We start from the raw sequence: 57,671 nt of genomic DNA, 5'->3' as shown, positions 1-57,671 counted from the left end.
GGGAGCTGCTCGAGATCGAAATGGATCGGGTAAAAAGCGCCAATCCGGAAACCGACCTTTCTATTTTGGAGCAGGCGGCTTCTGTGCAATACAGCCAGTCAGGCTTTGCTTACATTCAATCATACCGTGAGCTCTTTGAGAAAGATGAACGTCTGGATTTTTACAACATTCTCGGGTTTTCGTTTGATGAGCGGAAGCTGAAAGCGGGCTGGGACCGATTCAGCGATCAGAAAGACCTCACCCTTGTCAGCTCTGCCGATCACAATTTTGAACTGTCGTCGCGACATGCTTCTAAAGGGCAGGCGCTTAAACGGCTGGCACAAAAGCTCGGCATTCCGATGGCTGAAACCGCAGCGGTCGGTGACAGCTTAAATGATTACTCAATGCTTCAGGCGGCCGGAAAAGGCATAGCGATGGGAAATGCGAGAGAAGACATTAAAGAGATCGCTGACGCTGTTACATTGACAAATGATCAAAACGGCGTTGCGCATATGATCAGGAATTTACTTTAAAAGGTTTGGCGATACTGTTCACGACTGGCGTGACGCATTCATGGCAAATGCGGCGTAACAGTAAGGACGGCATAAAAGACCGGCTCTTCCGAGAGAGCCGGCCTTTTTGCGTTTAATGTGATTGCGCCGATGCGCTGAGGGTGAATAATTCTTCAAGCTCATCGGACGACAGCTCGGTAATCCAACTTTCACTTTGGATAATCTGATCGTTCAGCGTTTGCTTCGTTTCGAGCATGGCATCAATTTTTTCTTCAATCGTTCCCGTCGTAATTAATTTGTGCACGTGGACGAACCGCTCCTGGCCGATTCGGTAGGCGCGGTCGGTCGCCTGGTTTTCCACCGCCGGATTCCACCATCTGTCATAGTGAATGACGTGATTGGCAGCCGTCAGGTTCAGGCCGGTTCCGCCCGCTTTCAGTGACAAAATCAGCGTCGGGTATTCTTTCTTCTGGAACCGTTCTACAAGGGAATCGCGTTCCTGCTTGGACAAGCTTCCGTTTAAAAACTGAACAGGCTCTCCGAATGTTTTTTCCAGGAGGCGCTTCATCATGTTGCCCATCTGAATGTATTGGGTGAAAATGAGGCAGCTTTCCCCTTGTCCGCGGATCGCCGCCATTAAGTCAAGCAGCTTTTCCAGTTTGACGGATCTCCCGTTTAACAGCTCTGTCTGTTCTTCCTTCAAATAGAGCGCAGGATGGTCACAGATTTGCTTCAAGCGGCCGAGCATGCTCAAAATCAGCGCTTTCCGCTGCATGCCGGTCAGAGAAGCCATATGTTCAAATGTATCTTTGACAAGCTGCTCATAAAGGGAGGCCTGTTCGGCCGAGAGCGGGATAAACTCTTTTTGTTCCAGCTTGTCAGGGAGATTAAGCGCCACTTCTTCATCCCGTTTTGTCCGGCGCAGTAAAAACGGCCGGATTAACTGCTGTAGCTGGTTGATTCTTTTTTCGTCACGGTCTTTTTCAATCGGCAGCACATAGCGTTTATGAAAGCCGGTCAGGCTGCCGAGGTAGCCTTTGTTCATAAAATCAAAGATCGACCAAAGCTCTGTCAGGCGGTTTTCCATCGGTGTTCCGCTCAGCGCGATATGATGGACGCCTTTCAGCTTTCTGATCGCGCGGGACTGCTTCGTATGCGCGTTTTTAATATTTTGCGCTTCATCAAGGCAGATGGTGCTCCATGTCACGGAAGAAAGCTCTTCCTGATCGGCGTGCGAGAGGCCGTAAGAAGTAAGAACGACATCTGCGCCTTGATAGGCCGGGATAAATGCTTCCTCCTTCGGCCGACGGGGTCCGTAATGAAGCACGGCCTTCAGCTGCGGCGCGAAGGTCTGGAGCTCACGCTGCCAGTTGCCGAGCACCGATGTCGGCGCAATGATTAAGGCAGGCGCTTTTTGCCGGCCGCTTTCCTGCACATGAAGAAAATAAGCGATCATCTGAATCGTCTTTCCAAGTCCCATATCATCTGCGAGACAGGCGCCGAAGCCGTTTTCCCGCAGGAAGAGAAGCCAGTTCATGCCGTACACCTGATAAGGGCGGAGCTGGCCCTGAAACGCGGCGCTGACTTCATGCTCCGGCAGATCCCGGGCATCCGTCAGTTTGCGGATCAGGCTTCTGAGCTGCTTTGATAATTCGATCTTGATCCCGGCAAATGCCGATGAGTCAATGATGTCCGTGTCCTCTGCTCCGTTTTCCCCGTGATCCATCAGTTCGCGCGCCAGCACGTCGGACATGTGGAGACCCTCAGATTCCGCTTTTTCCATCAGTTTTTTCATCTGTTTAATAAATTGCGGATCAATTTTCACCCATTGTCCGCGGATGTTGACGAGACGTCTGTTGTTTGCGACAAGCTCATTGAATTCATCCTCTGTCAGCTCAATTCCGTTTGTGGCGAATCTCCAGTTGAAATCAAGCAGGGCGTTCATGCCGACAAAGGACTCGCCCCGCGGGGAGGATGACACTTTTGCTTTGAGCATCATATTGCTTTCCCGGACAATCTGCCACCACGATGGAAGAAGAATCTCCACACCCATATCGACAAGCGTCTCACTCGCTTCCGATAAGAAGATCCAAGCTTCTTCTTCAGAAATGAGCGTCGTTCCCGAATCAAATGAAAGCCAGGGAACCGTTCGGCGGAAGCGGTCCTGTTCACGCGCGATTTTTCCGCTGTATGCCTGCCACGCTTTTTTCAGCCCCTTCAGTCCGTCGAAAAAGGTGATGGCTCCGGTTTTTTTCTCGCGTAAAAACATTTCGATTTTCCAGTCGTCACCGTCAAAATCAGGCTCGTTTAATCGCAGCCCGACGGTAAACGGCGTCAGATCATCATTCCAGCCGATTCCCTCGAGAAAATCATCTTCGTCCAAAAATGAGCCTTTAAACGTATGAACGGCCGGCGAACGGGTTTCGATCTGCTTCCATTTTTCCCGCAGGTCATCATTGTACTGAATGTAGTCCTGAATCGCGGCCGAGAACCAGTCAGCCGTAAAGCCTTCCAGCAAAAGCTCGCGGTCTTTGAAGCGCAGGACGCCGTTTTGCCAAGCCTCATAATCCGGAAGAAAATCGCCGTCGGCTATAAATTCGTATATCGTCGAAGCCGCTTCGATTAATGGTTCCGTTTCCTTTGTCAGCTGAACGGTGCTGAATGAATTGAACGAGTTTTTTCCGAGCAGCTCGACGGTCATCCACGGGCTGAGCAGAACGGCCGGGGTGCCGATGAAGCTGACGTCTTCAAGAAACGTTCCGTAAAAGGTGGACTCATGCCATTGGAACAGATGAGTCTTCATCTGACTGAGCGTAAGCGGCTGTTCTTTCTCGTCATGGCTTGACAGCGTAAATGTCCAATCTTCCATTTGTTCTACATGAATGAAAATTTCCTTAAGACTCGCCATCAATCAACTTTCCTTTCTGCAATTCTTCTTGAAGGGCGCGCAGCCTTTTGTAGCTTGCGCTCAGCTGGCTGATATACCGCTCCCAAACCTGCTGTTTTTTTGCCTTTTTATAAAGCGTCCGCAGTTTTTTCAGATGGCGCGCAGCCTCTTTATAGGCGCTGCGGTTTTTTTGGTCGATAAAAAAGGCCGCCGCCCGGTGATAGGAGGGGATGAGCGCTTCCGGATCATTGGCGGCAATTTCCTTCAAAATGTCCTTTTCGATTTCCCAGACGGAAAAACCGACGAGGCTGTGAATCTCCACCCACTCCGCATACCGCCGTTTTTCGTACAGATACTGGCTGTATTCTGTAAAGGTATAGGGAAGGCAGCCGGAGGCAAACCGTTCAAACAGCTGATCATCCCGTGAGTGCCGCGCATAATCCGCCAGCAGCACAAACAGTTCTCCGATAATATCGCGCATTTCTTTAAACGGCTTATCAAGTTTCGTGTAGTTCACGGCAAGAGGTTCGATCTGACCGTACCATGTTTTCAGCCGTTTCCAGTCTTTTTTCGCGGTGAGCTCACTGAGCCATTGAAAGGTATAAGGCAGCGCTTCGGAAGGGAAGCGTGAAATATCTTCAAAGACCGCTGCATCATCTTTTTGCAAAAAGGCCAAATGAAGCCGGCCGAACCGTACTTCCGGCGAAAAACGGCGTCCGCTTTCCTGTGCGAGAATCTCCTGTTCACGCGCGACCCATTTCGGCCGGTTCAAAAGCGCGCTCCAAACTTCGCCGAATACCCGAAGGCGTTCGTATTGAAAAAGCTCCTCTTTCAGCAGAAGCCTGCGGATCACCGGAGGCGTCCGGTCCAAAAAGGGATCAAGCGAGAAAGACAGGGCATACGTTTTCAGTCGGTCAATGGAGGAGTAAATCGTATCCATCAGCTGTTCGACGTATGGGTTGATGCTGTAATAATCTTTTTCGGCATCCAGTCTGCCAGACTCAATCAAAGTAAACATGTGAAGCCAGACGGCAAGCGCCGAGTGAATCTGATATAAGCTTTTGAGCTCGGGTTTTTTCGGGGCATGTTTTTTGAGCGCTGACAAGTAGCCGTAATAAAGCCCCTGCATCGTCTGGCTTCCGGCCGGCGTCCGCGCCTCCCACAGCGAGAATTCCGAATCAAAAAAAGCGAGCCAGCTTGACAGCGACTCTTCATTCGGCAGCACTTTTTCCTGAAACTGCCGGCGGACAAGCTCCCTGCTTTCCTCAAGCTTTTCTCTTTCCAGCCAATGCTCGGTAAAGGAACCGACCCGTTCAAATTGGGCATATACGTAAAGAAAAACGGCCAGCACATGGCGGCAGATCGCCTCAGACGGGCATGCGCAGCCGCTTTTCACCATGAAAAATAAGTTCAGCGTGACCCTTACAGGCACAACATCCTGCACATACGCGGAAATCTCTGTCGGGGTTTGAACCTGTATACGATAGACGGAATCCTGCCGATATAAAATGAGTGCTTTCTTCATCAGCTGAACATTGTCTTCATTGTAAGGAAGAAGTTCTTTAAGCTGTTCAGCCGCTGCGAGCACATCTTCTTTAGCAATCATATCCTGAAGCATGATTATCGCTCCTAACGAGTCACAAAATAAAAAGATTCCAATTCCTCTATTATATCGCAACACATGGTCCGGAAAAAGTTTTTCCTAAAAAAGGACATAAAAACCCGAGTGTGTCGAATGATGTATTAGAGATTGCAAAACAGCACCCGACAGCATATAATAATCTTGTTTTCAATTTAATGGAAGCCGAAAGGAAACGAATGATGAAGAAAACGAAGTTAGATCAAGAGGAGTTTCTGAAGATTTTAATGCATGCGCACGACATCGGTGAGCAGTCCTCTGAGATGACCACAAAAGAAATGCTTGAGAATTTGATTTCTCATATTAAAAATGGATATGCAACATAAAGTCCCGCGGGCTCTTGACCGCGGGATTTTTTAATCTTCCGCGATACCAGTATTTAAAACGCTTACAAAAATAAACTGAATAGAAGTGTTTGTGTATTTTTGTCGAATATTGTCATTTGAAAAGGTTAGAAATGACAGTTCAAAGCTGTATAATCGTAATTGGAAAAGTTATTGGAGGGAATAGGAATACACGGAAAGTGATATGGAGGTTATATGGGAGAATCCGCAAGCATAAAAGAAATATTCGCAATACTGAGAAAGCGTCTGCTGTTTATACTTATTATCACCGCGGCGGCATCTGCCGCAGGCGGACTCATCAGTTTCTTCGCTCTTACGCCGGTCTATGAAAATTCAACACAAATTTTGGTCAGTCAATCTAAAAACAATCAAAAAGAAGTCCAATTCAATGACGTTCAAACCAACCTCCAATTAATCAACACGTATAATGTCATCATCAAAAGCCCGGTTATCCTCGATGAGGTGATTAAAGAGCTGAATCTGTCCATGACTTCGAAAGAGCTGGAATCAAAAATCACGGTATCCAGCGAGCAGGATTCACAAGTCGTGACGATCGCCGTGCGGGATACGGATGCAAAGCGGGCGGCCGTTATGGCAAATACGGTTGCAGCCGTTTTTCAGGACAAGATCACGGCCATCATGAATGTGGATAATGTCAGCATTCTTTCAAAGGCCGAAGCGGCGGACAGCCAGTCACCGGCAGAGCCTAACCGTAAGCTGAACATCGCGATCGCGTTTGCGGCCGGACTTTTGGGCGGAATCGGTCTCGCCTTTTTGCTGGAACATCTGGATAATACGATCAAATCGGAGGAACAGCTTGAATCGCTGCTCGGCATCCCGATCTTGGGAACGGTTACTTCAATCAGCGCAAAAGACAGCGTTGCCAAAAATTTGAGGATGGCAGAAACCAAACAAGCGGGAGGCGGACAAGTTGACGCGTAAAAAAGACAAGCCGGCAAAACGAAGCGTGATTACGATGTCAGAGCCGAAGTCTATCAACTCGGAACAATATCGGACGATCCGTACAAACATTGAATTTTCTTCCGTCGATACGGAGGTGAAGTCCCTTTTAATCACATCCGCAGGTCCGGAAGAAGGAAAGTCGACTACCGCGGCCAATCTTGCCGTCGTATTTGCCCAGCAGGGGAAAAAAGTACTTTTAATTGATGCGGATCTGCGCAAACCGACGGTTCATTTCACCTTCAAATTGGATAACGGAACCGGTTTAACGTCGCTGCTGTTACAACAGATTCCGTTTCAGAAAGCCGTCCTGCGGGCTGAGGAAGCCAATCTCGATATTTTAACGAGCGGGCCGATCCCGCCCAATCCGGCGGAGCTTTTATCGACGGGGGCCATGAGAGATCTTCTGTCAGAAGCAGCCCTTGTTTATGATAAGGTGATTTTGGACACGCCTCCCGTTTTGGCCGTAGCCGATACGAAAATATTAGGCAGCTATACTGACGGGGCCATTATGGTGATCTCAAGCGGGAAAACGGACAAGGAAAAAGCGGCCAAGGCGAAAGAAGCGCTCGATTATTGCCCGTGCAAGCTCCTCGGGGCCGTGATGAACGGGAAAAAACAAACGAAACACTCGGACTACGCCTATTATGGACAGTAATGTCATAATGGGCGCAGTCCATTCTTTTTAAGAAGGAGGGATTAAATATGATAGATATCCATTGTCACATCCTTCCTTCCATAGACGACGGCGCGGCGGATGATACAGAAAGCCTCGAGATGGCGAGAGAAGCGGTCAGACAGGGAATTGATACGATCATTGCGACGCCGCATCACGTGAAATACCGCTATGACACGGACCGGCATACGGTCAAAGAAGCGGTCAGACTGTTAAACAAACGTTTGAATAAGGAAGGCATTCCGCTCACCGTTCTGCCCGGCCAGGAAATCAGAACAGACGGAGATCTGCTGGCCGGTCTTCAAAGCGGCCCGCTTATCCCGCTCCATGATACAAAGTATGTGCTGGCGGAGTTTCCGGCGGATCATGTTCCGGCCTACGCCGAACGGCTATTTTATGAATTGCAGCTGAGGGGATATGTCCCCGTCATCGCCCACCCGGAGCGGAACAGAGAAATCCGCGAAAACCCGTCCGTCCTTTACAGTCTCGTAAAGAAAGGCGCTGCTGCCCAAGTGACGGCCGGCTGCCTTGCCGGAGCATTCGGGCGGAAAGCGAAGAGCTTTTCGCTGCAGCTTATTGAAGCGAATTTGATCCACTTTCTCGCATCTGACGCCCATAATCTCGGATCGAGACATTTTTATTATCAGGAGGCGCTCGGCGTTCTGAAAAAAGAAGCCGGGGCGGAGCTGATTTACATGCTTACGGAAAACGCGGCGCTTCTCGTTGAAAACAAAGCCGTTTATAAGGAACCTCCGCTGCCTGTGGCCCGCCGTAAGCGCTGGGGTCTTTTTTAACCAACTTCCCTATCCCGTTTAAATGAAGCATAAGCGGCTGTTTTGCAAGATGATCTTTTTATGCTTATGCTATAATCAGCGGCCGGCACCGTTTTTTCTATCATGACCGCAGGCTTCCGGCATTCTGCCGGCGCCGGGATCATATGCTAATAACGGTAAGCTGCCCAGCAGCAATTTCTAAACGGTTGGGGGAACACGATGAAAATAACAGTGATCGGAACAGGCTACGTCGGTCTTGTGACAGGAGTGTCTCTTTCAGAAATCGGCCATGACGTAACATGCATAGATATTGACGAACGTAAGGTTGAGCAGATGAGAAAGGGAATATCCCCTATCTTTGAACCGGGCCTTGAAGATATGATGAAACGAAATATCGGCCGGCATCGGCTGGCCTTTGAAAAGAGCTACGAAAAAGGGCTTGCGGAAGCAGAGGTTATTTTTATAGCGGTCGGAACGCCGCAAAAAGAAGACGGACACGCAAACCTTACCTATATTGAAAATGTCGCCGAACGGATTGCCGAATCTATTTCTAAAGATGCGATCGTCGTGACAAAAAGCACGGTTCCCGTGGGAACGAATGACAGGATCAGCGAAGTTATTTATTCACGGCTGAAATCGGATGTGAATATTTCAATCGCCTCAAATCCGGAATTTCTTCGTGAAGGTTCGGCGATTCACGATACCTTTCACGGCGACCGCATCGTAATCGGAACTGAAGACCGGCAGACGGGAGAAACGCTTGACCGGGTTTTCGCGCCGTTTGCCATTCCGGTTTATCATACGGATATCAGAAGCGCCGAGATGATCAAATATGCATCGAACGCTTTTTTAGCGGCAAAGATCAGTTTTATTAATGAAATTTCCAATATATGCGAAAAAGTCGGTGCGGATGTGGAATCAGTCGCACACGGAATGGGATTGGATAAACGGATCGGCAATCAATTCTTAAGAGCCGGCATCGGCTACGGGGGTTCCTGCTTTCCGAAGGATACAAATGCCCTCGTGCAGATCGCGGGACATGTGGAGCATGATTTTGAATTGCTGAAGTCCGTCATTAAAGTCAACAATAACCAGCAGTCCATGCTGGTTGATAAAGTGCTGAACAGGCTCGGCGGAGTTACGGGAAAAACCATTGCGTTATTAGGGCTGTCTTTTAAGCCGAATACCGATGATATGCGGGATGCGCCGTCCATTGTCATTGCGGATCGTCTGGCGGCTCTTGACGCCCGGATGACAGCGTACGATCCGATCGCTTCGTTCCGGGCTTCCGAGCTGCTTCCGGCCGGGGTTTCCTATCGGGAGTCTATAGAGGAAGCGGTCAGGGGAGCGGATGCCGTTCTGATTTTGACAGACTGGGAAGATATTAAGCATTTTCCGCTTGAAGCCTACAAAGAGCTGATGGAAACTCCGGTTATTTTCGACGGGAGAAACTGCCACTCGCTTAAAGAAGCGGAACAGGCGGGCGTGGAATATATCTCAATCGGAAGAAAAGCCGTCCTGCCTCAGACTGATTCTGTCACTTGAAAGGCCGGCGTCCGCGCCGGCCTTTATCATATTTATAATGATGATACACGGCAAAGGAGACGGTTATTGATAACCGGCTCCTTTTTTTAGGGAATTTATCATGGATATATAGAGGAGATCTGTGAATGAACGTGCCGGTTTCATGAGTCTTTTGGCTTTGGTGAAGAGCACCTCGGCTGTTGAAAATAAGCCGTTTAACCTATTTAAGCCGCTTTCTGTCTATTTTAAAATATAATATATGGAAATATAGTATGGAAAAGTCTGTGCTTTTTGTACGACTTTTTGCGTAAGACGAGGTGAAAACAGATGAGCCATTCAAGCACATTAAGCCATATTAACAGCACAATCAGCCATAAACTGGGCGAGATCGAACACCAAATTGATAAATTAAAAGAAGCGAAGAGAGATATAGAATCTCTGCAGGAAGAGGGCATGTCTGAAATCAAAGACATCCTCAGACCGCATCTGGATCATCATTGGACCGGCACTTTCGCTGAGGAATTTGATGAGCGGCGCGATCAGGCCCATACAGAGGCATACAGAATCGTTACAGACAAATACGACGGGTATATTTATCAGATCGGCTTAAAGATGACACAGCTTGAAATTGAAAAAGGAGGGCTCCTTGCCGCCAGAAGCATCGCCAGAGAAGCAGAGCACCTGCTGACGCTTGGTGAAGAAGCCGTTGACGCCGTGGGAGACAAAATACAATCAATCAAAAGAAGCTGGAGTTGGTTTTAATGACAGAAATAAAACTCAAATACGGAGCCGTCATGAAACAGCTTGAATCCGTCAGCAGCGCGCTGGAGGATGTTTCGATCGGGAATGCGGGTTCAAACGGGAAAAACAAGCTTGACTATACCTCCAAGTACCACTCCCGCGAGGCAAAGCTTGTATCCATGATCAGCGAATATAAGCAAGCCGTTCATAAGAACATCGCGGACGTAAAAGACAACGTAGATTCCCTGAAAGAACAGGACGAGGCGATCGCCGTAAAATAACGAAAGAAAGGACTTGCTGATGAGCAAAGTGTTTGAATCACAATCGTTAACGGATGAAGCAGACAAGAGAAAGAAACAATACGAAGCTCTTGAAGAACAGCTGAATGCGCTCAAAAAAGCCTTTCAAGGCATGGCTGATCTGGGTGATGCTTTAAAAGGGAAAGGCGCAGACAATATAAAGGATTTCTTTCAGGGACAAGCGGAAATCGCCGAAAGCTGGCTGACGCTTGTTTCTGCTCAAATTGCGTTTTTAAACGGCATTTCAGGTGATATTAAAGATCAAGAACTCAGCGATTCATATGTGGAGACTTCGTTTTTGGAGCATGAGCTGCCCAACTCGGACTTGAAGGCTTCAGAGATTGTCTCCGCCCATAAAGCCGAAATCGACTCCATTTTGTCAGGCATCAGCGATATTATTCATCTCGACACGTATACGCTGGATGATTACGCAGATAAAATGGGTGATGCCCAGAAAACCAGACGTGACACGATCACGGCAGTCGATAAGCTTGATGAATCCCTGACCACTGAATATCAAAATTTAGAATCTCTGGACAACGCGGTTCTCAGCAAATATTCCGTTCTCATGCAAGCCACCAGCAACGGGAAAAACGCATCCCCTATGTACTATGACAAAAAAGCCTTCCACAGCAATGAAATCTACAAAAGCGTCATTGAAGCAGAAAAGCAGGGAACGGACTATATTGATGCAAAAGCCCAGCAGGCCGAAGCAAGACGGCTTCAGGAAAAGGCTGAAGAAGAAGCCAATAAACCATGGTACGAAAAAACATGGGACGGAATCTGCGACTTTACCGGAGAAGTCACTGGCTATTATGATTATAAAAGAGCAGCCGAAGGCGTCGATCCGGTGACCGGAGAAAAACTCTCCACCGCAGAACGCGTCACAGCGGGAGCGATGGCCGCCGCCGGATTCATACCAGTCGTCGGCTGGGCGGGACGCGCTTTCAAAGGCGGAAAAGCCATCTACAAAACCGGAAAAACCGTCATGGCCGCAGAACACGCTTTAGACGTCTATAAAACCGGAAAATCCTTAGACATTCTCAAAATGACAGAAATGGGCGCATACGGCCTCGTCGCCTCAAACGGTTTCTCAGAAGCCGTCACAGGACGGGATATGTTCGGAAACAAAGTGTCTGAGGAGAAGCGGAAGCAAGGAGCACTGGAAGCGGCGTTGAGCTTGGTTGGTGCCGGTGCATTGGCGAAACATGTAAACAAAGGCATCCCGCTTGCAAAATCGCCACAAGCAGCAAAAGTTGAAAAAGGGAAAAAGATTCTAGACCAAGTAAAAGAATTCAAAGTCCCAACGAATGTAAAAATTCGCGTCCACAAGACTGTCACACCGGATGGCGCAACTTTCCCAATCATTCATGCTGATGTGAAAACGAAAGCTGTGAAAGATCTTGGGATTGTGAAGATGGCGGGCAAATGGAATAATGACGGAAAATACGATCGAATTAGAGGATATAAAGGCAGAGAACTTTCAAACTACGATAATAAGTATTTAATTGATCCTAGGCTTGTAGTAGAGATGAATTTTAAGGGGAAAGGGAAATCTGGGACAAATGCTGCTGGCTGGGAGAGAAATGCGAAAAAGTTTTTTAACACGCTGCTAAAAAGTAATCCTGAGTTTTGGAGTGCTGAAAATACTGCTAAGATTAAAAGAGGAAGAGTCCCAGTTGTTGATGAACAATTTATAAAACACTTTCCACAGTATGCAGATTACTTAAAAGACCCAATGAGACATCATCATATTGGAGAAGGAGGCCAGGCCGCAGCTTTACCTAAAAGCCTTCACCCTGGGTATGGTGGTATTCATAATGTTGAGAAAGAATGGGGAATTACTGGGGTAGACGATCAAATTGCGAATAGACTAGAAACATTCAGAAAAGAATCAGGAAGGTGACACGATGTTATTACCCGAAGAATTTAATCGAAGTTGGGATGTTAATAAAAATGGTCCGATATTAAAGTTTCCATATGATGACTTAGTAGAGACTCCTTTTTCGGAAGAATTTAAAAAATTTATTTCTTTAGGAGGTTTACCTGAAACCCCTCCGCCATATTTGGATTTCACTTCTTTTCAAACATCATTTAAACCAATTACAAGTATCTTTGATGTGTCGGAAGCGTTTCGAAAATATTGGTTGTTAGGTTCTACTGGTTCCGGAGATCCAATTTGTATTATAGAAAATAACGAGAGAATTGTTTATTTAGATAATGGTAATGAATATAAAGAAGTATTTATTAACTCTTCAATAAATCAATTTGCAGAAAGTATACTGCTTTTCTCAGAAATGATTGACAAAGCTATTCAAATTAATGGAGAAGATGCTTTTATCGACAATGATATTCCTGAATATGTAATTGAACGGTTGAAAGAAGAACTGAAAAGAGTAGACTCAAATTGTATAAATGAAGGGAACTTCTGGGGTATTGAAATAGAAAGTTTATATGAATAATGAATTTTCATTTTGATGCGTTGAGACCTGATCAGAGAAAGATGTCCTATCGAAGGATATTATTTCACCTCATATAGTTAAAGTAAATGATTGCTTTATTCTGGATTTAGCGTATGAGTTTACTGATAGTCCTTTAACTTATGCAATTTATGTAATGGATAATAATTGGAACGTCATTTGAAATAAAAATTTCCTGAGCATAAATTTGTTATGAAAAAGCAGGTATTATACTGTACCTGCTTTTTAGTTTTTACTCTTTTTATGAACATTGGAGAGAAACCTTAATTAAATATATTACTTGGAGTTACTAATTGATTAAAAAACGATAGAACTCCTACCTGGATTGGTTTTACGCCTTTCAGGTTTTTTATAGGTATGGAACTAAAGAGGGGAATAAAACAAAAAGCCTTCTTTTTAGCAAAGAGGCGGAGGCTACAGAGGAATTATGGGAAAGGTGGTTAAATAAATGAGTAGTTACGGTAAATATAGCGATTTAGTGGAAGAGGTAATTGACTTTATTAAGCACGGAGAATTATTTAAGAATAATAATCGGAATTTGTCTGATATTACACTTATAGAAGATTTTGAGATAGCGCAACAATTAGCGTGGTCTCAAGATACTGATGAAGTTGAAGTAGTTTGGCAAGATGTAAAATTAAATGAAAGCGGACAGTTATTGGGGATAATTTTAAGTGATGATCACTTAAAAACATTAGATGAAGAATTGTCGAATATTTTCAATTCTGATGATAACTATTCTGAAGATTTCATTCCTATGGATTTTTGGGATATTGCTGAAGAAGTAGAGTCAGATCTGTATAAATGTGCAATCAATCGTCTAGTAAACGGTAATAAAGACAATCTTTTTGAGAAAATGTTTCAAGTGTATAAAACAGGCGGATGGCCTTGTGGATGGAAAGGTATATATCCTGAAGGTCAATTAGTCGCTTTTATACCCCCTAAAGATATGAATGATTAGTTTATTTGGGGTGTACCCAGAAGGAGATTGAACCGGAAGTTATAGCATTGAACCTTATAAAAAATAAAGCTTAGGAAATGAATAGTTGCTAACAGAGGTTCTCATGGTAAGTAAATATATTAAATTAGATGTTCTAAAAGCTAATATGCATTCCGGAGATTAACATTAGGAGATGCATTGGTTTACTGATGTATTAGAATTACTATATATAAAAACTTGCTGTGTTGTATCGGCAAGTTTTTTTAGAATGATGAAGCTTTTTAAAGATAGGCCAACAAAGTACAAGGAGCAACTGGATGGACAGAGATCAAATTTCTCAATTTCAGCCACTAAAAATCTGTAATGGCTGGTCTGTAGTACTGAACAATGTAAACTCAAAAAATAGAATAGAAGAATTTGAACTGCTAATACTGCAAAATGAAAAACATAATGCTGTTATTAAGGCAATATTTAAAAATGATCAATACTATGTCAAAGTAGCGGGTTTAAAAACAGAAAAGATTTATGAAGAAAAATCTTTTAATGAAATAGAGCAATTATTAGAAGAGTTAGAATATCGACTCTGGAGTGTGGGAAGTGGAGTTTTAGAGGGTTTCCATCCGCTAAGCCAAAAGGTTCCCAATTTCTTAAGGCTTAGGATACCAACTGGTTGGACTGTTGATTATATTTCATTAAAAGATACTGACCCTAAGACTCTAGAGGCAAATGATGATGCGTGGTTATTTGACTTCAATCAAGATCTTCTGCAAATCTCTCATAAGGCAAAAAACTTGTTGCTTGACGTAGGATGGTACCCAGAAGGGGATCCAACCGGCAGTTATGGCATTGAACTGATAAAAAACGGAGATTGGGAAAATCCTTTAGAGGATATTATGTGTACAGGACTTAAAGAATTAACAACACAATTGGATCATATTTTTATGAAAGAAATGAAAAATGAATACTAGAAAAAAGCACCTGTCCAGGTGCTTTTTTCTACAAATGAGGAACCACAAGACCTCCATACAAAAACGCTGCGATAATCAGAAAGGCCGGATGCAGCTTGAATTTTGTCAGGGCAAGGAGCGAAATCCCCGCAATGACTAGTGATTGAATCCAGCCGATCGCTTTGATGCCGTCTGCGCCGATTTGCCACGTAAGAATGAGCATCATGACGGCGATGACGGGCTGGACGGACAGCGTCATGCCTTTGATGACGGGTGATTGGCGGAAGCGCTGAATGATGCGAAGCAGCACGATCAATGCGAGCGCCGACGGTACGACGGTTGCGATCAGCGCAATCAGGAAGCCGGGCCATCCGCCTGCGCTGTAGCCTACATACGCGGCGATTTTAGTGGCGATCGGGCCGGGTAATGCGTTCGCAAGGGCGAGCATGTTTGAGAATTGATCGTTTGAGAGCCAGCTGTATCTGTTGACGACTTCTTCAAACATGAGCGGGATAGACGCAGGGCCGCCGCCATATCCGAGTACATTTGCAATAAAAAACGCCATAAATAAATAGATCATCATCATGAAGCCGACATTCCTTTATCTTTTGAACGTTTATTTGTGATTTTGTCTTTCAATTTAAAATGAAACGCGCCGTATGCTAAGAAAATAATAATGACAAAGCCGGGATTGATCTGCAGTGTTTGCAGACCGATAAAAGCGATGATAAAAAACAGGATGCCGGTGACCCAGCCGAAACCTTTTAGCGCTTTTTGGCCAAACTCGTACGCCATAATGCCGAGCATGACGGCGATCACCGGCGTGACGGCGCCAATCATGCCGGCAACAACCGCTGAATGGCTTAACACATTAACAGCGGCAAACAAGCCTACCATCGCAAGGCATGTAGGCAGAATGTGGGCGAGGGTTGCCAAGATTGCGCCTAACGTGCCTTTCAGCTTAAAGCCCAAGTACGCGGCCATTTTTGTGGCAATCGGTCCGGGAAGCGCATTTGCGATCGCTAATATTTCTCCGAATTCATCATCATCAATCCATTTGTATTTATTGACGGCTTCATGGCGGATGAGCGGAATCACGGACGGGCCGCCCCCGAATCCGAGAATGCCTGTTCGCACCATTGCCGCCGTAATGTCCCAATAGGGGTTTTTCATTGCCGTGTCCTCCTTACAGCTTCATGCCCATTCTGCTTTTATACCGCTTAATCAGCATTTGGCAATCGACGCTGACGACGCCTTTTTGCGTATAGAGCCGTTTTGTCAAAAACTCTTCCATCTCCTGATCATTTGCGAAAATGCCGTGCATATGCAGCTTGCTCGGTCCGGTCATGTGATAAAGGCTTGTCACGGCCGGCTCCTTTTCAAGCTTTAACGCTGTTTCCTCCAAATACTGCGGCTCCACCTCCACATTAAAAAACACGGACACATGGCGGCCGATTTTCGCCGGGTTGATGACAGCGGTGAATTTTTCAATTACGCCGGCATCCATTAAATGCTGGATGCGGTGCTGAACCGCCACACGCGACAGATTAACCCGCTTTCCTAAGTCTGTATAGGAAATCCTCCCTTCCTCGTGCAAAATCGAGAGAATATGTTTATCCGTTTCATCAAGTACAAGGTTCGGAATGCTGTACTCATGTTCCAATCGGCTTCACCTTCCTTCATCTGGTAGACATTATTGTATCATGAAATCTTACGGTATGAAGGATAAATTTTTTAATTGTTTTCGTTACGTAATAAATATTGATTTTTTCTTATCGAAAAGAAAATAGTGTGTGAGATTTTCTCTCAGAAAAGTGGATGCCGTCGGTGCTGCTTTTTATACTTGAGAAAATTTGTAAAGGGGCTTGCCATGAATACTTCTACCATCGGAACGAAACAAATGGTCGTCAGTCCGCATTATCTTGCTTCCCAGGCGGGGGCCGGCATTCTTGAAAAGGGCGGAAACGCGTTTGATGCAGCGGTGGCGGTCAGCGCCTGCCTAGCAGTCGTGTATCCGCATATGACGGGGCTTGGCGGAGATTCATTTTGGCTTACTTACCATCAAGAAACGGGCCGAATCAAAGCTTACAACGGGAGCGGCCGCTCAGGAAAACATGTGACGAGAGACTTGTATCGAGGCAGAGAAGCGATACCGATGCGCGGTACAGGAAGCGCCATTACCGTTCCGGGAATGGCGGACAGCTGGGATGCCGTGCTTTCGGCGTACGGGCGTCTTTCGCTCGCTGAGGTGCTGAAGCCCGCCCTTGATTATGCGGCAGACGGATTCCCGGTGTCCGCCGACCAGTGCGCCCACACAGAACGAAATCTCGCTCTTTTAGCCTCAACGCCTTATACCTCAGCCATTTTTACGAGAAACAAAAAAGCGCCCATGCCCGGCGAGCGGTTTGTCCAAAAGGATCTGGCGGCCAGCTTGGAGCAGCTTGCCGAAAAAGGCAGGAGCGCTTTTTACGAAGGGGATATCGCCCAAAGCATCACATCATTTCTGCAAAATAACGGCGGCCGTCTGACGCTTGATGACTTTAAAGCCCATCGCGGCGAGTGGTCGGACCCGGTATCCTCTGATTACCGCGGGTACCGCATCTATCAGGCTCCCCCGAATTCACAGGGTTTTACAGGCTTAATGACACTCAATATATTGGAAAACTATGATTTTTCTAAGATCGAACACGGCTCCTTTGAATATTATCATTTGCTGATCGAAGCGCTGAAAAAGAGTTTTCAGCATCGGAATGAAGTGCTGACTGATCCGGCGTTTTCTCATATTCCGCTGGATCGGTTACTGGATAAACAGTATGCAAAGCAGTTGGCGGAAGAAATCGGTTACACGGCTGCGCCGGCGGTAAGCCGTCCGGTCGGAAGCGACACTGCTTATGCCGCCGTCAGAGATGCGGAAGGAAATGCCGTTTCCTTTATACAGAGCCTTTATTTTGAGTTCGGGTCAGCCGTTACGGCGGGGGAGACGGGCATTCTGCTGCAAAATCGCGGGTCATTTTTTTCGCTGGATGAATCTCATGTCAATACGCTCGAACCCGGCAAACGGACCTTCCACACCCTCATGCCGGCGATGGCCTGTAAAGAAGGGAAGCCGCACATCCTGTACGGCACCCAGGGAGGAGAAGGCCAGCCGCAAACTCAGACGGCGCTGATTACACGCATCATAGATTACAACATGGACCCGCAGCAGGCAGTCAGTGAGCCGCGCTGGGTGTGGGGACGGACATGGGGAGAGGCGTATGAAGGGCTGAGGGTCGAAAGCCGGATCAGCCGTGAAACGAGAGAAGCATTAAAGCGAAGCGGCCACCGCGTCGAGACGGTTAGCGATTTTGACCGGATCATGGGACACGCGGCAGCGATCGTCATTGATGACGAAGGTTTTCTCCAAGGCGGTGCCGACCCGCGCGGCGACGGAGCGGCCGCAGGAGTATAGAGTTACGCTAACTGATGAAAAAAAATAAGCACGCCAAGCGCGGCAGATAAACCCGCGTAAAACGAATCGTACACATATTGCTTTTTCTCCCGCCGGTGCCGCCGCTCCATTAAGCCGCTGCAGCAAAAAAGCATGGAAACAACTCCCGCAAATACGTACATTTCATCGAATAATGACACCGCTGCGATGCCTGAAATAAGCAGTGTGATTTCGATTAATCGATGTGTGCTGTTTATCGGTTTCTGCTTTTTAACAGGCTTTGGCAAATGGAGAACTTTGTCGGCAAATACGTGAAACATAAGGCTGAGCAAAATAAATACGGCTGAAAAAATCAGTAACTGAATGAAATCCATCGTCTGCCCCCTAAAAATGTGTCACTCGTTTCATACGGATGAGGACCTTGTAAGTTTTAATCTTTTATAAGACATTAGACTGAGTTAAATGGTTAACAGATAAAAAAAGACCCCTTTTAAAAGGGGTCTTTTTGACTAGTTTCTTCTATTATAAAGGTTCCTGTTTCAGGTCGGGCGGACAAGCGTATATGTCTTCCCGAGTCTGGCGTATTCATTCCCCGCGAGCCTCGCCGCCGGCTGCAGTTCATCGGTCCGTATGTAGCCTTTATCGGCATCATATACTTGATCATTCAAATGAAAACAAACGACTCTGCCGATGATGAGATCTGTCGTCGTTTCCCCGCCGTCATTTTGGAACGGAAGGTGGCGTTCGAGTATACATTCAAATCTGACCTTCGCTTCTTTTATACCGGGAACGCTGATGCAGGTGCTGTCTGTCACGGAAAGGTCTGTCATGTCAAGCTCGCTGACATCAGGGCCAAGCCTCGCTGCTGTTTTGTTAATGTCTTCAATGATGGACTCATCACTGACATGCACGACGAATTCCTGATGAGCGATGATGTTTCTCGCAGTGTCTTTCTGCTGCCCCTCCGCGCGGTTTACAGAAATGGCAAGAAGCGGCGGATCTGCGGAGACAACGTTATAAAAACTGAAGGGCGCCGCGTTTACGGCGCCATTGATAGATGAACGCGTAGTGACAAATGCAATCGGCCGGGGAACTACTGTGCCCGAAAGCAATTTGTAGGTATCTTTCGCGTTCAATTCGTCTGCTCGTAAGATATGCATCATGTCAGCCGCCTTTCTTTTTCGTATGACCTGATTATACCGAAAGAAAATTCGGAAGCACAACAAAAGAAACCCGGCTGCATATCTTATTTCGTGGCATATATCTGTTTGAGGAAAAAGGCTTCCGTTTAGCCGGCAGCCTATTTACAAGTGATATTAGGTTGTTGGGGGATTACTTCTTATAGTTTTTCTTTACAACCCAGACATTTCCGTCTTTCCAGTACTCTGTTTTGGTGCAGTAATCGTCTTTTTTATGGCTTGGTTTTTTAGTAGAACGGTAAGGTTTTTTCTGAGTGCGTTTTTTCTTGCGGCGGCACGATTTTTTCTGACTGCGAGATTTTTTGTGAGAACGGCACGATTTTTTACGGCTGCGGGATTTTTTGTGAGAACGCGATTTTTTATGGCTGCGGGATTTTTTGTGAGAACGCGATTTCTTGTGGCTGCGGGATTTTTTGTGAGAACGCGATTTCTTGTGGCTGCGGGATCTTTTGTGAGAACGTGATTTTTTATGGCTGCGGGATTTTTTGTGAGAGCGGCATGATTTTTTATGGCTGCGAGATTTTTTGTGAGAACGTGATTTCTTGTGACTGCGAGATTTTTTATTTTTGCGGGATTTTCTTTTCTTACTGCTTTTTGGTTCTTGGTACAAATAATCTTTCAATCCCTCGGTGCTTGCGGATTTTACTGCTTCTTCGATATCAGAATGGGAATAGTGGCCCATTTTGAAACCTCCTCTTGATATATGTTTTAAGGATGCGATCCTTACTACCACATAGTACGCATGGATAAAAAAAGTGTATGTGTGTTCCGCTGAGTTTTATCGAAAAAGCACAGCCTAAATTAATACAAGGAGGTTTTCAGGTGAAAGACCAATCAGCATTGCCTTTATACCAGCTGTTTATTCACCCGAAGGACTTGTTGGAGCTGAAAAAAGACATTTGGGATGATGATCCGGTGCCCGCGGTGCTGAGAGTAAATCAAAAACGGCTTGACATTGATCTGGCGTACCGCGGCTCTCATATTAGAGACTTTAAGAAAAAATCGTATCACGTCACTTTTTATTCGCCGAAAACATTTCGCAGGGCTAAAGAAATACATTTAAACGCCGAGTACAAAGATCCGTCGATGATGCGGAATAAGCTGTCTCTCGATTTCTTCGCGGAGCTTGGAACGCTGTCACCAAAGGCGAATTTCGTATCCTTGCAGATCAACGGCAAATATGAGGGTGTGTACCTTGAGCTGGAGTCAGTGGATGAATATTTTCTGGCGAAACGGAACCTGGCTGACGGCGCTGTTTTTTACGCGGTGGATGATGATGCAAATTTTTCCCTCGTCAGTGATTTGGAGCGGGACACGAAAACATCGCTCGAACTTGGCTATGAAAAGAAAACGGGAACGAAAGAAGACGATTTTTATCTGCAGGATATGATTTATAAAATTAATACCGTGCCGAAGTCAGAGTTCAAGGGAGAGATTGTCAAACACTTGGACGCGGATAAGTATTTGCGGTGGCTTGCGGGCATCGTGTTTACCTCAAACTACGATGGGTTTGTTCATAATTACGCCTTGTACCGCAGCCATGAAACGGGACTTTTTGAAGTCATTCCGTGGGATTACGATGCGACGTGGGGAAGAGATATTCACGGTGACCGGATGGAGGCTGATTATGTCAGAATACAAGGATTTAATACCTTGACTGCAAGACTTCTAGATGAACCGTATTTCCGCAAAGCGTACAAACAGCTTTTGGAAGAGACGCTTCAGACCCGGTTTACTATTGAACATATGAAGCCGAAGGTCATGTCGCTGTATGAGCAGATCAGGCCGCATGTCGCAAAGGATCCTTATAAAAAAGATGAGCTTGACCGCTTTGACCGGGAGCCTGATGTGATTTGCGAATACATTAAGGAACGGTCCGCTTTCATCAGCAGCGAGTTAGAGCAGTGGAATATCTGATTGAAAGGAAGAAAGATTTTTACAAATAGGCTGGTGAACCAGTTCCCGAAAAGAATCGGGATACGTATATATGCATTATGTTTGATATTAATGAGAAATATGACTAGGAGGACAATAGATGAAACGCAATACGAATCGGCATCGGTCTGATGACAACTTTCTGCATGCGATGGAAGGAAAAGTGATTACAGTCTATCGGGGAGGCCCGGAGTCCAAGACAGGAAGATTGGCAGACATTCAATCGGATTATATCGCTCTTCAGGTTGATAATAAAATCGTTTACTATCAATGGAAGCACGTGAAAAGCGTAACGGAAAATACGAGTGAGACCTTATCGCCGGTTGAGCCGGCAGAATGCGAGAAAGCTGATGATTTTCAAGACTTGATCAGCAGGATGACCAATCGCACGGTGCAATTGAATCAGGGAGGTCCGGAATCGAAAAGAGGAAAGCTTCACGAAACAGGGGATGATTTTCTCGTGCTGGAAACGGAAGATGACGGAATCGTCTATTTTAACGCCGACCATGTCAAAAGCATCAGCGCCGAACAAGAAGAGGACGGCCAAGAGGAGGAGCGCCCGGAATTTGAAATGGCTGATGATTTTCACGGCATATTTAAACGCCTGATCCACAAATGGGTTTCCATCAACCGCGGAGGCCCTGAAGCTGTTGAAGGTATACTTGTGGATAATTCTGACGGCCACTATACTCTTGTGAAAGATAAAGAAGTGCTGCGGATCTATCCTTTTCATATCAAGAGCATCAGCGCAGGGGCAAAAGGAGCGGCCAAAAAAGACGAGAATAAAGATGAGAAAGAGTGCGCTGAAGAAGAATCACATGAAGAGCAGCAGACTTCCTCTAAAAAATCGAAAAGATCATCAAAGTCCGGACGATCCTCAAAACGGGAAAAAGATGAATCTTATAGCTACGCCACTGTATTAAGAACAATAGATTACCGGTGGAAACACGGCCGTAAATGACCGGAAAGATTGTCCGAAAACGAGGGGAGGGGAGGATGAAATGGCTGGGTTAAGCAGATTTCTGGATAAACAGGTCGATATTGAGATATCGGGAAATACAACATTTTCAGGAACTCTTTTGGATATCGGTCATGATATCATTGTGATCTACGACGGCCGGACTTTTCTTTATATCCCGCTGCTGCATCTGCAGCGGATGACTTTGACTGTGCCGGATGATGAGAATAAAGGGCCGTACACAAGAGAAGAAAGTCCGCATCCTGAAAAACAGGAACATTCATTTTCTTACCGGAATACCCTCCAGCATATAAAAGGCAGATTTACAGAAATATTCGTTACGGGAGACCGGTCCATTCATGGGTATGTAACAAGTGTTTTAAACGATTATTTTGTTTTCTTCTCTCCGGTTTATAAGACGCTTTTCATCTCAATGCATCATTTAAAATGGCTGACACCATATTCCGATGAGCAGACGCCGTATACATTAAACAGCTCAGAACTGCCGGTCGTTCCCGCTAGTGTGCCCCTTGTCCGGAATTTTGAGGAGCAATTAAAAAAATATACCGGCAAATTGATTATTCTGGATTTAGGAGATATACCGAATAAAGTGGGGCTGTTACAAGACGTCTCAGATAACATTCTTGAATTGACCAATGCGGACGGAGATACGGTCTTTTGGAAATTGAATCATTTAAAAACCATGCACCTCCCATAAATGATAAAACTGCCTCTCTTATACAGCAGGCAGTTTTTTTCATCGGAGCTAAAGATATATCCAGCTGATCCAAACATATAAAACGGTAATGGTAAACACAACGGTGAGAGGGACAACGACAATGGTCGTTTTGATATATTCTGACCAAGAGACTTTTTCGCCGTGCTGTCTGATGATATGCATCCAGATCAGTGTGGCTAATGTCCCGATCGGCAGAAGCAATGACCCGATATCACTGCCGATAATATTAGCCAAATAAATGATTTTTACGGTTAAGGGGTCAATTGACATTTCAGTTAATGTCAAGGTGCTGATCATTAGGGCAGGATGGTTATTAAACAAATTAGAGAGGACGGATGTAGCAATACCCATAATAGATGCCGCGTGGGCAATGCTTTGTGAGACATAAGGCTCAATATACTGAACAAGCAATGCGGTCAGTCCGATATTATGCAGTCCGTAGATGATAATGTACATCGTGAAGGCAAAAACAAAGATATGCCAGGGCGCTTTCTTTAATAAGTCTGCCGGACTGATTTTCAAATGAAACCATCTCCAGGCAAGCAGGATGACTGAACTGATGACTGCCACAAGTGAAACGGATATGCCGCTGTATGAAGCGGCAAACAGACTGACCCGCACTAACAATACAAACGCCAAAACACAAAACATGATTTTCGTGCGGCTGTTTTGGGCCTGATCCGGCGGAGGCAGGAGCGGATGATATCTTTTGTGTTCCAGTGAATCAAAATGAACCGGAATATCGGGGAGCTGTTTCGGCAAGCGGCGGTAAAAAACAGCAAACAGCAGAAAGGCCATAAACACGAGCCCCAGCGTGCCGGGGATAAACATCATATTGGTGTACAAATAAAGGTCCATGCCTATCATTTTGAGAGAAATTAAATTGACGATATTACTGACGCCGATAGGAGTGCTTGCCGCGGTCGCGATTAAGACGCCGCTGATTAAATAGGGCGTTTTATGATGTTTTTTAAGTCCGAGATACTTTAATACCAACAGTAAAATAGGAGTGGTGATTAAGACGCTGCCGTCATTATTCAGAAAGAGCGTCATTGAAAAACAAAGCAGGTTGGTCAGCCAAAACAGCCGGATGCCTGATCCTCTGGCGCGATGGAGCAGCTTGGCTGCCGCCCAATTAAAAAAACCGAAGCTTTCGAGCGCGATCGCCATAATCATTGTGGAAATAATGGTGATCGATGCTCCGGTGACTTTAGACCCTATATCTCCTAAATCATGAAAGGAAACGGTTCCGCATAACAAAACGAAAATGGCGCCCAGCGATGCCGGAACGGCTTCATTTAATCCCCGGGGTCTCCAAAAAATAAGAATAATGGTCACAAAGAAAGAAATCAGGGTCAATATGACGCTAATATGTGTAATGTGTTCTGCCTCCTTTTTGGATGGGTCATTGCCGCCCCGTTATTTTTATCCCTCCTGATCAGTTGTACTGTATGTATACGAGTACAGGCCGAAAGGTGTACTGAGCGTTTCTACTAATTTAGTAAAATTCCATAAAAGCACAAAAAAAAGAGGCTGCTTCTCGGCGTCCTCTTTTTTATACTTTTTCCTTATCCGCCTGCAATAAAGCCTGGCGTTTATTGATAATCTCCAAGAAATGTTTCAGGATCGGGTTTTGGTTGTCCTTGCGATAGGCGATGACCCAATCGGCGGTAAGCTGAACCTGATTGATGTCGCGATAGGCGACTTCGAGATTAAACAGCTTTTTAGCTGAAGAAGGCACGAAGGTTACACCGATTCCGGCGCTTACCAATCCGATCACCATTTGATACTCCGTCGCTTCCTGAACGATTTTCGGTTTAAAGCCCGCCTGCTCGCAATAGTTTACAAATTCCAGGTATAAAGTCGGCCACGTTTCTTTCGCCAGTGTGATAATCGGTTCATTTTCTAAATCCTGAATGTCGATTGTCTCTTTGGCGGTAAGCGGGTGCTGCTTCGGCAAGGCCAGAATGCAAGGACTGCTCTGCACCTTTTCCATATGTAAGGCCGAATGCTGTAAAGGCGGATGAAGGATGCCGATATCAATGTTGCCCTTCAGAAGCTCTTCCTGCTGTCTGAAAGAAGAGATTTCACGCAGATCAAGCTTGACGGAGGGGAATTTTTCGCGGAATTCCCGAATGATCGGCGGCAGAAATTCATATGTGGCTGAGCCGACAAAACCGACGACAAGCCGGCCGAGTTCTCCCCGCGCCGTCCTCTGCGCCATTTCAATCGCTTTGTCTATTTGTTCGATCGCGTTTCTGCTGTGTTTCAAAAAACTTTCTCCGGCAGCTGAAAGCTCTACAACCCGTTTCGTGCGCTTTAATAAAGTCACGCCGACTTCTTTCTCAAGCTGTTTGATCTGCTGGCTGAGAGGCGGCTGTGTCATATTTAACCGAAGCGCGGCTTTGCCGAAATGAAGTTCTTCAGCGACGGCAATAAAGTATTGAAGATGGCGAAGCTCCATCCTTATCCATTCCTTTCCCTTTGTTAATTATTCGTGAAACATATTAATCATACGGCGAATTGATATTGGAGGTCAATTTCCAAAGGGTGTATAGTGAATAATATCACAAATTACTTAAAATTTTATATTTAATATGCATAATAAGGAGTGAGGGTGTTGGCAAAAGCAACAAATGAACTGAAAACCTCTGGAAAAAATCGCGGGGCGGAGCTTGTTGTTGATTGCTTAGTGGAGCAAGGTGTCACACATGTTTTTGGCATTCCGGGTGCAAAAATTGATGCAGTATTTGATGCGTTAAAAGATAAAGGACCTGAACTGGTTTTATGCCGTCACGAACAGAACGCTGCGTTTATGGCAGCGGCTGTCGGAAGACTGACAGGAAAACCTGGCGTTTGTCTCGTTACTTCAGGCCCGGGGGCATCCAACTTAGCGACCGGCTTGTTAACGGCTAATACAGAAGGTGATCCGGTAGTGGCACTGGCGGGAAACGTGATTCGCGCGGACCGGTTAAAACGGACACACCAATCATTAGACAATGCGGCACTATTTCAGCCGATCACAAAATACAGTGTAGAAGTACAGGAAACAGGGAATATACCAGAAGCGGTAACAAACGCCTTCAGGGCAGCGTCAGCAGGTCAGGCAGGCGCGGCTTTTGTGAGCTTTCCGCAGGATGTTGTGAATGAAGTCACAAACGTCAAAAACGTACGCAGCGTGCCGGCGCCGAAACAAGGCCCTGCACCGGAAGAAGCGGTCAGCGCGGCTATCGCGAAAATCCAGACGGCGAAACTTCCCGTTCTGTTAGTCGGCATGAAAGGCGGAAGACCGGAGGCGGTAAAACAAATCCGCAAGCTGCTTGCCAAAACAAAACTGCCTTTCGTAGAAACGTACCAAGGGGCCGGCACATTGTCCAGAGAGCTTGAGGACCAATATTTCGGCCGGATCGGACTGTTCCGCAACCAGCCGGGCGATCTTCTGCTTGAACAGGCGGATGTCGTACTAACGATCGGTTATGATCCGATTGAATACGATCCGAAGTTCTGGAACGTAAACGGCGACCGTGCTATTATCCATCTTGACGAAATTCAGGCCGATATCGATCATGCGTATCAGCCGGAATTAGAATTATTAGGTGATATCGCCGCTACGGTTAAACAAATTGAACACGACGCTGTGACATTTGAAATGGGCAGCCGTGAACAAGAAGTGCTGAGCGAATTAAAACAAATGCTATCAGACAGCGAGAAGGCGCCAAGCGATCATAAATCCGACAGAGCGCATCCTCTGCAAATCGTCCAAGAACTGCGCAATGCAATTGATGACGACGTAACCGTCACTTGCGATATCGGTTCTCACGCGATCTGGATGTCCCGCTACTTCCGCGCTTATGAGCCGTTGAAGCTGATGATCAGCAACGGCATGCAGACATTGGGCGTAGCGCTTCCTTGGGCGATTGCCGCCACATTGGTGAATCCGGGTGAAAAAGTCGTATCCGTTTCAGGAGACGGAGGATTCCTGTTCTCCGCAATGGAACTGGAAACGGCAGTCCGCTTAAAAGCGCCGATCGTTCACCTTGTATGGAATGACAGCACATATGATATGGTCGCATTCCAGCAAATGAAAAAATATAACCGTACATCATGCGTAGATTTCGGAAACATTGACATCGTAAAATATGCAGAAAGCTTCGGCGCCACCGGCTTGCGTGTCGAGTCACCGGAACAGCTGGCAGACGTGCTGCAAAAAGGCTTGAACACAGAAGGACCTGTCATCATCGACATTCCTGTCGATTACAGTGACAACGTTCATTTATCAAGTGACATGCTTCCGAAGCAATTCAAAGAAAGAATGAAAGCAAAAGCTCTCTAGCACTCTGCGCACCATGACCTGTTTTCTAAAACAGCCTAATTTAAAAGGAGTGAAGAGAATGAAAAATGCAAACGACATCCAAGTGATGAGCCGCGGAGAAAAAGGCTCACCTGAGGATCAGATCTATCAAGTATCAACAATGACATCTCTGCTGGACGGAGTATATGACGGAGATTTTGATATGGCTGACATTCCGAAGTTCGGTGATTTCGGAATCGGTACTTTCAACAAACTGGACGGCGAATTAATCGGATTTGACGGACAATTCTATCGTCTGCGCGGCGATGGAACGGCTACGCCTGTTAAAGGCGGAGACCTGTCACCATTCTGTTCATTCACATTTTTCACACCGGATATGACGCATACGATCGACGGCGAAATGACCCGTGAAGAATTCGAGCAGGAAATGGCCAGCCTTCTGCCTAGTAAAAACTTATTTTATGCGATCCGTTTAGACGGTGTATTTAAAAAGGTGCAGACGAGAACGGTAGAACGTCAGGAGAAACCGTACGTTCCGATGATCGAAGCGGTGAAAACACAGCCTGTGTTCAACTTTGACGACATTCAGGGAACGATCGCCGGCTTCTGGACGCCGGGTTACGCAAACGGCATCGCTGTTTCCGGGTATCACCTGCACTTCATTGATGAAGGCCGCAATTCCGGCGGACATGTGTTTGACTATATCATTAAAGATTGCAAAGTGACCATTTCTCAAAAAATGAACATGAATCTCAAGCTTCCGAATACGGCGGACTTTTTCAACGCGAATTTAGATAATCCGAATTTCGCGAAGGACATTGAAACAACCGAAGGAAGCCCTGAATAAATGAAAAAAGAAAGCCCGTTTTTCTCCCGGGCTTTCTTTTTATTTGGCTGAACCGGCAATGATTAGGTAAAATACAGTCAAAAGGGAAAGGTGTGGTAGCTGTGAAAGTTTTGGTATTGGCGGTTCACCCTGACATGGAAAACTCAGTGGTCAATAAGGCGTGGACAGAAGAATTAAAAAATCACGATGACATTACGGTCCGTGAGCTTTATAAAGAATATCCGGACGGGAAAATCAATGCGGAAAAGGAACGCCAGCTGTGCGAACAGTATGACCGGATCGTATTTCAATTTCCGCTGTACTGGTACAGTGCGCCTCCGCTTTTAAAAACATGGATGGATCATGTGCTGTCTTACGGCTGGGCTTACGGCTCCAAAGGCAAGGCGCTGCATGGCAAAGAATTACTGCTGGCTGTTTCCGTAGGTGCCGGGGAGGATGCATACCAGGCAGGCGGTTCCAACCACTTTACATTGAGCGAGCTTTTAAGGCCGTTTCAGGCAATGGCTAATTTTACGGGTATGACCTATTTGCCGGCTTTCGCACTGTACGGTGTAAATGGGGCGGGTGCGGCGAATATTCGTGACAATGCGAGAAGTCTGGCGGATTACATAAAGAAATCATTTTAAAATGATCCGCTGATGCATGATGCGTTCGTCTTTATGTGACAATATTTCCTGAGAAATATTTCGAATTCCCGACAATTTTGACTGTCAGAAAGAAAAAAACGGATTTCGCGGTGAATGTGCGAAATCCGTTTTTGAAATTATGTCAGTTTTTGCAGATCTTTTGTGCTGATGTATCCAGTTGCGCCGCCGTAATCGACAAGCGCCCAACCGAAATCAATGCCGCCGCCGGCAGTTTTTTTCCATCCTAAGAAAGAAACGCTCGTATTTTTAGCAAGAGAAGCTTTGACTGCTCGGTTTTCTGTAAATACTTTAGTTTTTGCGGTCGTTTTTACGGTTGTTGCTGCTTTAACAATATAATGAGTAGATACAAATCCTGTTTTTCCGTTTTTATAATGGACTTTTGCCCAGTCTGCGTTCTGGAATGAAACGATTTTTAAGCTGTCGCCTAAATGAAGAACATCAGCTTTCGGGCTGACAGCCGATGCTTTTGTTCTGACGTTCAATGCTTCCGCGGAAACGAGATAAGAGTCAAGCGGATAGCTGTACAGATCGTCAATCTTGACTGCTTCTTGCGCGTGTGTCTCAGGAAGAGGCGTTATTCCGGCAGCTGAAGCCGCTGATATTCCCGCTGCAAGGGCCAGGATGGATGCCGCTTTGGCTGTTTTCTTCATCTCTATCTCTCCTTTTACTTCTTCTTTTCACGTTTTTCCGAAAGTCTAAACATCGGACGGTTACTTTTGTGTTTGAAGTTTCAATGGAGCGGAAATGGTTTTTTTGATTTTTTCTCCTTTCAGCACCTGTTCCGCCGCTTCCGCCGCCAGTTTTCCGATCAGCTCCGGCTGCTGGGCGACCGTGGCTGTCAGCTTCCCGTTTTTAATGGAGGAAATCGCATCCTTATTTCCGTCAAACCCGACAACCAGAATGTGTTTGCCCGAGCTGTTGATCGCTTCGAGCGCACCGAGCGCCATTTCATCATTATGGGCGAACACGGCTTTGATGTCAGGATGGCCCTGAAGCAGGTTTTCCATGACGGTCAATCCTTTTGTACGGTCAAAATCCGCCGCTTGCTTCGTTACGACATCCAGCTTTTTGTCAGCGATATGATGAAAGCCCGTACCGCGTTCCCGGGTCGCGGATGCGCCCGGAACTCCCTGCAATTCCGCGACTTTGGCGTCTTTTCCGAGCTGATCGGCGAGGTAGCCGGCCGCCATTTCTCCTCCTTTGACATTGTCAGAAGCGACAAGCGTTTCGACTTTGCCGTGTTCGGCTGAACGATCAAGCGCAATGACGGGAATGCCGAGGGAATTTGCAGATTCGACGGCGGTTGAAATCGCTGATGAATCGGTCGGATTGATCAGCAGCGCATCGACTCCCTGCTGGATCAGGTCTTCTACGTCATTCGACTGTTTTGATGAATCGTTTTGAGCATCGACAATGATGACCTTCATGCCCTGTTTTTCGGCTTCTTTTACCACGCCGTCTTTTAATGAAACGAAGAACGGGTTGTTCAAAGTGGAGACGGAAAGTCCGAGTGTGAATTCTTTTTTATGTTTGGTGTTTGACGGTTTTGCCCATTGGGGCGGTTCAAGTGAACAGGCGGACAGTAAAAACAGTGATAATGCCGCAATCGCGATGATGGCCTTCTTCATAATGATCCTCCTACTATGCCGATTTTTTGCGGTCCAGCAGCACCGCGATTAAAATGACGATTCCTTTGACGACGAGCTGATAAAAAGACGATACGCCGAGAAGGTTCAAGCCGTTGTTCAGCGTTCCGATAATCAAAACCCCGATCAGCGTACCGATGATGCGTCCCCGTCCGCCGGACAGGCTCGTTCCGCCGAGTACGACCGCTGCGATGGCGTCCAACTCGTATGATTCCCCGGCCGTCGGCTGTGCGGAATTTAAGCGTGATGTCAGAATCGCTCCGGCCAGCGCCGATAATAAACCTGTCAGAGAATAGATCATGATCTTGATGCGGGGCACTTTGATACCGGAAATCAGCGCCGCTTTCTCATTGCCGCCGATGGCGTATGTCCGGCGGCCGAACGGTGTTTTGTGCAGAAGAACCCATAGGGCCGCGAATGCAATCAGCATGGTAATGGCGGGTACGGGGATGCCGAGAAAATAACCGCGCCCGAATAATTGAAACGCGTCATTTGTACCGAGTCCCGTAATCGGATTTCCGTCTGTATAGACGAGCGTCAGTCCGCGAAAGACCGTCATTGTCGCCAAAGTGGCGATAAACGGAGCCATTTTCCCTTTTGTGATTAATAAACCGTTTATCATGCCGAGTACTGCGCCGATCACGCAGCCGATGATGACGGCTAAGATCGGGTCGATGCCTGATACCATCATACCGGCGACCAATGCGCTCGATAAGGCGAGGATGGCTCCGACAGAGAGATCAATGCCTCCCGTTAAAATGACAAACGTCATTCCGAAAGCGATCAGCGCGTTAATCGCAACCTGCCGAAGAAGGTTCAGAATATTGAGCGGCTCAAGAAAACTCGGGTTTAAAACGGAAACGATCAGCACAAGAATCAGTAAGCCGAGAAACGGACCGAGTTTTTGCGTAAAGGTATGAATGGAAAAACGCTGTTGTTCAGTTGATGTCATTGGTTCAGTTTTCATTCTGCTGCCCTCCCGTGGCAAGTGTCATGATGTGTTCTTGCGTTGCACCGGCCGCATTGATTTCTCCATTGATGCGTCCTTCATGGACGACGATAATTCTGTCACTCATGCCGAGAATTTCCGGCAGCTCGGAAGAAACCATGATGATGGCGACTCCGCGGTCGGTCAGCTCATTCATTAATGAATAGATCTCCCTTTTCGCGCCTACGTCGACGCCCCTTGTCGGTTCATCGAGGATGAGAACTTTTGGCCCGATTCCGATCCATTTGGCGATGACGACTTTCTGCTGATTTCCTCCGGATAGATGCCGCGCGGCGGTTTCCGGAGACGCGGTCTTAATGGTCAGCCGCTTGATCAGCAGCTCGACGAACTCCGCCTCGCGTTTTCGGTCAATGATGCCTTTCGGAGAGAAACTGGTCAGGCTCGGCAATGAGATGTTTTCACGAATGGACGTATCCAGAAGCAGTCCTTCATCTTTCCGGTTTTCTGTAATCAGGCCGAGTCCCTTGCGGATGGCATCAGCCGGACCCCGAATGCCGATTTTTCGGCCGGAAATCCAGATCTCTCCGGAATCGAGCCGGTCAATTCCAAACAGCGCTCTCATGATTTCTGTCCGTCCGGCACCCATTAAGCCGGAAACACCAAGGATTTCTCCGGCGCGCACATGGAAACTGACCTGTGAAAAGCTTCCTTTTTTTGAGGCGTTTTTCACTTCGAGCACCTTATCGCCGAGTGACGGCGTGCGTGTCGGATACCGATCAGTCAGCTCCCGGCCGACCATTTTTTTGACCACTTCATCAAAATTAGTATCTTTCAAATGCGCCGTATCGACAGTGAGACCGTCCCGCATAATGGTGATCCGGTCGCAAATTGAAAATATCTCTTCCATTCGGTGCGATATATAGACGATTGAAACGCCGTCTTGCTTTAACGCAGTCATTACGTCAAACAGCTTGCTGATTTCCCGTTCGGTCAGCGCCGCGGTCGGTTCGTCCATAATGATGACTTCGGCGTTTGTCATCAGCGCTTTAGCAATCTCAATCATCTGCTGCTGGCCAACGGAACATTGTCCGGCTTCCCGGTCAAGAGGCAGAGAGACTCCCAGTTTTTCAAGCTGTGATTTTGCTAGCGCTTTCATTTTCTTCGTTTCCAAAACACCGAATGCCGTCGTCAGCTCTTTGCCGATAAAGAGGTTTTCAAGCACCGTCATGTCCGGCCATATATTCAGCTCCTGATGGATAAAGGCGATTCCGTGCTTTTCGGCTTCTTTTGGATTGGAGAAGTTCATATTTGTTCCGTTTATCGTAATGTTTCCCTTATCGAGGCGGTGCAGCCCGGTGAGCAGGTTCATTAACGTCGATTTGCCCGCTCCGTTTTCTCCCATTAAAGCGTGGATTTCTCCCGGCAGAAGCTCAAATGAGACGCCGGAGAGCACTTGATTTTTCCCGAATGCTTTATGAATGTCTGTCATGCTGATGTGCATGCTCGATCCCTTCCTTCTAGAAAATCACACCCGCCTGCAGGATGCAGTTGGCGTATGGTGTCATTTCACCCGTTCGGATGACGGCTTTTGCTTTCTGTGTGAGCCGTTTGAATTCCTCGTGGGACATGTACTCGATCGTCTGCGCTGAGAAATGGCTTTCTATGAAACTTGCATTCTCAGGATTTGCGTCTTTGATCTCGGAAGCGGCTATCACCTTTTCGACTGCCATCTCCCCGGCTACCAGGCTGGTCACGTCCCGAAAGGCGGGAACGCCCGCCGTTAAGGACAAATCAATTTTAGGGACACCGTCTGGGACGGGGAGACCCGCATCGGCGATCGCGATGAGGTCTGTATGCCCGAGATCGGCTAATACTTTGTCAATGTGGCTGTTTAACATTCCGTGTTTCTTCATGACAGCAACTCCTCGACTGCTTTTCTGTCCGGCATACCGCCCTGGGCGCCGAAATGCTGCACGGATAGGGAGGCTGCGCGGTTGGCAAACAGAAGCGCTTGTTCGATGTCCTGTCCTTCCGCAAGTGCAACGGCAAGTGCCGCGTTAAAAGTATCACCGGCTCCCGTCGTGTCGACTGCTTCCACAGGAAAGGCGGGAACGAGTCTCTCTGCAGTGCCGTCAGAATACCGCACGCCTTGTTTCCCTTCGGTAATGAACAGTTTGCCGGGATAGCCGGCTAGCGCTTCTTCTTTCGTCCGGCCAGGAAATAAAATGGATGCTTCATGTTCGTTCGGCGTAAGATAAGCGGCATCCTCAATCGTTGATTGTTTCAGCGGACGGGCCGGAGCCGGATTAAGGATCACCGGAATTTGATGCTCGCGGCAGTAGCTGCACACTTCTTCAACGGTTTCTTCGGGGATCTCCTGCTGGATCAGCACGATATCAATGCCGGGAAGTTTCGCGAGCGCGCTTTTGGCATCAGCGGGGGAGATGTCATCGTTTGCGCCTTTTACGACGACGATGCTGTTATCTCCTTCTGCGAGCACAATATGAGCCGTTCCGCTTTTTTGGTGTGTAACCGTTTCCATATAGTCCGTATTGACACCGTTTGCCTGCAGGTTTTCAATAATCGCTTTTCCGTAGCTGTCACTGCCTACTTTCCCTACCATATATACGTCAGCTCCCAGGCGGGAAGCGGCTACGGCCTGATTTGCGCCTTTTCCCCCGGGCACGGTTTGAAAGTCTGCGCCCAGTACGGTTTCTCCCGCTTTCGGACGCCGTTCGGATGTGACGACAAGATCCATAGAACAGCTTCCGATAACACAAATTTCACTCACTTGTACTCATCCTTTCTCGTCGTTTGTCTTTCCATGTATGTGACTGGCATTTGAATGGACGTCTCTTTCGGCGGCTCTTTCTTTATTAATTGCAGCAGCAGGCTTGCCGCTTGTTTTCCCATCTCATATGCAGGCTGGCGGATCGTTGAAAGAGGCGGGAACAAGAGACTGCTCTGCGGAATATCGTCGTATCCGATGATCTGAATCTCCTCGGGAACTTTTTTACCGAGCCGCAGCGCCTCATGAAGGACGGCCGCCGCCGCAATATCGTTGCTGGCAATGACGCCGTCAGTTTCCGGGAATGCGGCAAACAATTCTTTCGCTAAAATGGCGGCATCCTTGATGGAAAATGAAGCGGCGGAGATGACATTGAACTGCGCGCCCGCTTTTTGCAGCACGTCACGTGCGCCGTTAAAACGTTCCTGAGCGGTCGGAAGGCGGCCGGGGCCTTGGACGAGCGTGATGCTTGTGCTTTTGCCGCGTAGCATTTCCTCAGCCGCCCGTTTTCCGCCTGCCCGGCCGTCACTGAATACGGAAGGAGCGCCTTCTTTTGCCCGGTCCAGAAATACGACCGGGTAAAGGCTCCCGCTGTATTCGGGAAGATCGGGGTAATTGGTGGCCGCCAAAATTCCGGCAACTTGATTTTGTTTAAATGTCTGCAGATAGTCAAGTTCTTTTTCCAATTCCTCATCGCTGTTGCCGATCATCAGCCGGTACCCCTCCCGCTGCAATTCGTCTTCAGCGCCGCGGGCAAGCTGCGGGAAAAAGGGATTCGTAATATCCGGAAGCAAAAGTCCCACCAGTCTGGATTCTCTTTTATAAAGAGAGCGGGCAACTTCATTCGGATAATAATTCAGTTTCTCCATGGCGAGCATGACCTTCGTTCTTGTATCTTCATGCACGTAGCCGTTGTCATTGAGGACACGCGAGACCGTGGCAACAGAGACGCCGGCAGCGCCTGCGACATCTTTAATCGTTGCCAACAAACACTCCTCCTCTATTTATGTAACCGTTTACACAAAAAGAGTATCACGAATATTTTCGCTTGGCAACAAAAAAAGAGGCCGGAGTTAACTTTGGTATCAGGGACAATCTCTATGGAAGGATAGATCTCACGCCCAATTGAAATGCTTGCTCCGCACGTTCAGATTGGCTGAGGGCTTGTTTGTTCATTTTGCCGATAGCCGCATAGGAATTCAGCTTGTCTTTCGGATATTCCAAGGCACGTGCATTCAGCTTTAAACGAATTTTTACTTTCAGATGCCGGCGGGGATCAGTATCCATTCCTTTTTATGCATTTTATAAATTAGAGGAATTTCTTGCTGCTGCTTGCTGTTTTTCCATAAACTCTACAATTATGGATGAACTTTTCTTGAACGAATTTAAAGATTTATTAAAATTATTTCAAAAGAGTGAGAAATGGCCTGTAAACGGAACAAAAGCAGATAGGCTTTCCGCATATAAAATGTATATTTCTTGTAAACACTCCGGACCCGTCTGTTTCTGTCATGTACAAGACATCCCGGTAGTTATTTTGGAATGGGACTGAAAGCAGGATGCGGGGGAAAAATGAATGACTTTAAGACCTTATTCTTAACAAAACAGGAAGTCTGCATCCAGCGGACAAAGAGTCAGAAAACGTATGCGCAGTGCGGAAAACACTGGTATAAAAGGCCGGAAAAGATGGATTATGATTGCATCTTTTTCTTCCGGAACGCGGATAGTTCTATTAGTCCAAATAAATAGACGAGGGAAAATGTAAACGCATTCATTTTTTCTGAAAAAAATTGAAGTAAGTTCTAAGTCCTGCCGATTCCCAAAAAAAGCAATTCGATAATAGGAAGAATAGCGTCACTAATAGAGAAGTTTGGCTCAGTGAAAGCGGGAAGATTATGTTACATAATGCCGATTGAGAATTCATAGTGAAGCTATATACTGATGAATGAATTTATCAATACAGAAGGAGATGTCAAAAATCAATGTGGTTACTCATTATAGCCTGTGCTGCCGTACTAATCATCGGAATCATTGAAAAAAGGCGGCATCAGAAGAATATCGATGCTCTGCCAGTACGCGTCAATATTAATGGTATCCGCGGAAAGTCAACCGTAACGAGGCTGACGACCGGAATACTGATGGAGGCGGGCTACAAAACAGTCGGAAAAACGACGGGAACAGATGCAAGGATGATCTATTGGGATACACCTGAGGAAAAACCGATCAAACGGAAACCGCAGGGCCCGAATATCGGCGAGCAAAAAGAAGTAATGAAGGAAACCGTTGAACGGGGCGCCAATGCCATTGTCAGTGAATGTATGGCGGTAAACCCGGATTATCAGATTATCTTTCAGGAAGAACTCCTTCAAGCCAACATCGGCGTCATCGTGAATGTGCTTGAAGACCATATGGACGTTATGGGGCCGACGCTTGATGAAATCGCTGAAGCTTTTACCGCGACGATTCCTTATAACGGCCATCTTGTGATTACAGACAGTGAATACACAGATTTCTTTAAAGAAAAAGCCGCAGAGCGAAATACTGAAGTCATTATTGCGGATAACTCTAAAATTACTGATGAATACCTGCGGAAATTCGAATATATGGTCTTTCCTGATAACGCTTCACTTGCGCTCGGCGTTGCCCAGGCTCTTGGTATAGATGAAGAAACGGCGTTTAAAGGCATGCTGAATGCGCCGCCTGACCCAGGCGCCATGAGAATTCTGCCGCTGCTCAGCACAAAAGAGCCCGGTCATTTCGTAAATGGCTTTGCCGCAAATGATGCATCTTCTACTTTGAATATATGGAAACGTGTAAAGGAAATCGGCTATCCGACAGATGAACCGATCGTCATCATGAACTGCCGCGCCGACCGCGTGGACAGAACGATTCAGTTTGCCAATGACGTGCTTCCGTACATTAAAACGAAGGAACTCATTCTCATCGGCGAGACGACAGAACCGATCGTCAAAGCTTATGAAGAAGGCAAGATTCCTGCCGATACTCTGCACGATCTCGAATATAAATCAACAGACGAAATCATGGACGTGCTGAAAACAAGAATGCAAAACCGTGTCATATATGGCGTCGGCAACATCCACGGTTCAGCGGAACCATTAATTGAAAAAATCCAAGAGTATAAGGTGAAACAGCTCGTTAGCTAGGAGGAAAAGGATAAATGTTCGGATCAGATTTATATATCTCACTTATTTTAGGCGTGTTAATCAGTTTAATTTTTGCGGAAAAAACAGGTATCGTACCTGCCGGGTTAGTCGTACCGGGTTATTTAGGGCTCGTTTTTAACCAGCCGGTCTTTATTTTACTCGTATTGTTAGTGAGTCTTCTTACATACGTGATTGTCAAATACGGTTTATCAAGATTTATGATTTTATACGGACGCAGAAAATTCGCAGCCATGCTGATTACGGGAATCTGCTTAAAAATCGCATTGGATTTTCTCTACCCGATCGTACCGTTTGAGATATCAGAATTCCGCGGAATCGGTATCATTGTACCGGGTCTGATCGCCAACACCATTCAGAAACAGGGATTAACGATTACATTTGCCAGCACGCTGTTTTTAAGCGGCGCCACTTTTGCCATTATGTTTGCTTACTACTTAATCTAATGTAAGGTGTGTCAAACGATGAAAAAACAATTAAGCTTTCAAGAGAAACTGCTGAAGCTGACCAAACAGCAGAAAAAGAAAACCAATCTTCACGTTTTTATCGCACTGCCGATCGTCTTTTGCCTGATGTTCATCTGCATCCTGACAGGGAAGGCGGAGACGCCGAGTGTGAAAAGAAATGCCGATGATCTTGTATCAGCCTCGTTCGTCGGAGATATTATGATGGGCCGGAATGTGGAGAAAGTGACAAAGCATAACGGAACGGAAAGCGTCTTCCGCTACGCAAAGCCATTTTTTGAAGCATCTGACTATGTGTCGGGAAACTTTGAAAACCCGGTTACATATAAAAAGAACTACAAAGAAGCAGACAAAAATATTCACCTTCAATCAGACAAAGATGCCGTAAAAGTATTAAAGGACACGAATTTCACCGTTCTGACGGCAGCCAACAACCATGCGATGGATTACGGCCCTCAAGGAATGCGGGATACTGTTGAAGAATTTTCAAAGCAGAACCTTGAACTTGTCGGTGCGGGCCTGACGCTTAAAGAGGCCGAGCAGAACATTTCATATCAAGATGTAAACGGAATCAAAATCGCAACACTGGGATTCACCGATGTTTCCGGAAAAGGCTTTGCAGCTAAACGAAATGCGCCGGGTGTGCTTCCGGCCGATCCTGAGCTGTTCATTCCGATGATTTCCAAAGCCAAAAAGAAAGCCGATCTTGTCATTGTTCAAACACACTGGGGACAGGAATACGATAATGATCCGAATGACAGACAGCGCCAGTTGGCAAGAGCAATGTCGGATGCAGGAGCGGATATCATCGTCGGACACCATCCGCATGTGCTTGAACCGATCGAAATGTACCACGGCACCGTTATTTTCTACAGCCTGGGCAACTTCGTATTTGACCAGGGATGGACAAGAACGAGAGACACGGCGCTTGTACAATATCATTTGCAGAAAAACGGCACGGGACGCTTTGAAGTCACGCCGATGAACATTCATGAAGCGACGCCTGCGCCGGTTAAAAAAGGCAGCATCAATCATAAAACAATCATACGCGAACTGACGAAAGAATCGAATTTCAAGTGGAGCGTCAAGGACGGAAAGTTAACGTTTGATGTGGACCACAGCAATATCTTAAAAAAGAAAGCGGAGGGAAAAACAAATGAAAATCATTAAAGCCGGATGGCCGTTTGCCGCGATCATTATGGTATTTATGTTTATGTCAGCTTTTAAATACAATGATCAGCTCACAGATCAGGAAAAACAAAAAATTGACACGGAAATGCAAAAAATTCAGCAGGAGGACACAGCGGGCGCAAAATAAGCGCATGATTCCGCTTGCCGGCATATTGTTTGCACCGAATCCAGTAAAGAATGCCCATATCGGGCATTCTTTTTTTATGCTCTCTAAACATTTGTTAAAAGTTACCGATGTAAAAACTACTAAAAATAAGGAGAGTGAACAAAAAACATGCTCACAAGCTGGAGGAAGTACATCCTTGCCGGCCTTATGATTTGTCTTGTGGCACCTGCAGTAACGAGAACGGAGATTGCTGAAGCGGATTCTCAAGTTTCTGTCCTGATTGTTTCAGATGCACAAAAACTTGTCGGAAATAAATATGTTTACGGAGGCGAAGAGCCTGAGGACGGTTTTGATCCGTCCGGATTGATCCATTATCTTTTCAGCAGACAGAACATCCATCTACCGAGAACGGTCAGTGATCAATGGAAAGTCGGAGCTGCCGTCAAAGACAATGACCTTTTACCGGGAGATATTGTTTTTTTCAAAAAGTCGGATTCAACAAAAAACACGCCCGTCCAAGACGGTCTTTATATCGGAAACGGAGAGATGATACACAGTTCTCCGTCAGAAGGCGTGACGATCACGCGCTTTCAAAAAAGCAGTTATTGGATGAATTTATATCTTGGCGCGAGACGGATTAAAAAAGATCCGGAGCTGGCTGATAATCCGATCGTTCAGGAGGCCGCCCGTTATCTCGACATTCCGTATGTATTCGGCGGAAGCACGCCTGAAGCGGGTTTCGACTGTTCAGGGCTTGTCCAATATGTTTTCGAAAACAAGCTTCACATTTACCTGCCGAGATCTGCGGAGCAGCAGTGGCTGGTCGGTGAGAAAATCAAATTGAGCGACATAAAGCCCGGGGACGTGATTTATTTCAGCGACACGTATAAAAAAGGAATTTCCCATGCGGGCATTTATGCGGGAGAAGGAAGATTCATCCAAGCAAGCCGCTCCGAAAAAGTCACCATTTCTTATTTGGCGGAAGATTATTGGAAAAAGCATTTTACAGGAGTGCGCCGATTCAGCAACCTGACTATTTCTAAAGATAATCCCGTTGTGTCAACAGCGGCTGATCATATCGGAATTTCTTATCTGAAAGGCGGCGTTTCACCGGAAACCGGCTTTGATACCGCCGGATTTGTTCAATACGTCTATCAAAAAGCGAAAGGAATCAGCCTGCCGCGGTACGCGGGCAAGCAGATGCAGGCGGGCGCTCCGGTCGATAAACAGGATCTGAAGCCCGGCGATCTAGTCTTCTTTAAAGCGGAAAGCCTGAATCCGGCCATTTACATCGGGAACGGACAAGTGATTCATGTCACTGTGTCCGCAGGCGTAACCATAACAAATATGAACACAAGCGCTTATTGGAAGGACAAATATGCGGGCAGCATCCGGCTCCCATAAAAAAAGACGTCAGAGAGTGTCTCTGACGTCTTTTTCTTTTACCGTTTCGGGGCTCTGAATCCGGCCGCTTCCGCTTCTTCGACAGAACAGAACATTTCCACTGGATCTGTCGTCCGATCGTAGTATGTACTTCCCGGCGTGTGATAAATGCCGTTTCGGCTGCCTTTAATGTCGCATCCCTGTGAGGTGTCGGCTGCTTTCGTCCCGGCATGTCCGCCGGAGGAAGGGGCGGTATTTTGCGCCGTTTCCGTGTGCTCGGATGTTTTTGTTTCTTCTTTTTGCCGCTTTAATGTTTTATTTTCTGATTGAAGCGTTTCGGCGGTCTTTTCGAGTTTCTTTTGTGAATTTTTTAATTTCTCGTTGTCTTGTTTGAGTGATTTGTTTGTTTTTTTCAGCTCGTTTATTTCTTGGCTGAGTTCGCTGAATTTTTTCTCATTGCCTGCTTCGGCTTCGGATTTCTCTTTTTCAGCCGCGGCACTGATGCTTTCATATTTTTTCTCAAGCGCCTGGTGGTCCTTCGTCAATTTTTGATAGGCAGTATCAAGGGTGCTGTATTTCTCCTCTGCCTTTGCAGCCGCGGCGTCCGGCTCTGTGAGGGAGGCGCCTGTCAGGAGCAAGATCAGCCCGCCGACAAGAAGGGGCCAAAACAGCTTTTTTGAAAAACGTTTTTCTTTTTTTGCCGCTTTGCATATGAGATGGAATATTCCGTATCCAAGTGCGAAGAAAAAAGCCAAAAATCCAATAATAGCGATTGCATTCGACATAATAACGCTCCTTTTTTCTTTATTTTACAATTTATTTTCAATTTTGGAAATTCCTTTTTTGAAAAACATGAAAAAGCCAGGTCGTGAAAGACCTGGCTTTTGACGGACGGATTTTTTATTGTTCGTTGTCGAGAAGCCGGTTGATGAAATGGGCAACGCCGTTTTCATCGTTGCTTTTTGTAATATACGTGCTTTTTTCCTTCAGTTCATCAATCGCGTTGCCCATGGCAATGCGGTTTCCGGCTGCTTCAAACATGGAGAAATCATTCGGGCTGTCGCCGATGGCGTAAATATCCTGTTTTTCAATTCCGTACAGTGAGGCAAGCTCCGTCAGGGCCCGTCCTTTACCGGAACCGGCAGGGAGGATTTCAATGATGTGTTTTCCGGAAGAAGTCTGGGATAATTTCGGATGGTGTGTAATTTCTTCTTTGGCATTTTTCAGTTTTTCCATATCAAAAGAGAAACAAAGAAGCTTGTAAATATGTTCGTCTCCGTTAAAAATCGCCTGTATATCCTGCACGGGTTTGATGCCGAATTGTTTGAACTGCGTCTTTGCGCCCTCCCATAATGTCTGAATATCTTCCTTCGGGTTGGCGCTTTTCAGAATGTCCAGTTCTGCCTGCAATTTGGACTCGCCGTCAAACGGGGACAGCAGGTGATGATCTGTATAAACCTCGAAGTAAATGTCTTTTCCCGTTAAATAAGCGGCGATATCCTTACCGGCCTGCTGATCCATTAAGAGCCGGCTGACGAGCCGGTATCCTTTGTCGTGAACCGTCCCGCCGTTTGCCGCAATGATCGGAATATCCAAATCTTCCAGGAGTGATTTTACATCAAAAGTGGCTCTGCCCGTGCAGATGGCCACAAGAACGCCCGCTTCATCCGCTCTTTGTAAAGCCGCTCTGTTTTCCGGAGAAATCACACTGTCCGAGTTCAGTAATGTGCCGTCTAAGTCAATGGCTATCAATTTCATATGTATGGATGCCCTCCTTAAAAATAAAGCTGCTTCCTGTAGTATGTTCAGCTTTTTGCGAAATCAGCAGAAAGCCGTCAATTAAAAGGCTATACCTTCATGCCCTATTTTTCAACAGAAAAACGGCGGGGATTCTGAAACCCCGCCGTGACATCTTACTCGTTTAAATCCTTTTTTAATTTCGTTTTCACTTCTTGAAGGTTCTCCTCATTCAGTTTGAAATAATAAATATTTTTGCCGTATTGAGGAGTGTAAATATAGCTGTCAGAACCCGTCAGCTGTAAAGAATTCACTGATTTCAGCGATGTGATAAACGGGAACAGGCCGATGGCGTCATTCAGAGATAAGTTCATTTTTAAGTTTTTCCCTAAGCTGTCGACGATATCGTCATAAGAAGGGATCGAGCTTAACGATTTAGACTTTTTAATAATGGCGCTCAGCACTTCCATCTGTCTTTGTCCGCGCATCAGATCGGTGTCCGCTTTACGTGTTCTTACATAAGCCAGTGCCTGCTCACCGTCAAGCGTCTGGACGCCCGGCTTCAGCACGACTTTTCCTTTTGTATCGACTTTAATACGATCGGCAATTTTCTGGCTTTTTACATTTACCGTCACGCCGTTCAATTCATTGACGACATCGCGGAACGCGTCGAAGTTGCTCTCAACCACATAATCTACCGGAATATCAAGCATGTTTTCTACTGTTTTATAAGTTAAATTATAACCGCCGTAAGCATGTGCGTGCGCGAATTTGTCATAGCCGTGTCCCGGGATGTTGACATAGGAATCCCGCGGAATGCTGAGCATCGTCGCTGTTTTCTTTTTCCGGTTGAAGGTGACGAGCACGTTGGCGTCACTTCTTGCGTCATCCACTGATTCGCCCTTATTGTCACGGGCGTCAATTCCTAAAAGCAATACGGTGAAAGAATCCTTCTTCGGATCAAATTCTTTAATCCGTTTCACGGACTGGTCGCCGCGGTCAAGACTGACGTGCGCTTCCTTGGTCGCATTGTTCAGTTTCACAAATGCGTAGGCGCCGACGGAACCGGCGATCACCAATAAGAAAGCGGCAAAAACCAGTACGAATTTCACCCATTTTCTGAGGCGTTTTTTCTTTTTTCTGCGTTGAGATCGTTCTTCCATATCATTACCTCTCGTTTCTATTCTTTGTGAAGCGTACCATAATTGTTGGCTTGGAGCAACTCTGTAAATGAGAAAATTCCAAATCTTTCTCTCTATTTCGACAACATCTACTGTTATTTTTACATCAGGTTCACATTATATTGGACGGCAGGAACCGGAAAATGTTTCGTCGGGTTGTAAAAAATAATCAGTAAAATAATGGATGTTAACCGTGCGGAAGGTTTGAAACGATCGGAATCAGGCAAAAGAAGCAGTAGAACAACTCCGCGCGGATAAAGCGTTGGATGAAAGGGAGTCTATATCACATGAAAAGCATACACTCGAATAAATGGCTCTATTTTTTCGGCGCTCTCGGCGGCGCTTTATACGGATATGATACCGGAGTCATTTCCGGGGCTATTTTATTTATGAAAAAAGAGCTGGGGCTGAACGCCTTTACGGAAGGCCTCGTCGTCAGTTCGTTATTGGCGGGGGCGATTCTCGGTTCGGGATTCGCCGGTAAGCTGACCGACCGGTTCGGCAGGCGGAAAGCCATCATGGGAGCGGCGCTGCTGTTTTGTATTGGCGGGTTAGGGGTCGCTTTTGCCCCGAATACACAGGTGATGGTTCTATTCCGGATCATTCTCGGACTGGCTGTCGGAACATCTACAACGATCGTTCCGCTCTATTTATCGGAGCTGGCTCCGAAGCATAAACGGGGGGCGCTTTCTTCACTGAACCAGCTGATGATTACAGTCGGAATCCTCGTTTCGTATATCGCGAATTATATATTTGCCGATGCAGGCGCTTGGCGCTGGATGCTTGGTCTTGCGGTCGTGCCGTCAGTCATTCTGCTGATCGGAATATTATTCATGCCGGAAAGCCCGCGCTGGCTGTTTACAATCGGCAAAGAAGATAAAGCAAGAGAAATTCTTTCGTCATTGCGGGGAACGAAGAATATTGATGGCGAGATTGACCAGATGAAAGAAGCGGAAAAGGAAAACGAAGGCGGTTTGAAAGAATTGTTTGAGCCGTGGGTGAGGCCCGCGCTGATTGCCGGTCTCGGGCTAGCCTTTTTACAGCAATTCATCGGGACAAATACCATTATTTATTACGCCCCGAAAACATTTACCAGTGTCGGGTTCGGCAATTCCGCGTCTATCCTGGGAACCGTCGGAATCGGCGCCGTCAATGTCATCATGACGCTTGCGGCTATCAAAGTCATTGATAAGATCGGTCGGAAGCCGCTGCTTTTGGCCGGAAATGCGGGCATGGTCATCAGTCTTCTCGTATTGGCCGCGGTCAATCTCTTCTTTGAACATTCAGCAGCTGCATCATGGACGACGGTCATTTGTTTAGGCCTGTTTATCATCGTGTTTGCGATCAGCTGGGGGCCTGTCGTGTGGGTTATGCTGCCGGAATTATTCCCGCTCCATGTCCGCGGTATCGGCACGGGTGTCTCGACTTTGATGCTGCATGCCGGAACATTGCTTGTTTCATTAACCTACCCGATATTAATGGAGGCCGTCGGCATCAGCTATTTATTTATCATTTATGCCGCGATCGGGATAATGGCATTCCTGTTCGTTTGGTTTAAAGTGACTGAGACGAAAGGGAAAAGCCTTGAAGAAATCGAACAGGATCTGCGAAGCCGTAACGGAGACTCGGAATCAGAATCCAATCGGCAGACAGTTCATCCTTAATTCCAGTGTGAGAGGGGGCGGTTATACACCGGCCCCTTAAAACTGCGCCCCGCGCCCGGTCACATAAATGACAGGAATATGTCATACGTTAGTATAAAGTCACGATAAAGGCGGGGATGCCGGTGAAAACGAGCATTATTATCCTTACATATAATGAGCTGGAGCTGACCAAAAAATGTCTGGCCAGCATTGATCAATACACCGACAAAGAAGAGATAGAGCTGATCATCGTTGATAACGGTTCATCAGACGGAACGAGAGAGTACATATCAAATCTTCCTGACGTCAAAGTCATCCTAAATGAGAAAAACCTCGGATTCGCCAAGGGCTGCAACCAAGGAATCAAAGCGGCGGCGGGGGACAATCTGCTGTTTTTGAACAACGATACGATGGTCACGAAAAATTGGCTCACCGCCATGCTGAGAGTGCTGTATCAATCTGAAAAAAACGGCATGGTCGGTCCCGTCAGCAACTATGTCAGCGGCGCGCAGATGATCCATGACGCGTATCAATCGCTTGATGAACTGGAGTCATTCGCGGAGGCTTATTGCGCCCGGGAAAAGCATCAAACGAAGCGGGTGCTCCGCCTTGTCGGATTCTGCCTTCTGGTGAAAAAAAGCGTCATTGAAGACATCGGCCCGTTCGATGAACAATTCGGATACGGTTCTTTTGAAGATGATGACCTATGTCTGCGCGCCCTGCAAAAAGGCTACAGCCTGCACATCGCCCTCGATGCCTTTGTGCATCATCACGGGCACGCGACGTTTACGGCTAATCAGGATATCAATATCAATCAATTATATGTGGAGAACCGCCAGCGTTTTACGGAAAAATGGGGCACTGATTTTACGTACTTTACCCACCCGAGACCGGAAATTGCGGAGCTTGTTCCCCGGGAAGCGAAAAGGGTACTTGATGTTGGCTGCGGCGCGGGTGCTACGGGACTGGAACTTCAAAACAGACAGCACTGTGAACTGTACGGAATAGAACTGCATCCGCTGGCGGCGCAAGCGGCAAAAGGACACTATAAAGCGGTTCTGCAGGAAGATGTCGAAGAAGTGAAGCTCCCGTATCCGAAAGGTTTTTTTGATTGCATCATTTTTGCAGACATCCTTGAGCACTTAAAAGACCCTTGGCGTGTCATTGAAACGTACTCAGCCTATTTGGCGCCTGCCGGATCAATCGTTTGCAGCATTCCGAATATTTCTCATGCCGAAGCGCTGTTTCCGCTTCTGCTCGGTGACTGGACATACAAGGACGCCGGCATTCTCGACCGCACCCACTTGCGGTTTTTTACGCCGCAGACGGTCCGCACGCTCTTTCCGGAAGAGACATTTGACGTGAAAAAGCAGTCCTATACGTATGTTCATGTTGATGAGCGGGTGCAGCTGTTTTTACAAGAAATCACACGAATGGCGCAGGCGATGCAATTTCCGGTAACACAGCTGCCCGAACAAAGCCGGATTTACCAAATCCTCCTGCATGTCGAAAAAACACGCTGAAGGCTACCGTCCCATCGTTCCGAAGTTGACAATCTGAATGGAAACATCATAGTCAAATGCCGCTTTGGAAAAGGTCTCATCCCAATGATTCTTCACTTTCTTCCAATAGTCGGGATATTGAATGCGGACTCTGTCAGAAAAGAATACAGGGTCCGTTTCATATTGATTCTGAAGCTTATCAATGACTTCTTTTATATCGCTTTTCAGTTTTTTTTCGAAAATCTTTTCGAGCCCGTTTAAATAATGCTGATTGAATGAATCCTCGCCGGCATATTGATCCTCCGACAAGATGCCTTTTGTTTTAACCGCTGCATGAAATGACAGCTTCCCGTTTTTCAGCCGGGGGGTGATGGAGGATGTTGATTTTTTGATCTCGAAGGTAATCGGGTGCCCTCCTTTATCCATAGCGGGCAGCACGCCGCCCTGTATCGTTCCCGTCAGCCAATTCAGGCTCTGTACTTCGTATGATGACAGGAATCCCGCCAGTCTGTTTTGTTTTTTGTTTTTGATGATGGCCGCTCCGTCATACACCGTTTTCCCTTTTTGATTGCTGACGGCCTGCATGAGAAAGCTGAGTTTATTATGGCAGTAAATCGAAGCTCTCCCGATTCTGAGCGGCCTTAAAATTTTTCCGTTGTAGCTGCCGTTGTTTGTGAGGTCGATGAGCTTTTCCGCGGCCATGGGCTGCTGCTGATTCGGCGTCGGCTCCGTCAGAATATCGGACGCTTTTCCTCTTGCCGCGAAAAGATAGCTGCTCCGCCTTAATTCATCATCACGGATAAAATGATTCATCATCTGCAGTATATTTTGGTCGGCCAGCAATTTGTCGCTGAATATCAGCACTTTTAAATGATCGCTGTAAACGGGCGGATCTTTTAAGGAGACTTCACTGACGGCTTCAAGAATGGTATCCCCCCGCGTCGTCACATTGACAAACACGGGCCGGCCGGAAGCCTGGCTGTTTTCACTTTGGGGCAGCAGGTTTTGATAGGTAAGTTTATATCGGCGGTCACTCGTCTCGTCTATGGCCACTCCCCGGGCGAACGATAGTTTTTCGACTTCCTTCGCGTCCCAGCATCCTGAAAGCATGATCAGTATGAAAAGCGCCGCCGCCCATTTTATGAAATGTGTCATGACGTCTGTTTCCTCCCCGCTATTTTCTTCATCCAGCTGACAAACCAAATGAGAAAAGGAATCATAATGACGGCAAAAAACGCATATCCGAGAATATTAGCGAATGCAAACACACTGTTGATATCATCGGGGTACATTGAAAGGCCGAATGTCACCGCCAATAATCCCCCGAGCAGCCAGCCATTGTTTTTATTTTTCAGCCTGAAAATGGTGTTGAATCCGAGATGCGCTCCTTTAAAAGAACCGAGCATACAGGTGAACTGCTGGCATGTCCACGTAATTAAAAGAAAGATATCAAACCTTTCGATGAAAATACCGCGGATTTCCAAAGCGTGAATCAGGGAAATTGTCGGATACGTCACCGTTTTGGCTTCAGCAACCGACATACAGCCGATCACGATAAGCAGCGTAAAGCTGTAAAATAAGCTCGCGCCTGCGATGCCGAAGACAGCCGCCTTTTTCGCCTGCTTCGGGTTTTTCATAAACGGCACCAGAAAAAGAATCACTTCAAGCCCTGAAAAATACAGAAGGGTTCGCGGAAACAGCTCAAAAAAGCTTTTGTAGCCCCCATCAAAGACCGGGCGGACGAAATCCAGCTTAAACAGTCTCAGGCTGAATATGAGCAGTGTAAGCAGAATGACGATCGAAACCGGAAAGAGATAAGCATAGAGCTTTGAAATGGGATAGACCCCGCCGGTCACATGGTAAATGCCGACCGCCAGAAAAATGAATATGACGACACCCATCGGCGTATTTTTCAATAAAAAGTAATTGATGACTTCACCGAGAAACCGGGCTTGAAAACAGACGGTGACGACAAAATAACAGCTGATGAATAAATTTAAAAGAGAACCGATGGCGCGGCCCATGATGCTTTGATTCAGCTCATAGATGGTTTCCCCGCTGTTCTTCTGCAAAAACGGCATAAAGAGCAGGACGATGCCGATAAACACGACACTCTGCAACAGAATAATGATCCATCCGCTCGGACTGTCCGCTGTTGCGGCCGAGCGCGGCAATGTTAACACGCCCGCTCCGATCATTGTTCCGCTTACCATGAGAAGGGTCTGCATAAAAGACAGCTTGTCTTCCGGTTTTATCATGGGGATCACCTTTGTCTGATTTTATCTTTTGTCTCTTTTCGTGTCGGCCGTTTTTTCAAAAGCGGTGTCGGCAGCCTGACAATCGTATCCTTTAAGTCCTGGCCCGGCTGCGCCATGATCGGAATAATATAATCCTGGCCGAAGCTTTTCAGGCGCATCAGATGGCCGACGACGAGCAGATAACACATGATCAGTCCGTATAAACCTAAAATAGCCGATAAAATCATCGAAAAAATGCGGATGAGCCTCAGCGGGAAATTGAACACATAGGAGGGCGTCGTAAAAGAGGCCAATGCCGTAACGGATACGACAATCACCATCATCGCGCTGACGATATTCGCCTGTACGGCGGCCTGGCCGATCACGACTCCCCCGATCAGGCCGATCGTCTGGCCGATCGGCTTCGGCAGTCTGAGCCCGGCTTCTCTGATCATTTCAATCGTAAAAATCATAATAAACGCTTCAACAAAAGGGGGAAACGGAACATTCAACCTGCTCCCGGCAATCGTCACCGCCATTCTCGTCGGCAAAAGCCCGGTATGAAACGTAACGAGCGCGATGTAAAGGCCGGGTAAATAAATCGTGATTAAAATGCACGAATACCGAAGCAGCCTGAGAAAGGTAACCGGAACCCACCGCTGATTATAATCGTCAGGGGAGTGGATAAATTCATCAATGGTAGCGGGCATCAAAAGGGTAAATGGCGTTCCGTCTACAAGAACGGAGACCCTTCCCTCCAAAAGAGCGCCCATAACCCGGTCAGGCCGTTCAGTCGTCAAAATGGTCGGGAAAATGGAATACGTGTTATCTTCAATGAGCTGTTCGATCGATCCTGATTCCGGAATATCATCAATGGTGATGGACTCCAGTCTTTTCATCACTTCTTTTACGACATCATCAGGCGCGATATCCCGAATGTAGGCAACGGCGATCCGTTTTTTTGTCCGTTCGCCGAGAGTCAGTTCCTTGATCTGGAGGTTGGGATCACCGGACTGCTCACGCAAAAGCGCCGTGTTCGTCCGAAGCTTTTCTACAAAGCCTATCCTCGGCCCCCGTTCAAGTACTTCTGATGCCGGTTCTTCGACATCCCGCATTTTAAATGTTTCCGTATCAAAGGAAAGGGCCTCCTTCCATCCCTCCGCCAGCAAAACCGATTTGCCGGAAAGAATGTCTGCCTCAACATCCTTAAGTGAAGAAAGCCGGGTGTGGTGATATCCGAAAGAAATGGATGCCGGCGTTGTTTCAGCCGGTTCCTCTTGATGCCGGGCGGCCGCCTGCACGGGCGAAATAATATATTCTGCAAGCAATTGATTTTCAGTCAGTCCGTCTATATACACTAGACAGGCGTCACATTTGCCGTTTCCGTACGTAAATGAATAAAACATCATGTCATCGCTTTGGCCGAACCGTTTTTTCAGCGCTTGAAGGTTTTGTCCGAGTTCAGCATTTATCGTCACAATGTTTCCCCCCTTTCATCAGTTATTTTAATTTGCGACAAACAAGGGATTTTATTCTGGAATAGGAAATGACTGAGCATTCCGCCCCATCCGAATGGTATAATGAGCAGGTCAGCCATTTATACATATTGTTTTTAACTGCGGCTCTCTCCGTGTTTTAAAATAGGTACAGGGGGAATGGGATATGAGCCGCTTTTTAATGGGAGGGGAACGAACATGACGCAAGAGCCGATTTTTTTACAGCCTGTATGTAAAGAAAAAATATGGGGCGGCACGTTATTACGCGAACGATTCGGATACAGTATACCTTCAGAAACAACCGGTGAATGCTGGGCGATATCAGCCCACCCGCATGGGATGAGCACGGTCAAAAGCGGTCCGTATCAAGGGAAAACCCTGATCGAACTGTGGAATCAGCATAGAGAATTATTCGGCGGAACGGAAGGGGACCGCTTTCCGCTGCTGACGAAAATACTGGACGTCAAACATCACCTGTCCGTCAAAGTCCACCCTGACGATTATGATGCCGAGGAGCATGGACTGGGCGAAACGGGGAAGTCTGAGTGCTGGTACATGATCGACTGTAAAGAAAATGCGGAGATAATATACGGTCATACGGCCCGTTCGAAAGCAGAGCTTGTCACCATGATTAACAGCGGTGATTGGGAAGGCCTGCTGCGCCGCGTGAAGATCAAACCCGGCGATTTTTATTATGTGCCGAGCGGAACCATCCATGCCATTTGCGCCGGGGCGCTCGTGCTGGAAATACAGCAGAATTCAGACGCTGCTTACCGGATATATGATTACGGGCGCACAGATCAAAACGGCGAGGCGCGTGAGCTGCATATCCGCGATGCCGTCAACGCCGCCACCGTTCCTCATGTGGACGGATTTTTAGATGAATCAACTGAAACGAGAAAAGGCATCACCATCAAAACCTTTGTGCAGGGAGAATATTTTTCTGTTTACAAATGGGATATCAGCGGGACGGCGGAAATGACCCAGGATGCTCCGTTTATGCTGTGCAGCGTCATAGAAGGAAGCGGCTCCATCACTTGTGAAGGCAAGACCGCAACACTTGAAAAAGGCGCGCATTTCATATTGCCGGATCAGATGCCTGACTTTACGATAACCGGAGAATGCACAATCATCGTCTCTCATATATAAATCACCGAAACTTAATCCCAGCGATGGGATTAAGTTTTTTTATTTGGATAATTGGATGATTTCTCTCTGTAAAAATGAAGAACCCGGCCGATAAATAAACTAGTTTGATAGAAACCAATTGAATCAGAAAGAGGAGAAGGAATGAAAAAGAGATTCGTTGCACCTATGTTATTGTCCGCCGTTTTCCTTGTCTTTAGCACCGTTACACAGCACGCCCAGGCTGCATACAGCGACTATTCCGTTTATGAGCTGGAAACGAAGCAGCAATTCGCTTCTGAGAATGAGGCGCTTCAAGCGGCAGCGAAATTGAAAAAGGATACGGGGTGGCAGGCTGACGCAAAGAAAGTCGGTAATGCGCCGCTTGCTTATCAAATCTCCGTTTCAGGCTTACACGATGAAACGGACGCGAAAGCCGTGCTGAAAGATTTTACGAAGCAGACGGGTGTGGCCGGCACTTACAGCGCAAGCGGAAGCAAACAGCCGTACGTGACCGTCACATCAGGAGCTCTATCAGACGGGCAGCAGACGAAAAACCTTCTTGCCAAATTGACGAAAGAAACGGGTGTGACCGGCGCCGTCAAGGAGTCGGGAACGAAGCAGCCGTACATGCAGGTCGTGACCTCTGAGATCGCAGCCGAAGCAGACGCGAAAACGCTCACTCAAGATTTGACGAAGCAGACGGGCGTGAAGGCATCATACCGCCCGATCAAGCGGGAAACAGCCCAGTTTCAGATCCAATCAGGAACAATTACCGGCGATCAAAAAGCTGCTCAAATCCAAACTGATTTTCAAAAGGAAACAGGATTACAATCGTCGCTGAAGGTGATAACAAAAGGAAGCCCGAATATCACCGTGACAGCTTCCGGCATTCCGGATGCTAATAAAGCGGCAGGCTTAGCGAAACAGCTGCAGCAGAAAACGGGCATCAAAGGGAATGTTCAAACGTATGCCCAAAGCAAAACAGCTGCCGTGTACAACGTGCGGTCAGGATATTTTAACGGAGTAAGCGCCGTGCAAAATGCCGTCAGCCAAATCAAGAAGAATACAGGCGTCAGCGGCAGCTATCAAAAAGCCGGCACGAAAAATAATTATACAGTCGCGATGAGCGGACTGACGGCTCAGCAGCTGCAAAGCGTTCAATCCTTCTTTAAAAAGAAAAAATGGCATTGCGACACAACGCCTGTCAAAAAGACAGCGTCAGCGTCCGTTTACCGGATTACAGCAGGACAGCTTACCGCCGCACAGGCAGATCAAGCGGAGGCGTTTTTCCGCCAGCAGCATGTAAAGACGGCAAGAACCGCGGCAGGGAAAACAGCAGAAAACCAATATCAGCTGCTTTCTCAGCAGACGGCAGACCAATCGAAGATCAAAAAAGGATTGAACCTTCTGGCCGGATATAAACTGAGTGCCGTTTCCAAAACAGCAGCCAAGCAAACGGGAACAACATACCAAGTCGCAACTGAATCACTGCTTGATACGGCAAAGATCAATCGTTCGCTGGATTTCTTCAAAGGGAGAAAAGTATCCGCCTCTTCACAGAAAACAGGTGCAACAGCGTATACACAATTCAGGATTGAAACGGCCCCGCTGCTTAAGAAGGAAGACATTGACCGCGTGACTGCCTTTTTCAAACAAAACAAAGCGGCCGGCACTGTAAAGGAGACGGGGAAAACCGCCTATTCACAGTACGTCATCAAAACCGAAAAGTTCACCGGTAAAACCGTTTTAAATAAAAGCATGAGCTATTTCAGCGCCAAACAATTGCAGGCCGGCTATACGAGTGAAAGCCATCCGGTTTATGAGCTCCATCTCCGCGATCAATTCACGGGCGCGCAGTCTGCGGACGCCGCCTCCCAAAAGCTGAAAAAGCTGTACGGATGGACGATGACTATTTTGAAAATAAAAAACGGACCGCAAATTATGAATACCAATTACAACATCTCGCTTGCAGATATGGTCAAAAAACAAATGACAGTCAGCCCGCAGACTGATGCCTCGGCTTACGCGTCGCTTACTTACATCAATACGGCTTCCGGGACGGTCACAGCCGACGTCCTGAACGTCCGATCAACTCCGGAAGTCAGCTCAGGCAATATTATCGGGCAATTGAAAAAAGGCGATAAAGTCAGCATCACCGGCCAGACAAACGGCTGGGCCAAACTCAGCATGGGCTGGAGAAACGCCAGCAGTGATGAAGTCGAGCAATACGTCAATCCCGATCACTTCGCACAAGACAGCAAGTATTATTTTCAATTTCTGAAGCTCTCTCAGACAGCGGGATTGAACGCATCTGAATTGAATCAAAAAGTGCTGGTCAATAAAGGAATTCTGACAGGCAAAGGCCAGGCCTTTATTTCAGCCGCCGGAAAATACAGCATCAATGAAGTGTATTTGATTTCGCATGCTTTGCTTGAAACGGGCAATGGCACGTCAGAGCTTGCAAACGGCATTACGTATAATGGAAAAAAGGTGTATAACATGTACGGCATCGGGGCTTATGACAGCAACCCGAATTATTACGGCGCACAATACGCATACAATCAAGGCTGGTTTACTCCGGAAGCCGCGATTATCGGCGGAGCCCAATTTATCGGTGCGTCATATATTCACAACTCCGCATACGAACAGGATACCCTGTATAAAATGAGATGGTCTCCAGCCGCGTCCCATCAGTATGCCACAGACATCGGCTGGGCGTATAAGCAGGTAAACCGCATGTACAGCTTATACTCACTGCTGGACAACTACACGCTTTACTATGATGTTCCTGTGTATATGAAAGTATAAAAAAAAGGCTGAAGCTGTTGCTTCAGCCTTTCTTCATGCAAAAAAACACCCGCCTCGGATTCAGGCAGGTGCTTCAGCACAATTTTTCATTTTTGTTTCCGCAAATTTCAATAACGCTTCACTCGAATTCCCATTTGAATACATATTCCATTTGTCCGAGAACCTTTTCATTTCTTCTGCATGAAATGGCTTTTTCGTCATTTCCTCGAGAAGGGCTTTGCTGTCATGACAAGCCTTTCCGGGAATGACCGAAGCATAATTGTCGATTAAACCGCGTTTTCGATTATATTCCTCCAGATCATAGGTGAAAAAGAAAATCGGTTTATTTAAGAGCGCGAATTCAAAGGGCACGGAAGAGTAGTCCGTAATTAAAATATCAGCCGCTTTCAAGAGATCATGAAGACGCATGTCAGACACGTTCTTGATCGATTCGCTTTCAAACGAAGCTGAAATATGATGCAAAACGGCAGGATGAAGCTTTACAAGCAGCATATACTCTCCGTTTAATTCGTTTATGAGCTGCTCCTCGGTGAATGGGAGCCGAAAGGATTGCATATCATAATCCCTGAATGTCGGTGCGTACAGAATGATTTTTTTCGGCCATTTGCGCTCCGGTTCCGGCTTGTTTTCTTCATAATAGACGTCAGTCAGGGGAACTCCCGTTTTTAACAGCTGGGCATCCCGTATACCGAACGACTTTTTAAAAACGTCAGCCATCTCATCTGAACCGACGGTGACAAAATCAAACGAACGGTACACTTTTTTAAAGCGGCTGATATCTGATGCCGGCCGGCTTTGGTTCGTCACGTCCTCAAGGCCGAACTTTTTCAAAGAGCCGTTCGCATGCCATACTTGAATGCATGTCGTTTGCGGCCGGCGGTTTAAGACGCTTGTCAGGAGAAAATAGTTATCCGTTATGACCACTCTGCTCTTAAAAAGGATGAAAACGGCCTTCACAAGATGCAGAGGGTTTTTTTCGTCCAGATAAAAAGAGCCGAGACCTTCCAGCTCTTTTTTCAGACTGACGGCATGTCTCGTATACAGAACCGTCACTTCATAAGAAAGCGATTCAGCGTGCACCTTGTAAGAATGGATGAGAGCCTGCGCATTTTCTTCAAAAGATACCAGCAGGGTCAGATGATTCTTTGGCTTTACAGGCTTGAACAAAACGCCGAGAACCGACAGATATATAGAATAGAAAGCGGCGAATAAAGATCGCAAGTTCATAGATTACCAATCTCTTTTGCTGTTTTATTTGTTTAAAGCTGTTTCGTTTGATCTTCAGCCTGCTTGGAGTACAGGCTCTTATTTGATTTATTGTTTCTCAAAACGGTAAAAGCATACTTCGGAATGTTCAGCATCCTTTTCCATCTCCACGGATTCGTCACCAGTCTGTACAGCCATTCCAGATTTGTTTTGATCATCCATTCAGGGGCGCGTTTTACCGTTCCGCTGAACACATCAAAGCTTCCGCCCAAACCGATTGAAACAGCCTGAGGGAAAAGATGTTTGTATTCATAAATAAATTGCTCCTGATGCGGATATCCTAAGGCGACAAACACGAGATCGGGTTTCGCCCGGGAAATCTGTTTGGCGACGAAGCGTTTATCGGCTTCATAGCCGTTGCTGGCTCCTACAACCTCGATATTCGGATACTCTTTACTGATCCGATTCAAAACGGCGTCAAGCACGTCTTGCTTAGCTCCGTATAAAAATATTTTTTTAGACTGCCGGTTTGCGAGACCGAGCAGCGACAGAAACACATCGAATCCCGCAATTCTTGATTTCAGCGGGTGCTGCGTCAAACGTGACATTAACACGACGCCGATACCATCCGGCAGGACGAAATCCGCGGAAGAAATGACTTGATGATAACCTTTGTCTTTCGCCGCAGCGTATCCGATCTCTGGATTGACCGTCGCAATGACGGCTCCTTGCTTTTGTGCGATATAATAAGTGTCTAAATATGAAATAAACTCCTGTAAATTTCCATTAACATAAGAAAGGTTGTGCACCATTTCAGTCTGCATCTGCCGTCCTCCTTTTTGTACGGGATTTTCTTTCACTTTTTCGTGACTTAAGCTAAGCTTTATTTTAACATAATACCTTCAGATAAACTTAACAATAGTTTTACAAAAATATAAATAAGATAACAATTTCTTTAATCATACGCGCAAAAACCCTGCTAAACTCCTATTGTAATAACATTTGTCAATAAGTGGAATTCAACTTCGTTTTACATTAGCTTAACCTTTTCAGGGCTATGTGATATAATGAGGTTCCATGAGTACGAAATTGGCACTTTAGTGATTAAGGATACAGCTGCACAGCATTTCAGGGCAGTTGCTTGTTATACGTATGATGATAGAAAGGAGCTTTTGTTTCATGAAGAAGGTCATTACTTACGGAACGTTTGATTTACTGCATTGGGGTCATATTAAACTGCTCGAGCGCGCGAAGCAGCTTGGAGATTATCTTGTCGTTGCCATCTCAACAGACGAGTTCAACCTTCAAAAACAAAAAAAGGCCTACCACAGCTATGAACACAGAAAGTTAATTCTTGAAACAATCCGTTATGTCGACGAAGTTATTCCGGAAAACAGCTGGGATCAAAAAGTCCGGGACGTAGCGGAGCACAACATCGACGTGTTCGTAATGGGAGACGATTGGGAAGGCAAGTTCGACTTCCTTAAAGATCAATGCGAAGTCATCTATCTCCCTAGAACCGAAGGCATTTCCACTACTCAGATTAAAAAAGAAATTGCCGGGGTGTAATTGAAACATTCGGATATGCAGATGATAAAGAAGTACTCCCTCCGGATAGGGAGTACTTCTTGTAATATAAGGTTATTTTCGCTATATTTGTTATGCGCTTTTTTAAAAAAGCTAGACAATAAGAGGAGAATTTAAAATGAATCTTAGTAACTTTTTTAAATTGAATAAAAAAGAGTCCAAGCCGTCCATAGAAGAACGTGAATATACCATTTTAAACAAAGAAGCATTGGCGGATGAAAAGAAGGTAGCGGTAGTCGTTCCCGTTTATAATGCAGAAGAATATGTGCGGAAAACAGTTGATTCAGTAATCCTTCAAAATATCGGCTTTCAGCATATTTCTTTAATTCTGGTCGATGATTGTTCAACTGATGATTCCAGAAACATTCTGACTGAATACGCCGAGCTGTATGAGAATATTACGGTCGTATTTCTGAAAGACAATACGGGAACCCCCGCTTATCCGAGAAACTTGGGAATTGAGCTTGCAAATGCAAAGTACATTACCTTTTTAGATGCGGATGATTGGTTTGCGCCGAACGGAGTTAAAATTTTATTCGACATGCTTGAAAGAGATCATGTGAATTATGCGGTCGGAAAAACGATCGAAATGCAGGTGAACGGGCAAAAAACAATCGGGAAACATGAGTCCTCACTGAACAGAGCGAAAGTATCGCCTTTTTCAATCCGGCA

At 46.5% G+C, this 57,671-nt stretch carries 55 protein-coding genes (2 of these 55 cut by a window edge); 30 read left to right on the top strand and 25 right to left on the bottom strand.

Annotated elements, in window-relative coordinates:
- On the top strand, positions 1 to 512 hold the 3' portion of the coding sequence (locus tag ABDB98_RS17235; RefSeq protein WP_269774175.1) for a Cof-type HAD-IIB family hydrolase. 346 nt of this gene lie to the left of the window's left edge; the window shows 512 of its 858 coding nt (coding positions 347-858); the start codon falls outside the window, past its left edge; it ends in the stop codon at positions 510 to 512.
- Between the two features lie 112 nt (positions 513 to 624).
- Here the strand turns inward: ABDB98_RS17235 and ABDB98_RS17230 are convergent, their stop codons facing one another.
- Both ABDB98_RS17230 and ABDB98_RS17225 read right to left on the bottom strand, forming a co-directional pair.
- Positions 625 to 3,399, bottom strand: coding sequence for a DEAD/DEAH box helicase (locus tag ABDB98_RS17230; RefSeq protein WP_438420796.1), 2,775 nt, complete (start codon positions 3,397 to 3,399; stop codon positions 625 to 627).
- Positions 3,386 to 4,996, bottom strand: coding sequence for an SWIM zinc finger family protein (locus ABDB98_RS17225; protein WP_438420795.1), 1,611 nt, complete (start codon positions 4,994 to 4,996; stop codon positions 3,386 to 3,388). Before ABDB98_RS17225 ends, ABDB98_RS17230 begins: the two co-directional genes overlap by 14 nt.
- Positions 4,997 to 5,199: 203 nt before the next feature.
- Here ABDB98_RS17225 and ABDB98_RS17220 point away from each other — a divergent pair, with 203 nt between their 5' ends.
- The 11 genes from ABDB98_RS17220 (at position 5,200) to ABDB98_RS17170 (ending at position 14,722) form a co-directional block, all read left to right on the top strand.
- Entirely contained in the window at positions 5,200 to 5,343 is a 144-nt protein-coding gene (locus ABDB98_RS17220) for a hypothetical protein (protein WP_014471134.1), read from the top strand.
- Between the two features lie 213 nt (positions 5,344 to 5,556).
- Entirely contained in the window at positions 5,557 to 6,303 is a 747-nt protein-coding gene (locus tag ABDB98_RS17215; protein WP_264819278.1) for a YveK family protein, read from the top strand.
- A 34-nt stretch (positions 6,304 to 6,337) separates the two neighbouring features.
- A complete protein-coding gene (locus ABDB98_RS17210) occupies positions 6,338 to 6,979 on the top strand; it encodes a CpsD/CapB family tyrosine-protein kinase (protein WP_342008063.1) in 642 nt (213 codons plus the stop codon).
- A 47-nt stretch (positions 6,980 to 7,026) separates the two neighbouring features.
- On the top strand, positions 7,027 to 7,791 hold the full coding sequence (locus tag ABDB98_RS17205; protein ID WP_438420794.1) for a tyrosine-protein phosphatase: 765 nt from the start codon (positions 7,027 to 7,029) through the stop codon (positions 7,789 to 7,791).
- Between the two features lie 198 nt (positions 7,792 to 7,989).
- Entirely contained in the window at positions 7,990 to 9,315 is a 1,326-nt protein-coding gene (locus tag ABDB98_RS17200; RefSeq protein ID WP_438420793.1) for a UDP-glucose dehydrogenase family protein, read from the top strand.
- A gap of 306 nt (positions 9,316 to 9,621) precedes the next feature.
- On the top strand, positions 9,622 to 10,056 hold the full coding sequence (locus ABDB98_RS17195; RefSeq protein WP_438420792.1) for a DUF5082 domain-containing protein: 435 nt from the start codon (positions 9,622 to 9,624) through the stop codon (positions 10,054 to 10,056).
- Positions 10,056 to 10,316 carry a YwqI/YxiC family protein gene (locus tag ABDB98_RS17190; RefSeq protein ID WP_438420791.1) on the top strand — a complete coding sequence of 87 codons (261 nt, stop codon included), beginning with the start codon at positions 10,056 to 10,058 and terminating at the stop codon, positions 10,314 to 10,316. Before ABDB98_RS17195 ends, ABDB98_RS17190 begins: the two co-directional genes overlap by 1 nt.
- A 19-nt stretch (positions 10,317 to 10,335) precedes the next feature.
- Positions 10,336 to 12,240 carry a T7SS effector LXG polymorphic toxin gene (locus tag ABDB98_RS17185; protein WP_438420790.1) on the top strand — a complete coding sequence of 635 codons (1,905 nt, stop codon included), beginning with the start codon at positions 10,336 to 10,338 and terminating at the stop codon, positions 12,238 to 12,240.
- A 4-nt stretch (positions 12,241 to 12,244) separates the two neighbouring features.
- Entirely contained in the window at positions 12,245 to 12,796 is a 552-nt protein-coding gene (locus ABDB98_RS17180; RefSeq protein ID WP_438420789.1) for an SUKH-4 family immunity protein, read from the top strand.
- 466 nt (positions 12,797 to 13,262) lie between these two features.
- Positions 13,263 to 13,775, top strand: coding sequence for a cytoplasmic protein (locus ABDB98_RS17175; RefSeq protein WP_438420788.1), 513 nt, complete (start codon positions 13,263 to 13,265; stop codon positions 13,773 to 13,775).
- 296 nt (positions 13,776 to 14,071) lie between these two features.
- On the top strand, positions 14,072 to 14,722 hold the full coding sequence (locus ABDB98_RS17170) for a hypothetical protein (protein WP_438420787.1): 651 nt from the start codon (positions 14,072 to 14,074) through the stop codon (positions 14,720 to 14,722).
- Positions 14,723 to 14,750: 28 nt separating this feature from the next.
- Here ABDB98_RS17170 and chrA read toward each other — a convergent pair whose 3' ends face one another.
- Genes chrA through ABDB98_RS17155 form a run of 3 tightly spaced genes read right to left on the bottom strand, consistent with a single transcriptional unit; the run spans position 14,751 to position 16,364 of the window.
- Positions 14,751 to 15,287 carry a chromate resistance efflux protein ChrA gene (gene chrA / locus ABDB98_RS17165; protein ID WP_049627544.1) on the bottom strand — a complete coding sequence of 179 codons (537 nt, stop codon included), beginning with the start codon at positions 15,285 to 15,287 and terminating at the stop codon, positions 14,751 to 14,753.
- Positions 15,284 to 15,874 (bottom strand): chromate efflux transporter subunit ChrB, encoded by a 591-nt coding sequence (gene chrB / locus ABDB98_RS17160; RefSeq protein WP_016937710.1) that lies wholly within the window; start codon positions 15,872 to 15,874, stop codon positions 15,284 to 15,286. Before chrB ends, chrA begins: the two co-directional genes overlap by 4 nt.
- 13 nt (positions 15,875 to 15,887) lie before the next feature.
- A complete protein-coding gene (locus ABDB98_RS17155) occupies positions 15,888 to 16,364 on the bottom strand; it encodes an Lrp/AsnC family transcriptional regulator (RefSeq protein ID WP_016937711.1) in 477 nt (158 codons plus the stop codon).
- A gap of 207 nt (positions 16,365 to 16,571) precedes the next feature.
- On the opposite strand from ABDB98_RS17155, the gene ggt reads away from it, so the two are divergent.
- A complete protein-coding gene (gene ggt, locus ABDB98_RS17150; protein ID WP_438420786.1) occupies positions 16,572 to 18,149 on the top strand; it encodes a gamma-glutamyltransferase in 1,578 nt (525 codons plus the stop codon).
- A gap of 2 nt (positions 18,150 to 18,151) precedes the next feature.
- On the opposite strand, the gene ABDB98_RS17145 is transcribed toward ggt, so the two are convergent.
- From ABDB98_RS17145 to cotG, 3 genes are all read right to left on the bottom strand, one after another.
- Positions 18,152 to 18,502, bottom strand: coding sequence for a DUF4181 domain-containing protein (locus ABDB98_RS17145; protein WP_438420785.1), 351 nt, complete (start codon positions 18,500 to 18,502; stop codon positions 18,152 to 18,154).
- A 165-nt stretch (positions 18,503 to 18,667) separates the two neighbouring features.
- Positions 18,668 to 19,288 carry a flavin reductase family protein gene (locus ABDB98_RS17140; protein ID WP_342007135.1) on the bottom strand — a complete coding sequence of 207 codons (621 nt, stop codon included), beginning with the start codon at positions 19,286 to 19,288 and terminating at the stop codon, positions 18,668 to 18,670.
- 172 nt (positions 19,289 to 19,460) lie between these two features.
- Entirely contained in the window at positions 19,461 to 20,009 is a 549-nt protein-coding gene (cotG, locus tag ABDB98_RS17135) for a spore coat protein CotG (protein ID WP_438420783.1), read from the bottom strand.
- 140 nt (positions 20,010 to 20,149) lie between these two features.
- Between cotG and ABDB98_RS17130 the strand changes: the two genes are divergently transcribed.
- From ABDB98_RS17130 to ABDB98_RS17120, 3 genes are all read left to right on the top strand, one after another.
- Positions 20,150 to 21,244 (top strand): CotH kinase family protein, encoded by a 1,095-nt coding sequence (locus ABDB98_RS17130; protein ID WP_438420782.1) that lies wholly within the window; start codon positions 20,150 to 20,152, stop codon positions 21,242 to 21,244.
- Positions 21,245 to 21,362: 118 nt separating this feature from the next.
- Positions 21,363 to 22,223, top strand: coding sequence for a spore coat protein (locus ABDB98_RS17125; RefSeq protein WP_438420781.1), 861 nt, complete (start codon positions 21,363 to 21,365; stop codon positions 22,221 to 22,223).
- A gap of 40 nt (positions 22,224 to 22,263) precedes the next feature.
- Positions 22,264 to 22,938 carry a DUF2642 domain-containing protein gene (locus tag ABDB98_RS17120; RefSeq protein WP_438420780.1) on the top strand — a complete coding sequence of 225 codons (675 nt, stop codon included), beginning with the start codon at positions 22,264 to 22,266 and terminating at the stop codon, positions 22,936 to 22,938.
- A gap of 48 nt (positions 22,939 to 22,986) precedes the next feature.
- Here ABDB98_RS17120 and ABDB98_RS17115 read toward each other — a convergent pair whose 3' ends face one another.
- Both ABDB98_RS17115 and alsR read right to left on the bottom strand, forming a co-directional pair.
- A complete protein-coding gene (locus ABDB98_RS17115; RefSeq protein ID WP_438420779.1) occupies positions 22,987 to 24,318 on the bottom strand; it encodes an arsenic transporter in 1,332 nt (443 codons plus the stop codon).
- Between the two features lie 196 nt (positions 24,319 to 24,514).
- The gene (gene alsR, locus ABDB98_RS17110; protein WP_269774185.1) at positions 24,515 to 25,423 is read right to left on the bottom strand and encodes an acetoin biosynthesis transcriptional regulator AlsR; all 909 of its coding nucleotides are present in this window, start codon (positions 25,421 to 25,423) and stop codon (positions 24,515 to 24,517) included.
- 156 nt (positions 25,424 to 25,579) lie between these two features.
- Here alsR and alsS point away from each other — a divergent pair, with 156 nt between their 5' ends.
- From alsS to ABDB98_RS17095, 3 genes are all read left to right on the top strand, one after another.
- Positions 25,580 to 27,292, top strand: a complete 1,713-nt coding sequence (alsS, locus tag ABDB98_RS17105) for an acetolactate synthase AlsS (protein WP_060964103.1) — start codon at positions 25,580 to 25,582, stop codon at positions 27,290 to 27,292.
- A gap of 58 nt (positions 27,293 to 27,350) precedes the next feature.
- Positions 27,351 to 28,118 (top strand): acetolactate decarboxylase, encoded by a 768-nt coding sequence (gene budA, locus ABDB98_RS17100; RefSeq protein ID WP_016937721.1) that lies wholly within the window; start codon positions 27,351 to 27,353, stop codon positions 28,116 to 28,118.
- A gap of 101 nt (positions 28,119 to 28,219) precedes the next feature.
- Positions 28,220 to 28,744: an NAD(P)H-dependent oxidoreductase gene (locus ABDB98_RS17095; protein ID WP_047475826.1), complete on the top strand. Its 525-nt coding sequence runs from the start codon at positions 28,220 to 28,222 to the stop codon at positions 28,742 to 28,744.
- A gap of 137 nt (positions 28,745 to 28,881) precedes the next feature.
- Here ABDB98_RS17095 and ABDB98_RS17090 read toward each other — a convergent pair whose 3' ends face one another.
- Genes ABDB98_RS17090 through ABDB98_RS17060 form a run of 7 tightly spaced genes read right to left on the bottom strand, consistent with a single transcriptional unit; the run spans position 28,882 to position 35,134 of the window.
- Positions 28,882 to 29,415 (bottom strand): SH3 domain-containing protein, encoded by a 534-nt coding sequence (locus ABDB98_RS17090; protein WP_438420778.1) that lies wholly within the window; start codon positions 29,413 to 29,415, stop codon positions 28,882 to 28,884.
- A 60-nt stretch (positions 29,416 to 29,475) separates the two neighbouring features.
- The gene (rbsB, locus tag ABDB98_RS17085; protein ID WP_438420777.1) at positions 29,476 to 30,393 is read right to left on the bottom strand and encodes a ribose ABC transporter substrate-binding protein RbsB; all 918 of its coding nucleotides are present in this window, start codon (positions 30,391 to 30,393) and stop codon (positions 29,476 to 29,478) included.
- Positions 30,394 to 30,406: 13 nt separating this feature from the next.
- On the bottom strand, positions 30,407 to 31,378 hold the full coding sequence (rbsC, locus tag ABDB98_RS17080) for a ribose ABC transporter permease RbsC (protein ID WP_438420776.1): 972 nt from the start codon (positions 31,376 to 31,378) through the stop codon (positions 30,407 to 30,409).
- Positions 31,368 to 32,861 carry a sugar ABC transporter ATP-binding protein gene (locus ABDB98_RS17075; protein WP_438420775.1) on the bottom strand — a complete coding sequence of 498 codons (1,494 nt, stop codon included), beginning with the start codon at positions 32,859 to 32,861 and terminating at the stop codon, positions 31,368 to 31,370. Before ABDB98_RS17075 ends, rbsC begins: the two co-directional genes overlap by 11 nt.
- A 16-nt stretch (positions 32,862 to 32,877) precedes the next feature.
- A complete protein-coding gene (gene rbsD / locus ABDB98_RS17070; protein WP_438420774.1) occupies positions 32,878 to 33,273 on the bottom strand; it encodes a D-ribose pyranase in 396 nt (131 codons plus the stop codon).
- Positions 33,270 to 34,151: a ribokinase gene (gene rbsK / locus ABDB98_RS17065; RefSeq protein ID WP_438420773.1), complete on the bottom strand. Its 882-nt coding sequence runs from the start codon at positions 34,149 to 34,151 to the stop codon at positions 33,270 to 33,272. Before rbsK ends, rbsD begins: the two co-directional genes overlap by 4 nt.
- Complete coding sequence (locus ABDB98_RS17060) at positions 34,148 to 35,134, bottom strand: LacI family DNA-binding transcriptional regulator (RefSeq protein ID WP_438420772.1); 987 nt, start codon at positions 35,132 to 35,134, stop codon at positions 34,148 to 34,150. Before ABDB98_RS17060 ends, rbsK begins: the two co-directional genes overlap by 4 nt.
- Positions 35,135 to 36,130: 996 nt before the next feature.
- Between ABDB98_RS17060 and pgsB the strand changes: the two genes are divergently transcribed.
- The 5 genes from pgsB to ABDB98_RS17035 all read left to right on the top strand — a co-directional run bounded on the left by pgsB (position 36,131) and on the right by ABDB98_RS17035 (position 40,495).
- Positions 36,131 to 37,312, top strand: a complete 1,182-nt coding sequence (gene pgsB, locus ABDB98_RS17055; protein WP_016937732.1) for a poly-gamma-glutamate synthase PgsB — start codon at positions 36,131 to 36,133, stop codon at positions 37,310 to 37,312.
- A 14-nt stretch (positions 37,313 to 37,326) separates the two neighbouring features.
- Positions 37,327 to 37,776 (top strand): poly-gamma-glutamate biosynthesis protein PgsC, encoded by a 450-nt coding sequence (gene pgsC / locus ABDB98_RS17050; RefSeq protein WP_003151340.1) that lies wholly within the window; start codon positions 37,327 to 37,329, stop codon positions 37,774 to 37,776.
- Between the two features lie 18 nt (positions 37,777 to 37,794).
- On the top strand, positions 37,795 to 38,964 hold the full coding sequence (locus ABDB98_RS17045) for a CapA family protein (RefSeq protein ID WP_060964114.1): 1,170 nt from the start codon (positions 37,795 to 37,797) through the stop codon (positions 38,962 to 38,964).
- Complete coding sequence (locus tag ABDB98_RS17040) at positions 38,951 to 39,112, top strand: hypothetical protein (RefSeq protein WP_003151344.1); 162 nt, start codon at positions 38,951 to 38,953, stop codon at positions 39,110 to 39,112. Before ABDB98_RS17045 ends, ABDB98_RS17040 begins: the two co-directional genes overlap by 14 nt.
- Before the next feature lie 147 nt (positions 39,113 to 39,259).
- Positions 39,260 to 40,495 carry a C40 family peptidase gene (locus ABDB98_RS17035; RefSeq protein WP_438420771.1) on the top strand — a complete coding sequence of 412 codons (1,236 nt, stop codon included), beginning with the start codon at positions 39,260 to 39,262 and terminating at the stop codon, positions 40,493 to 40,495.
- Between the two features lie 38 nt (positions 40,496 to 40,533).
- Here ABDB98_RS17035 and ABDB98_RS17030 read toward each other — a convergent pair whose 3' ends face one another.
- From ABDB98_RS17030 to ABDB98_RS17020, 3 genes are all read right to left on the bottom strand, one after another.
- A complete protein-coding gene (locus ABDB98_RS17030; protein WP_438420770.1) occupies positions 40,534 to 41,259 on the bottom strand; it encodes a sunset domain-containing protein in 726 nt (241 codons plus the stop codon).
- 115 nt (positions 41,260 to 41,374) lie between these two features.
- Complete coding sequence (locus tag ABDB98_RS17025) at positions 41,375 to 42,232, bottom strand: Cof-type HAD-IIB family hydrolase (RefSeq protein ID WP_016937736.1); 858 nt, start codon at positions 42,230 to 42,232, stop codon at positions 41,375 to 41,377.
- A 155-nt stretch (positions 42,233 to 42,387) separates the two neighbouring features.
- Positions 42,388 to 43,374 (bottom strand): LCP family protein, encoded by a 987-nt coding sequence (locus ABDB98_RS17020; RefSeq protein ID WP_045926551.1) that lies wholly within the window; start codon positions 43,372 to 43,374, stop codon positions 42,388 to 42,390.
- Between the two features lie 305 nt (positions 43,375 to 43,679).
- On the opposite strand from ABDB98_RS17020, the gene ABDB98_RS17015 reads away from it, so the two are divergent.
- A complete protein-coding gene (locus tag ABDB98_RS17015; protein WP_438420769.1) occupies positions 43,680 to 45,056 on the top strand; it encodes a sugar porter family MFS transporter in 1,377 nt (458 codons plus the stop codon).
- Between the two features lie 116 nt (positions 45,057 to 45,172).
- Positions 45,173 to 46,558, top strand: coding sequence for a glycosyltransferase (locus ABDB98_RS17010; protein ID WP_438420768.1), 1,386 nt, complete (start codon positions 45,173 to 45,175; stop codon positions 46,556 to 46,558).
- A gap of 3 nt (positions 46,559 to 46,561) precedes the next feature.
- Here ABDB98_RS17010 and ABDB98_RS17005 read toward each other — a convergent pair whose 3' ends face one another.
- From ABDB98_RS17005 to ABDB98_RS16995, 3 genes are read right to left on the bottom strand one after another with little or no spacing between them, the layout of a single operon-like run.
- Positions 46,562 to 47,692, bottom strand: a complete 1,131-nt coding sequence (locus tag ABDB98_RS17005; protein ID WP_438420767.1) for a Ger(x)C family spore germination protein — start codon at positions 47,690 to 47,692, stop codon at positions 46,562 to 46,564.
- Positions 47,689 to 48,795 carry a GerAB/ArcD/ProY family transporter gene (locus tag ABDB98_RS17000; protein WP_060964121.1) on the bottom strand — a complete coding sequence of 369 codons (1,107 nt, stop codon included), beginning with the start codon at positions 48,793 to 48,795 and terminating at the stop codon, positions 47,689 to 47,691. The genes ABDB98_RS17005 and ABDB98_RS17000 overlap by 4 nt, the downstream gene beginning before the upstream one ends.
- 5 nt (positions 48,796 to 48,800) lie before the next feature.
- Entirely contained in the window at positions 48,801 to 50,252 is a 1,452-nt protein-coding gene (locus tag ABDB98_RS16995; RefSeq protein WP_438420766.1) for a spore germination protein, read from the bottom strand.
- Positions 50,253 to 50,468: 216 nt separating this feature from the next.
- Here ABDB98_RS16995 and manA point away from each other — a divergent pair, with 216 nt between their 5' ends.
- Together manA and ABDB98_RS16985 are read left to right on the top strand one after the other, a co-directional pair.
- A complete protein-coding gene (manA, locus tag ABDB98_RS16990) occupies positions 50,469 to 51,419 on the top strand; it encodes a mannose-6-phosphate isomerase, class I (protein WP_438420765.1) in 951 nt (316 codons plus the stop codon).
- 141 nt (positions 51,420 to 51,560) lie between these two features.
- Positions 51,561 to 54,206 carry an N-acetylglucosaminidase gene (locus tag ABDB98_RS16985; RefSeq protein ID WP_438420764.1) on the top strand — a complete coding sequence of 882 codons (2,646 nt, stop codon included), beginning with the start codon at positions 51,561 to 51,563 and terminating at the stop codon, positions 54,204 to 54,206.
- Positions 54,207 to 54,266: 60 nt separating this feature from the next.
- On the opposite strand, the gene ABDB98_RS16980 is transcribed toward ABDB98_RS16985, so the two are convergent.
- Together ABDB98_RS16980 and ABDB98_RS16975 are read right to left on the bottom strand one after the other, a co-directional pair.
- A complete protein-coding gene (locus ABDB98_RS16980; RefSeq protein ID WP_438420763.1) occupies positions 54,267 to 55,433 on the bottom strand; it encodes a CDP-glycerol glycerophosphotransferase family protein in 1,167 nt (388 codons plus the stop codon).
- 32 nt (positions 55,434 to 55,465) lie between these two features.
- Positions 55,466 to 56,236, bottom strand: a complete 771-nt coding sequence (locus ABDB98_RS16975; protein ID WP_064108203.1) for a WecB/TagA/CpsF family glycosyltransferase — start codon at positions 56,234 to 56,236, stop codon at positions 55,466 to 55,468.
- Positions 56,237 to 56,591: 355 nt separating this feature from the next.
- Here ABDB98_RS16975 and tagD point away from each other — a divergent pair, with 355 nt between their 5' ends.
- Together tagD and ABDB98_RS16965 are read left to right on the top strand one after the other, a co-directional pair.
- The gene (tagD, locus tag ABDB98_RS16970; protein ID WP_016937747.1) at positions 56,592 to 56,981 is read left to right on the top strand and encodes a glycerol-3-phosphate cytidylyltransferase; all 390 of its coding nucleotides are present in this window, start codon (positions 56,592 to 56,594) and stop codon (positions 56,979 to 56,981) included.
- A gap of 136 nt (positions 56,982 to 57,117) precedes the next feature.
- Positions 57,118 to 57,671, top strand: the 5' end (the start) of a protein-coding gene (locus ABDB98_RS16965; RefSeq protein WP_438420762.1) for a glycosyltransferase family 2 protein. It continues 985 nt past the right edge of the window; the window shows 554 of its 1,539 coding nt (coding positions 1-554); it begins with the start codon at positions 57,118 to 57,120; its stop codon lies beyond the right edge, outside the window.

The organism is Bacillus siamensis, assembly GCF_051628075.1.
Classification (GTDB): Bacteria; Bacillota; Bacilli; order Bacillales; family Bacillaceae; genus Bacillus; species Bacillus siamensis.
This window is presented reverse-complemented; position numbering and strand designations above follow the sequence as displayed.

Coding starts and splice junctions, on each gene's coding strand:
- ABDB98_RS17035 (WP_438420771.1), top strand. CDS start 39,260: ATGCTCACAAGCTGGAGGAAGTACATCCTTGCCGGCCTTATGATTTGT.
- ABDB98_RS17010 (WP_438420768.1), top strand. CDS start 45,173: ATGCCGGTGAAAACGAGCATTATTATCCTTACATATAATGAGCTGGAG.
- ABDB98_RS17145 (WP_438420785.1), bottom strand. CDS start 18,502: ATGGATTTCATTCAGTTACTGATTTTTTCAGCCGTATTTATTTTGCTC.
- rbsC (WP_438420776.1), bottom strand. CDS start 31,378: ATGAAAACTGAACCAATGACATCAACTGAACAACAGCGTTTTTCCATT.
- ABDB98_RS17120 (WP_438420780.1), top strand. CDS start 22,264: ATGGCTGGGTTAAGCAGATTTCTGGATAAACAGGTCGATATTGAGATA.
- ABDB98_RS17200 (WP_438420793.1), top strand. CDS start 7,990: ATGAAAATAACAGTGATCGGAACAGGCTACGTCGGTCTTGTGACAGGA.
- ABDB98_RS17045 (WP_060964114.1), top strand. CDS start 37,795: ATGAAAAAACAATTAAGCTTTCAAGAGAAACTGCTGAAGCTGACCAAA.
- ABDB98_RS17005 (WP_438420767.1), bottom strand. CDS start 47,692: ATGACACATTTCATAAAATGGGCGGCGGCGCTTTTCATACTGATCATG.
- alsR (WP_269774185.1), bottom strand. CDS start 25,423: ATGGAGCTTCGCCATCTTCAATACTTTATTGCCGTCGCTGAAGAACTT.
- ABDB98_RS17125 (WP_438420781.1), top strand. CDS start 21,363: ATGAAACGCAATACGAATCGGCATCGGTCTGATGACAACTTTCTGCAT.
- ABDB98_RS17040 (WP_003151344.1), top strand. CDS start 38,951: ATGAAAATCATTAAAGCCGGATGGCCGTTTGCCGCGATCATTATGGTA.
- ABDB98_RS17230 (WP_438420796.1), bottom strand. CDS start 3,399: ATGGCGAGTCTTAAGGAAATTTTCATTCATGTAGAACAAATGGAAGAT.
- ABDB98_RS17185 (WP_438420790.1), top strand. CDS start 10,336: ATGAGCAAAGTGTTTGAATCACAATCGTTAACGGATGAAGCAGACAAG.
- ABDB98_RS17220 (WP_014471134.1), top strand. CDS start 5,200: ATGAAGAAAACGAAGTTAGATCAAGAGGAGTTTCTGAAGATTTTAATG.
- pgsC (WP_003151340.1), top strand. CDS start 37,327: ATGTTCGGATCAGATTTATATATCTCACTTATTTTAGGCGTGTTAATC.
- ABDB98_RS17170 (WP_438420787.1), top strand. CDS start 14,072: ATGGACAGAGATCAAATTTCTCAATTTCAGCCACTAAAAATCTGTAAT.
- ABDB98_RS17025 (WP_016937736.1), bottom strand. CDS start 42,232: ATGAAATTGATAGCCATTGACTTAGACGGCACATTACTGAACTCGGAC.
- rbsB (WP_438420777.1), bottom strand. CDS start 30,393: ATGAAGAAGGCCATCATCGCGATTGCGGCATTATCACTGTTTTTACTG.
- ABDB98_RS17195 (WP_438420792.1), top strand. CDS start 9,622: ATGAGCCATTCAAGCACATTAAGCCATATTAACAGCACAATCAGCCAT.
- ABDB98_RS17215 (WP_264819278.1), top strand. CDS start 5,557: ATGGGAGAATCCGCAAGCATAAAAGAAATATTCGCAATACTGAGAAAG.
- budA (WP_016937721.1), top strand. CDS start 27,351: ATGAAAAATGCAAACGACATCCAAGTGATGAGCCGCGGAGAAAAAGGC.
- ABDB98_RS17225 (WP_438420795.1), bottom strand. CDS start 4,996: ATGCTTCAGGATATGATTGCTAAAGAAGATGTGCTCGCAGCGGCTGAA.
- ggt (WP_438420786.1), top strand. CDS start 16,572: ATGAATACTTCTACCATCGGAACGAAACAAATGGTCGTCAGTCCGCAT.
- ABDB98_RS17030 (WP_438420770.1), bottom strand. CDS start 41,259: ATGTCGAATGCAATCGCTATTATTGGATTTTTGGCTTTTTTCTTCGCA.
- ABDB98_RS17175 (WP_438420788.1), top strand. CDS start 13,263: ATGAGTAGTTACGGTAAATATAGCGATTTAGTGGAAGAGGTAATTGAC.
- ABDB98_RS17020 (WP_045926551.1), bottom strand. CDS start 43,374: ATGGAAGAACGATCTCAACGCAGAAAAAAGAAAAAACGCCTCAGAAAA.
- ABDB98_RS17075 (WP_438420775.1), bottom strand. CDS start 32,861: ATGCACATCAGCATGACAGACATTCATAAAGCATTCGGGAAAAATCAA.
- manA (WP_438420765.1), top strand. CDS start 50,469: ATGACGCAAGAGCCGATTTTTTTACAGCCTGTATGTAAAGAAAAAATA.
- ABDB98_RS17180 (WP_438420789.1), top strand. CDS start 12,245: ATGTTATTACCCGAAGAATTTAATCGAAGTTGGGATGTTAATAAAAAT.
- ABDB98_RS17210 (WP_342008063.1), top strand. CDS start 6,338: ATGTCAGAGCCGAAGTCTATCAACTCGGAACAATATCGGACGATCCGT.
- chrB (WP_016937710.1), bottom strand. CDS start 15,874: ATGAAAAACCCCTATTGGGACATTACGGCGGCAATGGTGCGAACAGGC.
- tagD (WP_016937747.1), top strand. CDS start 56,592: ATGAAGAAGGTCATTACTTACGGAACGTTTGATTTACTGCATTGGGGT.
- chrA (WP_049627544.1), bottom strand. CDS start 15,287: ATGATGATGATCTATTTATTTATGGCGTTTTTTATTGCAAATGTACTC.
- ABDB98_RS17205 (WP_438420794.1), top strand. CDS start 7,027: ATGATAGATATCCATTGTCACATCCTTCCTTCCATAGACGACGGCGCG.
- pgsB (WP_016937732.1), top strand. CDS start 36,131: ATGTGGTTACTCATTATAGCCTGTGCTGCCGTACTAATCATCGGAATC.
- ABDB98_RS17000 (WP_060964121.1), bottom strand. CDS start 48,795: ATGATAAAACCGGAAGACAAGCTGTCTTTTATGCAGACCCTTCTCATG.
- ABDB98_RS17140 (WP_342007135.1), bottom strand. CDS start 19,288: ATGCATATCTTACGAGCAGACGAATTGAACGCGAAAGATACCTACAAA.
- ABDB98_RS16980 (WP_438420763.1), bottom strand. CDS start 55,433: ATGAACTTGCGATCTTTATTCGCCGCTTTCTATTCTATATATCTGTCG.
- ABDB98_RS16985 (WP_438420764.1), top strand. CDS start 51,561: ATGAAAAAGAGATTCGTTGCACCTATGTTATTGTCCGCCGTTTTCCTT.
- cotG (WP_438420783.1), bottom strand. CDS start 20,009: ATGGGCCACTATTCCCATTCTGATATCGAAGAAGCAGTAAAATCCGCA.
- ABDB98_RS17015 (WP_438420769.1), top strand. CDS start 43,680: ATGAAAAGCATACACTCGAATAAATGGCTCTATTTTTTCGGCGCTCTC.
- ABDB98_RS17090 (WP_438420778.1), bottom strand. CDS start 29,415: ATGAAGAAAACAGCCAAAGCGGCATCCATCCTGGCCCTTGCAGCGGGA.
- rbsD (WP_438420774.1), bottom strand. CDS start 33,273: ATGAAGAAACACGGAATGTTAAACAGCCACATTGACAAAGTATTAGCC.
- ABDB98_RS17190 (WP_438420791.1), top strand. CDS start 10,056: ATGACAGAAATAAAACTCAAATACGGAGCCGTCATGAAACAGCTTGAA.
- ABDB98_RS16975 (WP_064108203.1), bottom strand. CDS start 56,236: ATGCAGACTGAAATGGTGCACAACCTTTCTTATGTTAATGGAAATTTA.